Genomic DNA, 57,236 nt, shown 5'->3' with positions numbered 1-57,236 from the left:
TTGCCACCAAAACGCTGAGCAGCCTGGCGACGCAGAACGTCGATTTCGCTGTCAATCAGTGCTGCTGGAACGTCGATGTTGTTCGCGTTAACCAGACCGTCGATTGCTTGAGACTTGATGCGGTTACGCACAGCGCCTTTCAGCTCACGATCCATATTTTTACGCACTTCGGTACGCAGACCTGCAACAGAACCATCTTCAACGCCGAAACGTTTGATGAATTCTTCAGTAAATTCTGGCAGTTCACGCTCTTCAACTTTCTTCAGAACGATGTCGAACTTAGCCGCTTTACCTTTCAGGTTTTCAGCGTGGTAATCTTCCGGGAAGGTCACTTCGATAGTGAATTCTTCGCCAGCTTTGTGACCAACCAGACCGTCTTCGAAGCCTGGGATCATACGACCCTGGCCCATTGCCAGTACGAAGTCAGACGCTTTGCCGCCTTCGAATACTTCGCCGTCTACAGAACCGGTGAAGTCGATGGTTACGCGGTCTTCTGCAGTTGCAGCAGCGTCAGAGTCTTTCCAGGTCGCCTGCTGCTTACGCAGGGTGTCCAGCATTGCATCAACGTCTTCGTCAGTCACTTCAACAACCGGTTTTTCAACTTCGATTGCTTCCAGACCCTGCAGCTCAACTTCTGGGTACACTTCAAACTCAACCGCGTAGGTGAAGTCTTCGCCCAGTTTGTATTCGCCTGGAACGTAGTTCGGTGCGCCAGCTGGATTGATTTTTTCTTTGATGATCGCTTCAACAAAGTTGCGGCTCATCAGTTCGCCCAACACGTCCTGGCGAACAGAAGCGCCATAGCGTTGTGCGATAACGGTCATCGGCACTTTTCCTTTACGGAAACCGTCGATACGGGCTTTCTTTGCCACGTTGACCAGCTCGCTTTTTACAGCGGTTTCGATGCTGTCTGCAGCGATAGTAATCGTGAGACGGCGGCCAAGGCCCTGAGTGGTTTCAACTGAAACTTGCATCTTGTTACCTCAAAAAATCACAGTGCTCGGTCAACTCTGGAAGCGCTCATTTGCACTCCGCAGAACCGGGATGCCTTCTGTATCAGAATCACATTCCCTGTCGTCAGAATCGTCCCGAAGACATTCCGAAAAATAAGACGCAGCATTATAGCGGCATCACCAAGGTGAGTCGAGAACGGCAACACAGTGTTGCTGCGGCCCTTTTCACAGTTCTTTTGGATTTTTTGCCCAAACCCTGGAATAACGAGGGCTATTTCAGACAAAACAAAACGGCCCGCAGGCCGTTTTGTAAAACACGATTCATATACCGCAACATAAAGGAAAAGCTCCCTCTGTTGCAAGCCTGAAGGTTAACTTCAGGCGATTGACCCTGCTCCACGGCAAGGTGGGGAGGCTAAAACAGTGTCATGCAACCCTTCCCATTCCTTAATGGCGTAGGTATGCAGCGCCAGCGCATGCACGGTAGTTGAGAGTTCCACGCTTAACGTGCCGTAAATCATACGGTGACGATTTAAGAAACGCTCTCCTACAAAACGATCGCTGACCAGAACCACTTTAAAATGACTCTCGGAACCCGCCGGGACATTGTGACGATAGCTTTCATCCACGACTTCCAGGAACACGGGTTCAAACGCTGCCCTTAATTTTGATTCTATTTGCTCGCGCATCATCATGAACTTTCTCCTCGACTGCGTAGAGATGCCACTCATCCCTTTAAATGTTAGCCGCTTTTAGCCGTTTTAATAACGGAATTACAACAATTATTTAGCTTTCGTCTGATTTTCTAAGCCAAGCCCCTGTAGATTAATGTGATTACGGCACTAATCGAGGGCAAAGTGGTCAGATAGCTTTGCAACCGCTCAGAAAAAGCGCAACGCGATGAAATTACGTGCGTTAACTACTTCCCCTGGGCAACCGCAGTGTTATGATGGCGTGATTTTTTATCTGCCTGCCCCTTGAGTACATTGAGATAGCGAACATGTTAAAAAAACTATTATTCCCGTTGGTCGCCGTATTTATGCTGGCCAGCTGTGCAACACCACCAACGACCATTGATGTTTCTCCAACCATTAGCTTGCCACAGCAAGACCCAAGCTTGATGGGTGTGACTGTCAGCATCAACGGTGCAGATCAACGTAAAGACCAGGCGCTGGCTAAAGTCACGCGTGATAACCAACTGGTTACCCTGACGCCATCTCGTGACCTGCGCTTCTTACTGCAAGAAGTGCTGGAAAAACAGATGACGGCTCGTGGTTATATGATTGGGCCAAACAGCCCGGTTGACCTGCAAATCATCGTAAACCAGCTGTATGCAGACGTGTCTCAGGGCAGCGTCCGTTACAACATCGCTACTAAAGCAGATATCGTGATTATTGCGACGGCGAAAAATGGTAACAAGATGACCAAAAACTACCGTTCCAGCTACAACGTAGAAGGGGCGTTCCAGGCCACCAACAAGAATATCGCCAATGCGGTGAACTCCGTATTGACTGACACCATTGCTGATATGGCTCAGGACACCAGCGTTCACGACTTTATTAAGCAGAACGCTCGTTAATCAATACCCCACCAGCCCGTGTCATGCGGGCTGGCTGTAGAGCTGAGTATGCCCAACCACTATCTACGTCTTTTTCAGCAACCAAAATCAGCCATTCTGTTGATTTTAGGCTTTGCCTCCGGCCTCCCTCTCGCCCTCACTTCCGGCACGCTACAAGCATGGATGACGGTTGAGAACATCGATCTTAAAACCATTGGTTTCTTCTCGCTTGTCGGGCAAGCCTATGTATTTAAGTTTCTGTGGTCGCCAATAATGGACAGATACACGCCGCCGCTGCTTGGGCGTCGTCGTGGTTGGTTGCTGATCACTCAGATTCTGCTGCTGATTGCTATTGCGGGCATGGGTTTCCTTGAACCTGGCTCGCAACTCCGTTGGATGGCCGCTTTAGCTGTTGTCATTGCTTTCTGCTCGGCTTCGCAAGATATCGTTTTTGATGCGTGGAAAACGGATATTCTCCCCGCAGAAGAACGCGGTACTGGCGCGGCAATAAGCGTATTGGGTTATCGACTGGCAATGCTGGTATCCGGCGGTCTGGCGCTTTGGCTTGCGGATAGATACCTCGGCTGGCAAGGAATGTACTGGCTGATGGCCGCATTGATGCTGCCTTGTATCATCGCCACTTTGTTTGCCCCAGAACCCACAGACGCCATTCCGGTCCCCAAAAGTCTCGAACAAGCTGTAGTTGCTCCACTGCGTGATTTCTTTGGCCGCAACAATGCCTGGCTCATTATGCTACTGATTGTGTTGTACAAACTTGGCGATGCATTCGCCATGAGTTTGACAACCACATTTTTGATTCGCGGCGTCGGTTTTGATGCCGGTGAAGTGGGTGTGGTGAATAAATCGCTGGGACTTATTGCCACCATCGTTGGCGCGCTCTACGGCGGCATTTTGATGCAGCGCCTGTCGCTGTTCCGCGCTTTACTGATCTTTGGCGTTTTACAGGGCGTTTCCAATGCCGGTTACTGGATTTTATCGGTCACCGATAAGAATATGTTCAGTATGGCAACAGCCGTTTTCTTTGAAAACCTCTGTGGCGGCATGGGCACGGCAGCTTTTGTCGCGCTGTTGATGACGCTGTGTAATAAGTCATTTTCCGCTACTCAATTTGCCCTGCTTTCAGCGTTATCCGCAGTTGGCCGCGTTTATGTTGGCCCGATTGCCGGCTGGTTCGTTGAAGCGCAAGGCTGGCCTACTTTTTACTTATTCTCAGTAGTGGCTGCCGTTCCGGGCATTTTGTTGCTTTTGGTTTGCAAAACAACGCTGGAATACACCCAGAATCACGATAGTTTTATTCCGCGAAGCGAATTTTCTTCCGCTTATCGTATAGCGCTTCAGGCATTGATGTTAGGTTGTGTCCTGCTGGCGGTATGGTTGGTGGTGTTAATTACCAATGCGACAGGCCTGACAAACTGGGCGTTCAACATTCAGTTCCTGGAATGGGGAGCGTTGTTTGCAGTGGGTGGAATTTTACTCGGAGGGATACTTGATTATCTGGCGTTGCGGAAATCAGCTTTAGTGTAAAATCCGTCAGATTAATAAAAATAATAAATTTCGTTCAGTAACTATATCGTTCGATTAACATGCAAATATTTATGTGATGAATTAATTGGCGAAAGCAAGTCTGTTTTTTTGCATTATTAGCAGGAAAATTATTTTCTCTGTACCTTTAACCGATTCAGCCCGTCGATAAATTAATTTGTAACTCATTTCGTTTGTTAATTGATGCTAAATTGTTAAATTTATGTTTAACAAAATGATTGGTTATACCAATTGCCCTGTACTATTTATAGCAACATAGGTTTTCGTTATAACCCAGCACGGTTGCGGGCTATCTCGATATTTTACAGTTTGTTGCATTCTATGTGACATTGTCGGCAGAACCCGGTAACACCACACTGACACTACGCCATTCATGTTTACAGTAATGTAACCTTCCCGTAAAATGCCTTCACACTTTAAACGACAATTAGAGCTCCCCGGAATTGAGGTCGTTAAATGAGACTCAGGAAATACAATAAAAGTTTGGGATGGTTGGCATTAATTACAGGCACTTTTTTACTGAGTGGCTGTGATTCTGCACTTCTGGACCCCAAAGGACAAATTGGACTGGAACAACGTTCATTGATACTGACAGCTATCGGGCTGATGTTGATAGTGGTTATCCCCGCTATCGCAATGGCTATCGGTTTTGCCTGGAAGTATCGTGCTTCAAACAAAAACGCCAAATACAGCCCCAACTGGTCGCACTCGAACAAAGTTGAAGCTGTGGTCTGGACGATTCCTATCCTTATCGTCATCTTCCTCGCGGTACTGACCTGGAAAACCACGCACGCTCTTGAGCCAAGCAAACCGCTTGTTCACGATGCAAAGCCGGTGACCATCGAAGTTATCGCCATGGACTGGAAATGGTTCTTCATCTACCCAGAGCAAGGTATTGCTACGGTTAATGAAATCGCCTTCCCAGCCAACACCCCGGTGGAATTCAAAATCACTTCTAACTCAGTGATGAACTCCTTCTTTATTCCGCGCCTGGGCAGCCAAATCTATGCAATGGCAGGTATGCAGACCAAATTGCACCTGATTGCTGATGAAGCAGGCACCTACGACGGTATTTCGTCTAACTACAGCGGTAAAGGTTTCTCTGGGATGAAGTTCAAGGCAATCGCCACCCCAGATATGGACACCTTTAACCAATGGGTTGCTAAAGCTAAACAATCTCCGGAAGTCATGAACGATATGGCGACTTACGAGAAACTGGCGCAGCCTAGCGAATACAACAAAGTCGAATACTTCTCCGCTGTTAAGCCAGATTTGTTTAAAGACGTTATTAACAAATTCATGGGACACGGGAAGAGCATGGACATGACCCAACCTGAAGGCGAGCACGCTGCGCACGAAGGAATGGAAGGCATGGACATGAGTCACGCGGAAACCTCTCACTAAGGGGCCGAGGAATAATACGATGTTCGGAAAACTTACACTGGATTCAGTCCCATACCATGAACCCATTATCATGGTTACGGTGGCAGCAATTCTCGTCGGGGGACTGGCGCTAGTTGCAGCTATCACTTACTTCGGTAAGTGGGAATACTTATGGAAAGAGTGGTTCACCTCGGTTGACCACAAACGCCTCGGCATAATGTACGTGATTGTTGCTATCGTCATGCTTCTGCGCGGCTTTGCCGACGCCGTCATGATGCGTAGCCAACAAGTTCTGGCTTCCGCCGGAGAAGCAGGCTTCCTGCCACCTCATCACTACGATCAGATCTTTACCGCCCATGGCGTAATCATGATCTTCTTCGTAGCGATGCCATTTGTTATCGGCCTGATGAATATCGTCGTGCCGTTGCAGATTGGTGCGCGTGACGTTGCCTTCCCATTCCTGAACAACCTGAGCTTCTGGTTCACCGTTGTGGGCGTGGTGCTGGTTAACCTGTCTCTTGGGGTAGGTGAATTCGCGCAGACCGGTTGGGTGGCTTATCCGCCGCTATCGGGCATAGAGTACAGTCCGGGGGTCGGCGTCGACTACTGGATATGGAGTCTACAGCTCTCGGGTATCGGTACGACATTAACGGGTATTAACTTCTTTGTTACTATCCTGAATATGCGTACACCTGGCATGACAATGTTCAAAATGCCAGTGTTTACCTGGGCTTCGCTGTGTACCAACGTACTGATTATCGCGGCATTCCCAATCTTCACCGTGACCGTCGCACTGTTAACCCTTGACCGCTACCTTGGCACCCATTTCTTTACCAATGATATGGGTGGCAACATGATGATGTATATCAACCTCATCTGGGCATGGGGCCACCCGGAAGTTTATATCCTGGTGCTGCCGGTGTTTGGTGTGTTCTCTGAAGTGGTTGCGACATTCTCGAAAAAACGCCTGTTCGGTTACACCTCTCTGGTGTGGGCGACCATCGCGATTACGGTACTGTCGTTCATCGTCTGGCTGCACCACTTCTTCACCATGGGCAGCGGCGCGAACGTAAACGCCTTCTTCGGTATCGCCACCATGATTATCGCCATCCCGACCGGGGTGAAGATCTTCAACTGGCTGTTCACCATGTATCAAGGCCGTATCGTGTTCAACTCCGCGATGCTGTGGACCATTGGCTTCATTGTCACCTTCTCTATTGGTGGAATGACCGGTGTTCTGTTAGCGGTTCCGGGTGCTGACTTCGTCCTGCACAACAGCCTGTTCCTGATTGCTCACTTCCATAACGTGATTATCGGTGGTGTCGTGTTCGGTTGCTTCGCTGGCCTCACTTACTGGTGGCCAAAAGCCTTCGGCTTCACGCTGAACGAAACCTGGGGCAAACGCGCATTCTGGTTCTGGATCATCGGCTTCTTCGTGGCATTTATGCCGCTGTACGTGCTGGGCTTCATGGGTATGACCCGTCGCCTGAGCCAGCAGATTGATCCGCAGTTCCACACTCTGCTGGTTGTTGCAGCTTGTGGTGCCGCGCTGATTGCTCTGGGCATCCTGTGTCAGCTGATTCAGTTCTACGTCTCAATCCGAGATCGTGAGCAGAACCGTGACCTGACAGGTGACCCGTGGGGTGGCCGTACGCTGGAGTGGTCAACTTCTTCTCCTCCTCCGTTCTACAACTTTGCCCACCTGCCACACGTTCATGAGCGTGATGCATTCTGGGAAATGAAAGAGAAAGGTGAAGCGTACAAACAGCCAACGCATTATGAAGAAATTCATATGCCACGTAACAGCGCAGCAGGCATCGTGATTGCCGCGTTCGCTACCGTGTTTGGTTTCGCGATGATCTGGCACATCTGGTGGCTGGCGATTGTTGGTTTTGCTGGCATCATCATCACCTGGATTGCGAAAAGCTTCGACGAAGATGTGGATTACTACGTTCCGGTTGCGGAAGTCGAAAAACTGGAAAACCAGCACTTCGATGAAATTACCAAAGCAGGGCTGAAAAATGTCAACTGAAACTCTCACTCACGCTAACGCCCACGCCGCTGAGCATGGGCATCACGATGCAGGAACCAATAAGGTCTTTGGTTTCTGGATCTACCTGATGAGCGACTGCATTCTGTTCTGTTGCTTGTTTGCTACCTATGCCGTTCTGGTGAACGGCACTGCCGGCGGCCCGGCAGGGAAAGACATTTTCGAACTGCCATTTGTGCTGGTTGAAACTGCCCTGCTGTTATTCAGCTCCATCACCTACGGCATGGCGATTATCGCCATGAACAAAGGCAACAAGAGCCAGGTTATCTCCTGGCTGGCGATGACCTTCCTGTTCGGTGCGGGCTTCGTCGCGATGGAAATCTATGAATTCCATCACCTGATTGTGGAGGGTTTCGGGCCGGATCGTAGTGGCTTCCTGTCAGGCTTCTTTGCCCTGGTAGGTACGCACGGTCTGCACGTAACTTCTGGCCTGGTCTGGATGGCGTTGATGATGTTCCATGTCTATCGTCGCGGCTTGACCCCAGCTAACCGTACTCGCCTGATGTGCCTGAGCTTGTTCTGGCACTTCCTGGACGTGGTATGGATCTGTGTATTCTCGGTTGTTTATCTGATGGGGGCGATGTAATGAGCCATTCAAATGAACACGCTGGCGCCCACCACGGTAGCGTTAAAACCTATATGACAGGTTTTATCCTGTCCATCATCCTGACGGCGATCCCGTTCTGGATGGTCATGTCAGGTACTGCCTCCCACGCCGTGATTCTTGGCGTGGTGCTGGGGAGTGCGGTAGTACAGATTCTGGTTCACCTGGTGTGCTTCTTGCACATGAACACCTCTTCTGAGGAGCGTTGGAACCTGGTGGCCTTTGCCTTTACTGCGCTGATAATTGCCATTCTGGTGGTCGGCTCTATCTGGATTATGTGGAACCTCAACCAGAACATGATGGTTCACTAAGAGCGGCGTATATGATTAAGCAATACCTACAAGTGACGAAGCCTGGAATTATTTTCGGCAATTTAATTTCTGTCATTGGCGGATTTTTACTGGCCTCAAAGGGCAGTATTGATTACTCCTTGTTTATCTCCACCCTGGTAGGGGTGTCGTTGGTCGTGGCATCAGGTTGTGTTTATAACAACTTCATTGACCGCGATATTGACCGCAAAATGGAGAGAACCAAGAACAGGGTTTTGGTCAAAGGCTTGATTGCGCCGAAAACCTCGCTGGTATACGCCACCTTGTTGGGTATTGCTGGCTTCATGCTGTTGTGGTTTGGTGCCAACCCGCTGGCCATGTGGTTAGGCGTAATGGGCTTTGTGGTTTATGTCGGCGTTTATAGCCTGTACATGAAACGTAAATCCGTTTACGGCACGCTGATCGGCAGCCTGTCAGGGGCTGCACCTCCGGTTATTGGTTACTGCGCTGTAACCAATGAATTTGATGCCGGCGCGTTAATCCTGCTGGCTATCTTTAGCCTGTGGCAGATGCCGCACTCGTACGCGATTGCTATCTTCCGCTTTAAAGATTACCAGGCAGCCAACATTCCGGTGTTGCCTGTGGTTAAAGGGATTTCGGTCGCGAAAAACCATATTACGGTTTATATCATCGCTTTTGCTGTCGCAACGCTGATGCTGTCACTAGGCGGTTATGCCGGATGGAAATATCTGGTTGTTGCCGCTGCGGTTAGCGTCTGGTGGTTGGGCATGGCATTACGTGGCTATAAAGTTGAAGACGATAAAGTCTGGGCGCGCAAATTGTTCGTCTTTTCTATTGTCGCTATCACTTCATTAAGCGTGATGATGTCGGTCGATTTCATGGTGCCAGATCCACAACATCTGCTGACTTACGTCTGGTAAGTCATGAACCTCATAAAAGGGCGCAATTGCGCCCTTTTTTATTAGTGCCATCAAGCATTCAACGTTGTAATATTTATTAAACAACCAGCCATTTACCCTCCCCTGCCCACGCACTACACTAAGGCCTGCTTTTTATCTGAGGTGGTAATGAACGATTACAAAATGACGCCCGTCGAGTTACGTGCGACGTGGGGTTTAGGCACGGTATTTTCACTGCGCATGCTCGGCATGTTTATGGTGCTACCGGTTCTTACTACTTACGGAATGGCGCTACAGGGTGCCAGTGAAGCACTCATTGGTATTGCCATCGGTATTTATGGACTGGCTCAGGCTATCTTCCAGATCCCCTTTGGCCTGCTTTCCGACCGCATTGGCCGCAAACCTCTGATCATCGGTGGCTTGCTGATTTTCGTTCTTGGAAGCGTCGTCGCAGCACTCTCTGAATCCATATGGGGCGTTATTCTTGGCCGGGCATTGCAAGGCTCTGGAGCCATTGCCGCTGCGGTCATGGCACTGCTTTCTGATTTAACTCGCGAGCAGAATCGAACGAAAGCGATGGCATTTATCGGCGTGAGTTTTGGTGTCACTTTTGCCATCGCCATGGTACTTGGCCCCATTATTACTCACAGCCTGGGCTTGAATGCGCTGTTCTGGATGATTGCAGTTCTGGCAACCAGCGGTATTTTAATCACCTTGTGGGTGGTGCCAAACACCAAAAGCCATGTACTTAACCGCGAATCAGGCATGGTAAAAGGCTGCTTTAGCAAAGTGCTGGCCGAGCCTAAATTGCTCAAACTGAACTTTGGCATCATGTGCCTGCACATCATGTTGATGTCGACGTTTGTCGCCCTCCCCGGCCAACTCGAGCAGGCAGGTTTCCCGGCGTCTGAGCACTGGAAAATTTACCTCTGCACGATGCTCATCGCTTTTGCATCTGTCGTGCCGTTTATCATTTACGCCGAAGTAAAACGCCGCATGAAGCGGGTGTTTGTCGGCTGTGTTGCACTGCTGCTGATTGCTGAGATTGTGCTGTGGGGCTCAGGCCCGCACTTCTGGGAACTGGTGTTAGGCGTGCAGCTGTTCTTCTTAGCCTTTAACCTGATGGAAGCTATTTTACCGTCGCTCATCAGCAAGGAATCTCCCGCGGGTTACAAAGGTACCGCAATGGGGATTTATTCCACTAGCCAGTTTTTGGGTGTAGCCATTGGTGGCTCGCTGGGCGGTTGGATTGACGGGTTATTTGATTCGCAAACCGTATTCCTGGCGGGTGCGTTACTGGCGATGGTGTGGCTGCTGGTAAGTAGCACCATGACTGAACCGCCGTATGTGGCGAGCTTACGCATTGAATTGCCGGAAAGTGTAGACGTAGATGAATCACTGAAGCAGCGTTTACTGGCACATAATGGCGTGAGTGATGTGAATATTATCGCGACCGAACGCAGCGCTTACGTGAAGATAGACAGCAAGCTTACGAATCGGTTTGAGATTGAGCAGTTGGTTAAAGGGTAAAAACAAGCCTCACCCTAGCCCTCTCTCTGAGGGAGAGGGCATTTGCTCGGTTTTCCCCCTCTCCAGGGGGAGAGGGCCGGGGTGAGGGTGTAAATCAGTCGCGGAAGTTTTTAAACTGGAACGGCTGCCCCAAATCACCACCACGAACCAGCGCCATTGCGGCTTGCAGGTCGTCGCGAGATTTACCGGTTACACGCAACTCTTCGCCCTGAATCTGCACCTGAACTTTGGTCTTGCTGTCTTTAATCAGCTTCACAATTTTCTTGGCAATCGCAGCTTCAATGCCCTGCTTGAGCTTCGCTTCTACACTCCAGGTTTTACCGCTGTGCACAAACTCTTCTGGCACATCAATTGAAGCCCCTTCGATACCACGCTTAAGCAGCTTGGCACGAAGAATATCCAACAGTTGGTTGACCTGGAAATCAGACTCACTGGCAACTTTAATGGACTGATTTTTCTCATTCAGTTCAAATGTTGCCGGCACATTACGGAAGTCAAAACGAGTTGCAACCTCACGCTCCGCGTTTTCAATCGCGTTACGCACTTCCTGGATATCAATTTCAGACACAATGTCAAAAGATGGCATGCTTTCTTCTCCCTCTCTTTTTGTTGCGTTGCATAATACCTGCTGGGCGGCGCAAAACAACCCGTTAAAGCAGAAGAGAGCCCTGTATAATATAGATTAAGCCAAACATCTGCTGCCAGGAGGCAATATGAAAATCACCGTACTGGGTTGCGGTGCGCTAGGCCAACTGTGGCTGGCATCACTTTATAAGCAAGGACATGAAGTCCAGGGATGGTTGCGCGTACCGCAGCCTTTTTGCCATGTCAATGTCGTTGAAACCGATGGCAGTGTGTTCAACCAAACGCTTATCGCTAACGATCCTGATTTTCTCGCCAACAGTGATTTGTTGCTGGTGACACTTAAAGCATGGCAGGTTTCTGGCGCTGTAAAAGTTCTGGTAGGAAGACTACCGGCAAACAGCCCAATTTTGCTGCTCCACAACGGTATGGGGACGCTCGAAGAGTTACGCAGCATACATCAACCCATTTTACTGGGCGTCACCACACACGCGGCTCGCCGCGACGGGAACGTGATTATTCACGTTGCCAATGGCATAACGCATATTGGGCCAGGAAATGAGGCGGGTCATCATTTCAGCTATCTCGCCGATACCCTGCACAATGTATTGCCCGAAATAGCCTGGCACGACAACATCCTGCCTGCCAGTTGGAAGAAGCTGGCGGTCAATTGCGTGATTAACCCTCTCACCGCACTCTACAATTGCCCGAATGGTGATTTGCGCCAGCATCAAAATGAAGTCAGCGATATTTGCCACGAAGTCGCGATGGTAATGGAGCGCGAAGGCCACCATACGACGCCGGAAGACCTGCTTTATTACGCCAACCAAGTCATTGAAAGCACGGCGGAAAACATCTCTTCGATGCTTGCAGACGTGCGGGTCGAACGCCACACCGAGATTGATTACATTACTGGTTTTTTACTGCAACGCGCACGCGCACACGGCCTTTTATTGCCAGTGAACAGCCGCTTGTACGAACAAATAAAGCGTAAGGAGAATGAATATGAGCGCTCGAGCACTGGTTTGCCTGGCTCCTGGGACTGAAGAAACCGAAGCCGTCACCACCATTGATCTCCTGGTTCGGGGTGGAATTAGCGTTACCACGGCAAGCGTTGCCAGCGATGGAAATCTGACGATTACCTGTTCACGTGGGGTAAAGCTACTGGCTGATGCACCGCTGGTTGAAGTGGCCGACGGTGAGTTCGATATCATCGTTTTGCCTGGCGGTTTAAAAGGTGCGGAGTGTTTTCGCGACAGTCCACTGCTGGTTGAAACCGTGCGCCAGTTCCATCTTTCAGGCCGTATCGTTGCCGCGATTTGTGCCGCAGCGGGTACGGTTTTGGTTCCGCACGAATTATTCCCAATCGCGAATATGACGGGTTACCCGGGTTTGAAAGAGACTATTCCCGAAGCTCAGTGGCAGGACAAGCGTATTGTGTGGGATCCGCGGGTCAACCTGTTAACCAGCCAGGGGCCGGGGACAGCTATTGATTTTGCGCTGAAGATTATCGACTTGCTGGTGAGCCGTGAAAAAGCCCATGAGGTGTCACAGCAATTGGTATTGGCGGCGGGAATTTACAGTTACCGGGATTACTAAAACCACCCTCTCCCTGGCCCCTGGCCCTCTCCCTGAGGGAGAGGGAATTGCACTTCTCCTTCTCCTGGGGAGAAGGCCGGGATGAGGGCGTAAAATTTAAGCGCGATAAACCTTCACGTTCTCAAAACCTTGCTCACGTAGATACAGCGCCTGCAAACGACTCATCACACCGCGGTCGCACCACAGCAAATAGTTTTTGCTCTGATCCAAATCGCCAAATGCAGTGCTCAGCTTGTAGAACGGCATTGATGCCACTTCCACACCTTCTGGTTTGAATGGCTTATCGTCCTGCTCGTCGATAGAACGGATATCCAGCAGCACGTCATTCGGGCCAAATGCATCAACGGTTTCAACTTCCGTAACGACTTCTTTGCTCTGATTGGCGATTTCACGGATATCGATGTTGCTTGCTTCTTCAATCACGCGATCGAGGATGGAGAAGTCAAAGTTGGCTTCTTCAGCTTCAATCTTCGCTTTCACCGCTTTAACGGTTGGGCTCTTCGAGATAACACCGCAGTATTCCGGCATGGTACGCGCAAAGTCAGCAGTACCAATTTCACGAGCCAGATCGATGATGTGCTCTTTATCGTGAGAGATAAGCGGGCGCAGAATCAACGTATCAGAAACGTTGTCGATTAAACGCAGGTTGGTCAGCGTCTGGCTGGAAACCTGGCCCAGCGCTTCACCGGTCACCAGTGCCTGCACGCCATAGCGTTCAGCAACACGGGACGCAGCGCGCACAAACATACGCTTAAGCACGACGCCCATCTGGCCGTCTTCGACTTTCTCGAGGATTTCGCCAACAACAGGTTCAAAGTTGATCGCCACGAAGCGCACACGGTGGGAGCTGCCAAAACGGTTCCACAGATAGTGAGCAACTTGTTTAACGCCGATTTCGTGCGCAGCACCACCGAGGTTAAAGAAGCAATAGTGCACGCGGCAACCGCGACGCATCAGCATGTAGCTGGAAACACCGGAGTCGAAACCACCGGAGATCAAAGACAGCACATCTTCTTGCGTACCAATCGGGAAACCACCGATACCTTCGTAACGGCCTTTGACCAGCAACAGGCGATCGTTTTCGATTTCCAGATTAACGGTGACTTCTGGTTTAGTCAGTTTTACGCGCGCAGATTCAATGTGTTGATTCAGGCCGCCACCAACATAACGTTCAACTTCAATGGAGCTGAACTCATGTTTACCACGACGTTTTACACGCACGCAGAAGGTTTTGCCTTCCAGTTGATCGCGATAAAGCTCCAGCGCCTGCTCGAAGATATTGTGCAAATCGGTAAACGGCACATCTTCAACTTCCAGAATGTGGTGAATACCGGGAATGCGGGTCAACGCTTCACGAATGGCGATACGCTGATTTTCATCTTTAGCGCGAACTTCAATGTTATCCCAATGGCGAACAACCGCCAGATCTTCATCGTAGTGTTTTAAAACGTTGCGAATGTTCCCGGTGAGCATCTTAATAAAGCGTATGCGCACAGATTGACTCTTGATGGTGATTTCCGGGAACAATTTAATGATAAACTTCATGGCGGCTTAGATTCGTTGATGAGCCAGGCATAATATGAATCATGCGGGCTGGAAGACTTAAAGAACTGCAACGGCGAGTTGCCGCTGCATCCGAGGCGCGCAAGTATATCACTAACCTCTGCTAACCAACATGCTCATGGTTACTTGCTTGTCAGTTTCCGCTACCATTGCAGAGTCGCAAAAATTATTAGAGTCAGACATTCACTATGCCGAAAAAAACCGAAGTCCCAGCCAGTTTTGAAACTGCGCTTGTGGAGCTTGAGCAGATTGTTACTCGTCTGGAGAGCGGAGATTTAGCGCTCGAAGAGGCGTTAAATGAATTTGAGCGTGGGGTGCAGCTTGCACGCCAGGGTCAGGTGAAACTGCAGCAAGCAGAACAACGTGTGCAAATCCTGCTAAACGATAGCGAAGACGCCCCACTCAAGCCTTTTACCCCGGATAACGAGTAAATGGATTTTAACCATCAGTTGCAGGCCCACGCCGAGCGGGCCAACGATGCGCTGCTGCGTTTCCTGGCACCGCTACCGTTTCAGAACACTCCTCTGGTTGAGGCAATGCACTATGGCGCACTATTTGGTGGCAAGAGACTCCGCCCTTTCCTGGTCTACGCGACCGGGGAAATGTTCGGCATAGTGCAAGAAACGCTGGATGCACCTGCTGCGGCAATCGAATGTATCCATGCTTATTCATTGATTCACGATGATTTACCCGCCATGGATGACGACGATTTGCGTCGTGGGCAACCGACTTGTCACATCAAATTCGGTGAAGCAAGTGCCATTTTGGCAGGAGATGCCCTACAAACGTTGGCGTTTTCTATACTAAGTGATGCACCAATGGCGGGCGTGGCGATTGCAGACCGGCTGGCGATGGTAAAAGAACTGGCAACTGCCAGTGGCGTGGCTGGAATGTGTGGCGGCCAGGCGCTTGATCTGGAAGCAGAAGGTAAGCTGGTTGATCTGCAAAGCCTTGAGCGTATTCATCGCCATAAGACAGGGGCGTTAATTCGTGCTGCTGTTCGTCTGGGCGCATTGAGCGCGGGTGAAGCAGGCCGTAACGCCCTGCCATTGCTTGGCCGTTACGCTGAAAGCATTGGGCTGGCATTCCAGGTTCAGGACGATATCCTCGACGTTATTGGTGATACCGCTACACTGGGTAAACGCCAGGGCGCAGACCAGCAGTTGGGTAAAAGTACCTATCCGGCCTTGTTGGGGCTTGAAAATGCCAAAGCTAAAGCTTGGGATCTCTACCAGGATTCTCTCAGGGCGTTGGAAGGCTTGGCTCGCCAGTCGTTAGACACAACAGCACTGGAAGCGTTAGCGAGCTATATAATCCAACGTGATAAATAATTAATAACACCACGATGAGTTTCTTAATGAGTTTTGATATTGCCAAATACCCGACCCTCGCACTGGTGGAATCAGCCCCTGAGCTACGCCTGTTGCCAAAAGAGAGCTTACCGAAACTTTGTGACGAGCTGCGTCGTTACCTGCTCGATAGCGTAAGCCGTTCCAGCGGGCACTTTGCCTCTGGCCTTGGCACGGTAGAACTGACCGTGGCGCTTCACTATGTGTATAACACGCCGTTCGACCAGTTAATCTGGGATGTCGGTCATCAGGCTTATCCGCATAAAATCATTACTGGCCGTCGTGACAAAATTGGCACTATCCGCCAGAAAGGTGGCTTGCATCCCTTCCCGTGGCGCGCCGAGAGCGAATATGACGTATTGAGCGTGGGTCACTCGTCCACCTCAATCAGTGCGGGAATTGGTATCGCAGTAGCCGCTGGCAAAGAAGGCAAAGAGCGTCGCACCGTTTGCGTCATTGGTGATGGCGCAATCACCGCGGGTATGGCGTTTGAAGCGATGAACCATGCAGGTGACATTCGCCCGAACATGCTGGTTATTCTCAACGACAACGAAATGTCGATTTCCGAGAATGTCGGTGCGCTGAACAACCACCTCGCGCAGCTGCTTTCCGGCAAACTCTACTCTTCGCTGCGTGAAGGCGGGAAAAAAGTGTTCTCCGGCGTGCCGCCGATTAAAGAATTACTCAAGCGCACCGAAGAGCATTTAAAAGGCATGGTCGTGCCGGGCACATTGTTTGAAGAGCTGGGCTTTAACTATATTGGCCCGGTTGACGGGCATGATGTTGTGGGCCTTGTGAATACGCTGAAGAACATGCGTGACCTGAACGGGCCGCAGTTCCTGCACATCATGACCAAAAAAGGTCGTGGCTACGCGCCTGCTGAAAAAGACCCGATTAGCTTCCACGCGGTGCCTAAATTTGACCCGCAAAGCGGCACGCTGCCGAAAGCGGCGGGCGGCCTGCCGAGCTATTCGAAAATCTTCGGTAACTGGTTATGCGAAACCGCAGCCAAAGACGACAAACTGATGGCTGTCACGCCTGCAATGCGTGAAGGTTCCGGCATGGTGGAGTTTTCACGCCAGTATCCGTCGCAATATTTTGATGTCGCGATTGCCGAACAGCACGCAGTAACATTTGCGGCTGGCCTCGCCATTGGCGGTTACAAACCGGTTGTCGCCATTTACTCGACCTTCCTGCAACGCGCATACGATCAGGTGATTCACGACGTCGCCATCCAGAAGTTGCCGGTGTTGTTTGCCATCGACCGTGCGGGAATTGTTGGCGCGGACGGGCAAACTCACCAGGGCGCGTTTGATATCTCCTTCCTGCGCTGCATTCCAGAAATGGTCATCATGACGCCAAGTGATGAAAACGAATGCCGCCAGATGCTGCATACCGGCTATCACTACAACGACGGCCCATCCGCGGTGCGTTATCCGCGTGGCAACGGCACTGGTGCTGAGTTGCAGCCGCTGGAATCCTTGCCAATCGGTAAAGGCGTGAAGAAACGTGCGGGTGAAAATATCGCCCTGCTGAACTTCGGCACTTTGTTGCCAGAAGCTGAAGCGGTTGCGCAGTCATTGAACGCAACGCTCGTCGATATGCGTTTTGTGAAACCACTGGATGAAGCACTGATTCTTGAACTGGCCGCCAGCCATGAATCGTTAGTGACCATTGAAGAGAATGCCATTATCGGTGGTGCGGGTAGCGGTGTGAATGAAGTGCTGATGGCAAACCGTAAAGTGGTTCCGGTTCTCAATCTCGGTCTGCCGGATTATTTTATCCCGCAAGGCACCCAGGAAGAAGCGCGTGCGGCTATCGGCCTGGATGCTCCGGGCATGGAAGCGAAGATTCGCGACTGGCTTAAATAATCCCCTTCTCCACTCCTGCTATGCTTAAAGAACCTGAATAGCCGGAGTGGAACCATGCAATACAACACGTTAGGAAAAACAGACCTCAAAGTTTCCCGCCTTTGCCTGGGTTGCATGACCTTTGGTGAGCCAGACCGTGGCAAACACGCCTGGACGCTTCCCCAAGAAAGCAGCCGCCTCATCATCAAACACGCCATCGATAACGGCATTAATTTCTTTGATACCGCCAATAGCTATTCTGACGGTAGCAGCGAAGAGATTGTCGGGCATGCTCTTAAAGACTTCATGCGCCGCGAAGATGCCGTGCTGGCTACCAAGGTTTACCATCAGGTCGGAGATTTGGCTGAAGGCTTGTCACGAGCACAGATTATGCGTTCGATTGATGACAGCTTGCGCCGCCTGGGAACCGATTATGTCGATCTGCTGCAAATCCACCGCTGGGACTACAACACGCCTATTGAAGAAACGCTTGAAGCGCTAAACGATGTGGTGAAAGCGGGTAAAGCACGTTATATCGGCGCATCGTCCATGCACAGCTCCCAGTTTGCACAGGCGCTAGCATTGCAGGATCAACATGGCTGGGCGCGTTTCGTCACCATGCAGGATCACTACAATCTGATCTATCGTGAAGAAGAGCTCGATATGCTGCCGTTGTGCTACGAACAAGGGATCGCCGTGATCCCCTGGAGCCCGCTTGCGCGCGGCAAGTTGACTCGTCCATGGGGTAATACCACAGCGCGTTCAGTCTCTGATGAGTTTGGTAAAACACTGTACGAAGGAAGCCACGATAACGATGCGATGATTGCTGAACGCCTGGCGAATGTTGCCGATGATAAAGGCGTGTCTCGGGCGCAGGTCGCGCTGGCATGGCTGCTGAGTAAGCCGGGGATTGCCGCGCCGATTATCGGCACCTCGCGTGAGCACCAACTGGATGATTTACTGGGTGCAGTGGATTTAACGCTAAAACCTGAAGAGATTGCCGAGCTTGAGATGGTTTATGAACGGCATGAAAAGGTTGGATTTAAGTAACGCCCTCACCCTCTCCCCCAGGAGAGGGAACTGTACGGTTTTCTCCCTCCCGCATGAGAGGGAATGGTGCGGTTTTCACCCTCTCCCTCTGGGAGAGGGCCGGGGTGAGGGTGAGTTCAAATCAGAATAAACCAATCGGCCAGTGGTGCCCAATCAGGTAAAGAATTCCCGCAGAAAGAATCCCCGCGATAATATCGTCCACCATAATTCCCATCCCGCCGTGAACATTACGGTCAAACCAGCGGATCGGCCACGGCTTCCAGATATCGAGGATACGGAAAATCAAGAACCCTGCGGCAACCCAACGCCAGTCATTGATAGGCAATGCCATCAGGGTAATCCACATGCCGATGAACTCATCCCACACGATACTGCCATGGTCATGTACGCCCATGTCCCGTGCGGTCTGGTGGCAAAGGTAAACACCGATACAAATCCCGAACATCACCACCAGCGAATAAAGCTGCCACGGTAAAAATGTCATGCCGTACCAGAATGGGATCGCGGCAAGCGAACCCATTGTGCCAGGCATTATCGGGCTTAATCCGCTACCAAAACCGATCGCGAGCAAATGCCAGGGATTACTCAGCTTCAGGCGGCTCTTAGCCACATCTTTAGAGCGAGGCAAAGTGATCGTATCCTTTTAAATCCAGCGTGACCGGTTTGCCATTTTGCATGAACTGCAGCCCTTCAGACTCAGGTGCAACCTGGCCGATGCAGGTAAATGGAATGCCCAGATTGCCAATGGCTACATCCAGTGCACCACGGTTAATTTCTGGCACCGTAAAGCAAAGCTCGTAGTCTTCGCCACCAGAAAGCGCCCATTGCAACGCAAGTTCAGCGCTAACGTTCGCTTTAATGGCTTCCGAATACGGCAGAGCGTCGAGATCGATACGCGCTCCGCACTCGCTGGCTTTAAGGATATGACCCAAATCGGAAATTAGCCCGTCTGACAGGTCAATGGCGCTGCTCGCCAAATCACGTAATGCCTGGCCGTGCAAAATTCGCGGCGTCGGTCGCAAATGGCGTTTTTTCAGATATGCCGCTTGTACGGAATCTTTAACCACTAAGCGATCCTGCAAAATAGCCAGGCCAGCTGCGCTGTCGCCCGGCGTACCCGTGACGTAAATCCAGTCACCCGGCCGCGCGCCACTTCGTTTAAGCGCACGCCCCGCAGGCACCAGGCCGTGAATACCCAGCGTCATCGCGAGCGGACCACGAGTGGTGTCGCCGCCGATAAGCTGCATATCGTAGTATTCGAGTTGTTCAAACAGACTGTCGCTGAAGGCTTCAAGCCAGCTTTCATCGACTTCAGGAAGGGTAATCGCCAGCGTCAGCCAGGCCGGGTCGGCGCCCATAGCAGCCAAATCGCTTAAATTAACCGCCAGAGCTTTGTAGCCCAAATCGCGAGGGTCAATATCCGGCAGGAAGTGGATGCCTGAGACTAGCGTATCGGTGCTAATCGCTAACAGTTGCTTCTCGGCTACCGTCAGCAATGCACAATCATCGCCGATTCCGGTTTCCACATCGCGACGAGAACTGCTTATGCGATCAAAATAACGGGCAATTAAGGAAAATTCACCGCATGCCATGCGTTATGCCTATGAATGAAATAGATAAAGAACAGGCCGGGATTAACCGGCCAGAAGATTACTTTTTGCGGGGACGAATCTGTGGAGCAGCTTTATCAAGCACACCATTGACGAACTTGTGGCTGTCTTCGGCACCGAAGGTTTTCGCAAGATCAATAGCTTCGTTGATTGCCACTTTATATGGCACGTCATCACGTTTAGCCAATTCAAACAGCGCGATACGCAGAACCGCTTTTTCTACCTGACCCAACTCTTCGAGCTGGCGAGACAGGTAAGGCTTCATTAGCCCATCCAGATACGCGCTGTTAGTAGCCACCCCGACCAACAGTTCGCGGAAGTAGTTAACGTCAACGTCTTTGACGTCCTGTTCAGCCAGGAACTGATATTCGACATCAGCGATGTCATTTCGAGATAACTGCCAGGAGTATAGCGCCTGAACGGCACACTCACGGGCACGGCGACGAGCAGCAGGTTTCACAGATTTCCCCTTACAAAAAATCAGGCCTTGATGGCTTTCAATACATTAATCATTTCAAGCGCGGTCAGTGCAGCTTCTGCACCTTTGTTACCGGCTTTTGTGCCAGCGCGTTCGATGGCTTGTTCAATACTTTCGGTGGTCAGTACGCCAAAGGCGACTGGAATACCACTTTCCTGCGCAACATGTGCCAGGCCATTGCTGGCACCACCAGCAACATATTCAAAGTGAGCTGTGCCGCCACGGATAACCGTACCCAGCGCAATAATCGCGTCGTAACGACTGGTTTTCGCCAGTGCGTCAGCCGCAAGTGGCAGCTCATAAGCACCCGGAACCCAGACCACGGTGATGTTTTCATCTTTAACCTGGCCGATACGTTTCAGGGCGTCAATCGCACCATCCAACAGGCTGTCATTGATGAAGTTGTTAAAACGCGCGATGGTGATGGCGACGCGAGCGTCTGGAGTAGCAACGGCTGCTTCAATAATGTTCATAATCTTCCTTTACGGGTTCTGTTTAGCCCCGTGGGGGGGCGGATTTTATCATAAACTTTTCGTGCCCGCTTACGTTTTACGAGCGAGCGTAGCGCGGCGTCAAATGCAGGCACAAATCAGGGCCAACCTGACGGACTTCACTAAAGCTAAACTCGGGTGCATCGGCTAATTTTTCAAGCCCTGGCAAGTTGCATAAACCACGTGCATCTGTGCCCAATAATTTCGGTGCCACGTAAACGATCAGTTCATCGACCAGGCCCGCCTGAAGCAGCGCACCGCCAAGTGTTGCGCCCGCTTCTACCCAGATAGAGTTGACCTGGCGTTTACCCAGCAACATCATCATCACCACCAGATCAAGGTGGCCGTTATGCTCCGGTACGATAAACTGCTCCACGCCTTCAGGCCAGGTTTGCCCATCAGCTTTACAGCGTGCAAGCCAGGTTTCCCCCGACTGAGCGATGATTTTATGCTGTGGTGTCACGCTATTTTCGCGGTCGAGAATAATACGTATTGGCTGGCGTAAGTCGTCTTCGGCATAAAGCGCCTGAGTCGCGCTGCCTAATTCATTCCAGCGGACGTTCAGCGAAGGGTTATCTGCCAGCACCGTCGCGCTGCTGCTAAGAATCGCGGCACTTTGTGCTCGTAGTCGCTGCACATCACGGCGTGATTGCGCAGAAGTAATCCACTGACTTTCACCACTGGCCATCGCGGTGCGGCCATCAAGCGACGCACCCAGCTTGAGTTGAATATACGGGAAGCCAGTACGCATGCGTTTCAGGAAGCCACGATTCAGCGCTTCGGCTTCATTCATCATCAAACCGTGGCTCACCTCGATTCCTGCCTGTTGCAGGCGGTACAAACCACGCCCCGCAACTTGCGGGTTCGGGTCTTGCATCGCGGCAACCACACGCGAAACACCCGCAGCGATTAATGCGTCGCAGCATGGCGGCGTGCGCCCATGGTGGCTGCAAGGCTCAAGCGTAACGTAGGCTGTGGCACCACGCGCTTTTTCACCCGCCATGCGCAGAGCATGTACTTCCGCATGGGGTTCACCGGCGCGAAAGTGAAAACCTTCACCGACGATTTCGCCATCTTTGGCAATTACGCAGCCGACATTGGGGTTCGGCATGGTGGTGAAACGCCCGCGCTTTGCTAATTGCAAAGCATGCGCCATAAATTTTTCATCCAGTGACATCAGCATCAATCCTGTAAGCGGGCAATTTCTTCGCCAAATTCGCGGATATCTTCAAAGCTGCGATAAACCGAGGCGAAGCGGATATAGGCCACTTTATCGAGTTTTTTAAGCTGTTCCATCACCAGGTTGCCAACCATTTTGCTTGGCACTTCACGTTCGCCAGTACCACGCAGATGGGATTTGATGTGGTTTACGGCCATTTCTACGTCGTCAGAACTCACCGGGCGTTTTTCCAGCGCTTTTAGAATACCGCTGCGCAGCTTGTCTTCATTAAACGGCTCACGGACATCATTGCTTTTTACAACGCGGGGCATCACCAGCTCCGCCACTTCAAAAGTCGTGAAACGTTCGTGACAAACCAGGCACTGACGGCGGCGACGCACGGATGACCCTTCGCCGACAAGCCGGGAATCAATCACTTTGGTGTCTACTGCGAAACAGAATGGGCAATGCATGGCGCGTCCTGAAGGATTATTCAAATGAACAATAGTTTACCGCGAAGTCGCGGGAGTACAAAGGCAACGCCGCCACATCCTGATAAATATGACTTTTCACAAGCAGCGAGCTACGCTTAAATCAGGATGAAACTTTAAGGAAAAATTAGCGATGACAAAGAGTTACCTAAGAATTATCCTGGTTACCAGCCTGGTGAGCCTCAGCGCCTGTGCGCAGCAAACTGAAGTACGCCAAATGAAAAGTGAGGTGGGGTCTTTAAATAAAGAAATGACCCAGCTTACCGACCAGACCGTTAAGCTAACGCAGCAAAATGCGCTCAACGCCAAATCAACCACCGGCGTCTATTTGTTACCGGGTTCGAAAACACCAGCACGCCTGAACAGCAAACTGGGCAATTTGCAAATGTCGCTGAGCAGCCTTACCCCGGAAGCAAACGGCAGTCGAGTGATGCTTATCATCAAAGGCGAATCTAACGATCCCCTCCCCGCTTTCACCGGAAAAGTGGAATGGGGGCAAATTCAGGGCACCACCGATAATTACCAGGAAGTGAACGTCCAGTCACAACAAATCAGTGCGCCAGCGAGCGTGCTGGCACCGAGCGATGTCAGTATTCCATTGCTCCTTTCCGGTCTTTCACCGACACAGCCAGGTTTTGTGCGCATTCACGATATCCAGCCAGTTGACCCTGCTCAGGCATTACCCACCCAGTAATAAACAATTACCCCTGCAGTTTCAGGGGTAACCCTCAGTAACATTTGCTTTTTTTGTTACAACTCAGCGAATTAAGTGCGATGAAAACCCTGTGCGTCAGATAATAAATCCAGTGATCTTAGTCACATATATCTGTAACAGAGGACCATCTATTTGCTTAAATTTAAGAAGCAGGTAGAATCTCGCCCGTTTTTAATGTGCGCAAACGTGAACGCAATCGATTACGCACTTGTTGATAATGTGAAATGAAACATATTTTTGTGAGCAGGGATTTCTATAATAGGCGCGTCAATAAAAAACCAGCTGAATGGTAGATGACCCCCAGGTGATAACGCACCTCCTGCCCTCACGGGAATCATGTAAAACAGTGGCATATAAAATGAAAAAAATTATTTTGGCGGCTAGCACCGTCCTCGCGCTTTCAAGCTCTTTCACGGCACACGCCGACGATACTAAAAACTCTGAGTACGTTTCCGACTGGTGGCACCAGAGCGTTAACGTGGTGGGCAGCTACCACACTCGCTTCGGGCCAAAACTGACCAACGACGTTTATCTGGAATATGAAGCGTTCGCTAAAAAAGATTGGTTAGATTTCTACGGTTACATCGATATTCCAAAAACCTTCAAGTGGGGCAACGGCAACGATAAGGGCATCTGGGATGACGGTTCTCGTATGTTTATGGAGATCGAACCGCGCTTCTCTATCGACAAGCTGACCGGCACCAGCCTGGCGTTTGGTCCATTTAAAGAATGGTATATCGCGAACAACTATATCTACGATATGGGTGCTCACGGCGACGACGCCAGCAAGCAAAACACCTGGTACATGGGTCTGGGCACCGATATCGACACCGGTCTGCCGATGAGCCTGTCTTTGAACGTGTATGCAAAATACCAGTGGCAGAACTATGGCGCATCTAACGAAAACCAGTGGGATGGCTACCGCTTTAAAGTGAAATACTTTGTACCGATTACTTCCCTGTGGGGCGGTAACCTGAGCTACATCGGTTTCACCAACTTCGATTGGGGTTCAGATCTGGGCGATGACAACTTCATCGATAACAACGGCAAGCACGCCCGTACCAGCAACTCTATCGCTTCCAGCCACATCCTGGCGCTGAACTACGATCACTGGCACTACTCTGTAGTGGCTCGTTACTGGCACAACGGTGGTCAGTGGGCGGATAATGCCAGCCTGAACTTCGGCGATGGTGATTTCAACGTGCGCTCTACCGGTTGGGGTGGTTACTTCGTGGTTGGTTACAACTTCTGATAACCGTCTGATTGAGATAAAAGCCGATCCGCTATTAGCCGATCGGCTTTTTTATTTCTGGCAGGCAGCCGTCTTTTTGCTGCAACTGAATAAAATCGGCCAGCGAACGATCGGGCCGCTCCGAAAAATGCAGCCCCGTGGGGGCCACAGACAAACAGCGATCCAGGCGAAAAAAAACCGCAGCACCATGGCTGCGGATTTAGCTTTCAGCGAAACCTTAAAGGTTAAGGCAGAATAGACGGCTGATCCGCACCTTCTTTTTCCACTTTCTGCTGCAACATGTGCTCGCGCTTCATGCCTAGCTTCAACGCCAGCGCGGACGCGACGTAGATGGAAGAAACCGTACCGATAGAAACACCGATAAGCATCGTCAGTGAGAAGCCTTTCAGCATCGCCCCACCGAAGAGGTACAGCATCAGAATCACAACCAATGTGGTACCGGAGGTGATCAACGTACGATGCAGCGTCTGCGTCAAAGAAACGTTGAAGATCTCGTAAGGCGTCCCGCGGCGAATCTTGCGGAAGTTTTCACGGATACGGTCCGAAACCACGATACTGTCGTTTAGTGAGTAACCGATAACCGACATCAACGATGCGACGATGGTCAGGTCAATCTCAATATGGAATAACGACAGTACGCCAAGGGTAATGACCACGTCGTGCATCAGCGCGATAACCACACCGGCTGCCAGGCGCCACTCAAAGCGGAAGCCTACATATACCAGGATGGAGATCAGTGCCGCCAGCAGTGCCAGAGCACCGTTCTGAGCCAGGTCAGCACCAACACTTGGGCCGACGAACTCAATACGTTTTACGCCGGCGTTCTGGCTGGTCGCTTCGTTAATCACCTTAACAACCTGGCTACCCAATACCTGACCACCGGTTTCCCCGTGGGCAGGTGGCATGCGTACCATGATGTCGCGGCTGCTACCAAAATTCTGAACCAGCGGATCCTTGAACCCAGCTTTCTCCAGTGCGCCACGCATCATGTCTAAATCAGCTGGTTTTTCCAGCGAGATTTCGATGACCGTACCGCCGGTGAAATCCAGACCCCAGTTAAAACCTTTCACGCCGATAATGGCGATAGAAACGATTAACAGGAAGCCGGAGATACCGAAAGCCCAGAAATCCCAGCGCATAAAGTCATGGACTCTACGGCCGTGGTTCAATTGTTCAACAGTATATTCCTGTGCCACAACGCACTCCTCAGATAGACAGCTTGTTGATGCGTTTGCCGCCGTACAACAGGTTTACGATGGCACGGGTACCGACGATTGCGGTAAACATGGACGTCGCCACACCAATACCGGTTGTGATCGCAAAGCCTTTAATTGCCCCGGTGCCTACGGCATACAGGATGATGACCTTGATAAGCGTCGTAATGTTAGCATCGAAAATAGAGCTGAACGCCCCCTGATAGCCTTCATGGATTGCCTGCTGTACCGAGCGCCCGTTACTAAGTTCTTCCTTAATACGTTCGTTTATCAGTACGTTAGCATCCACCGCGACCGCAAGGGTTAACACGATCCCCGCTATCCCCGGCATGGTGAGTGTCGCCCCTGGCAGCAGGGACATAATCCCTACGATCATGACAAGGTTAACCAGCAATGCTGAAGTCGCAATCAAGCCAAACTTCTTATAGAAGAACAGCATAAAGATGATTGAAACAGCCAGACCAGCCAGACACGCTTCCAGACCTTGCTTGATGTTTTCCATACCCAGCGTTGGGCCGATGGTACGCTCTTCAACAATCTGAATTGGCGCAATCAGAGCACCAGCACGCAGCAGCAGAGAAAGCTGACGCGCTTCGTTCGGGTTGCTGATACCGGTGATACGGAAGCTGTTACCCAGACGTGACTGAATGTTCGCCACGTTAATAACTTCTTCTTGTTTCGCCAGAATCGAACGACCGGTTGCATCTTTCTTACCGCTGTCTTTGTATTCCACAAACAGGGTCGCCATCGGCTTACCGATGTTGTCCTTGGTGAAATTAGACATGATGTTACCGCCAGCGCTATCGAGTGAAATATTCACCTGAGCCTGGTTGTATTCATCAGTGCTGGAAGTCGAGTCAGTGATGTGGTCACCGGTCAGAATCACACGCTTGTACAAGACAACCGGTTGACCTTCACGGGTGTTTTTCACTTCAGAGTCACCCGGCACACGTCCGGAAGCGGCAGCAGAAGCATCCACATTAGTGTTAACCAGACGGAATTCGAGCGTTGCGGTCGCGCCAAGAATTTCCTTCGCACGTGCCGTGTCCTGAATACCTGGCAGTTCAACGACGATGCGATCCGCACCCTGACGTTGTACCAGAGGCTCAGCCACACCCAATTGGTTTACACGGTTACGCAGGATATTAATGTTCTGCTGAACAGCATATTCACGCGCTTCGCTCAGGCGAGCATCCGTCATTACAGCACGCAATGCATTGTTACCCTGGCTTGAAATAACCAGATCACGATGGCGTGGAGTTAAATAAGAGATAGCGTCATCACGCGCTTTGCCGTCACGGAAGACAACGTTAACACCGTAGTTATCGGCTTTACGCACGTTGGTGTAAACAATGCTTTTATCGCGCAGATCGGTACGCAGGTTATCAATGGTTTGCTCCTGAAGCTTACTCAGGGCTGTGTCCATATCGACTTCCATCAGGAAGTGCACGCCACCACGCAGGTCAAGACCGAGTTTCATCGGCTCTGCGGAAATTGCGGATAACCAACGAGGAGTTGCCGCAGCGAGGTTAAGTGCAACGACATATTTGTCGCCTAATACGCCCATCAGCGCTTCACGAGCGCGCAGCTGCGTATCAGTGGTGTCAAAGCGTGCAAGTATCGCACCCTCAGCCAGGGACACAGACTTAGCGGTGATCTTTTCTTCGTTTAAGGTGTTCTGGACCTGGATCAGCGTTTGCTCACTGGCGGCGACGCCGCGCGCGCCAGTGATCTGAACTGCCGGATCCTCACCATATAGGTTGGGAAGTGCGTATAGCAGACCGACGACGAACACGACGATCAGCATGATGTACTTCCACAAAGGATAGCGGTTTAGCACGGTAGTTCCCTTAGGGAAAAACGAAAATTACAGCGCCTTCATAGTGCCTTTCGGCAGAACGGCAGCTACGAAATCACGTTTGATAACCACTTCAGTGGTGTCGTTTAACGCGATAGAGATATAGCCAGTTTCAGCTACTTTCACTACGCGACCAACCAGACCACCAGTAGTCAACACTTCATCCCCTTTAGAGATGGAGTCCATCAGCTTTTTATGCTCTTTGGTACGTTTTTGCTGTGGGCGCAAGATCATGAAATAGAAGATCAGACCAAAAACCACCAGCATAAGAATCAAAGAATACGGGCTACCCTGCGACGGAGCACCTGTTGCAGCAACCGCATCAGAAATGATAAAGCTCATTAAAAATCCCTCATTATTAAATTAATCAACATTCAAAGGTGGAACTGGTTTACCGATTCGCTCGTAGAAATCACTCACGAAGTGCTCTAATTTACCCTCTTCAATGGCCTTGCGTAAACCAGCCATTAAACGCTGGTAATAGCGCAGGTTATGAATAGTGTTGAGCCGCGCACCGAGTATTTCGTTGCAACGGTCAAGATGATACAAGTAGGCACGTGAATAATTGCGACACGTATAGCAATCACACTCAGAATCCAGCGTAGAAGTATCATCTTTATGCTTCGCATTACGAATTTTCACCACGCCATCGGTGACAAAAAGGTGACCATTACGTGCATTACGAGTTGGCATCACGCAGTCGAACATATCAATACCGCGACGAACACCTTCAACCAGATCTTCCGGTTTCCCTACGCCCATCAGGTAACGAGGCTTGTCAGCAGGGATTTGCGGGCAGACATGTTCCAGAATGCGGTGCATGTCTTCCTTTGGTTCGCCTACAGCCAGGCCGCCGACAGCGTAGCCATCAAAGCCAATATCTACCAGACCTTTTACCGAGATATCTCGTAAATCTTCGTAAACGCTACCCTGAATAATGCCGAACAAGGCATTTTTATTCTCAAGAGAATCAAAGCGATCGCGGCTACGTTGTGCCCAACGCAGAGACATCTCCATTGAACGCTTCGCATAATCCCAATCAGCAGGATATGGCGTACATTCGTCGAAAATCATGACGATGTCAGAACCGAGATCGTATTGAATTTCCATGGATTTTTCAGGATCGAGGAAAATTGCATCGCCGTTGATTGGGTTACGGAAGTGCACACCCGCTTCGGTAATTTTACGAATATCGCCGAGGCTGAATACCTGGAAACCACCGGAGTCGGTCAGGATTGGGCCTTTCCACTGCATGAAATCATGCAAGTCACCATGCAACTTCATGATTTCCTGGCCAGGACGCAACCACAGGTGGAAGGTGTTACCCAGAATAATTTGTGCGCCAGTGGCTTCAACTTCTTCCGGCGTCATCCCTTTTACGGTGCCGTAGGTGCCAACAGGCATAAAGGCAGGCGTTTCAACTACGCCACGGTCGAACACCAGGCGGCCACGGCGAGCGCGTCCGTCGGTAGTATCTAATTCAAATTTCACATTTCCTCCCGCATCAGAGAAACAGTCTGATGATTAAGACAAAAACGCCGTCGGGTTATCCGGCGGCGCGTAATAGAGTTTTAAGCGCCAGGGCGCTCATTAATCGCCTGCGGATTGTACGTGATATACATGGCATCCCCGTAACTAAAAAAGCGATATTCGGAACTTACGGCTTCTTTATAGGCGTTCATGGTGTTTTTATAACCAGCGAACGCGGAAACCAACATGATCAGCGTCGATTCCGGCAGGTGGAAGTTGGTCACCAGCGCATCAATCACTTTGTATTGGTAGCCTGGGTAGATAAAGATTTGCGTGTCACCGAAGAAAGGTTCGATGAGGCCATTTTTCGACGCCTGTGCGGCACTTTCCAACGAACGAACCGATGTGGTGCCAACCGCAATAACGCGATTACCACGCGCTTTACAGGCTAATACGGCATCAACCACATCCTGCGGCACTTCCGCATATTCGGAGTGCATGATGTGGTCTTCGATACTATCCACGCGCACTGGCTGGAATGTCCCCGCACCAACGTGCAGCGTAACAAACGCCTGTCCAATCCCTTTATTGCGCAGCGCTTCCAGCAGCGGTTCATCAAAATGCAGGCCGGCAGTCGGTGCCGCTACCGCGCCAGGTTTCTGGCTATAAACCGTTTGATACAGTTCCCGGTCGGCGTCTTCATCCGGGCGGTCGATGTACGGTGGCAGTGGCATATGGCCGATGCTGTTTAAGATATCGAGTACGCTGCGCTCGTCTTCAAACTGCACTTCGAACAACGCATCATGGCGCGCAACCATTGTGGCATGTACGCTTTCATCATCACCCAACAGTAACTGTGCACCCGGCTTCGGTGCCTTAGAGGCGCGGATATGCGCAAGAATACGTTTGTCATCAAGCATGCGCTCGACCAGGACTTCAATCTTGCCGCCGCTCGCTTTGCGGCCAAAAAGGCGCGCCGGGATCACACGGGTATTGTTAAAGACCAGCAGATCTCCAGGGTTGAGCTTATCGAGCAAATCGGTGAAAGTGCCATGCGTCAAATTACCCGTTGGCCCATCCAGAGACAGCAAACGGCACCCGCTGCGCTGTGCTTGCGGATAGTGGGCAATCAAGGATTCAGGTAATTCAAAGGTAAAATCAGCAACACGCATGGTAAAGAACTCAAGACTGAAAAAGAGGCGCTACAGTCTAGTGCCAGGGGCCTGCACCTGCAAGAAATAAGCCTCCAAAAAACATTAATGGATATTGTGAATATGAATTTTCTCGCCCATTTACATCTCGCAAGCCTTGCCGACAGCTCACTACTGGGGAATTTGTTGGCCGATTTCGTCCGTGGTAACCCGGATGAAAGTTATCCTGGCGACGTAGTGGCGGGTATCCATATGCATCGTCGCGTGGATGTTTTTACCGACAGGCTGCCGGAAGTGGCCGTGGCGCGTCAATGGTTTCGCCCCCAAACGCGTCGCGTCGCACCGATCACGTTGGATGTGATGTGGGACCATTTCGTTTCGCGCCACTGGCACACGCTAAACCCGAACATTCCGCTGGCAGAGTTTATCGCCCTGGCGCGCGCGAATATCGAACCGAACTTAGCGGACACACCGCCACGCTTTATCAATCTTAACCAATATCTGTGGGACGAGCGCTGGATGGAGCGTTACAGCGACATGGCATTCATTGCTAACGTTCTCAATGGCATGGCTACGCGTAGACCAAAACTTGATGCTTTGCGAGCGTCCTGGCAAGATCTGGATACCCACTACAATGCCCTTGAAGCGTTGTTCTGGCAGTTTTACCCACGCATGATGGCAATGGCCGAACAAAAGAATTTGTAACCGATCCCAGCCTCGCGATTAAATTCTTGCCCTTTTATAAAAAAGGGCTATTTTGGATCGCTGCTGTGTGATTATTCATTTTTTGATAGGTAAATCCTATCTGATTAATTGGCGCAGTATGCTTGAGTTAGAGGGATTGCCACCCCTATACTCCCCCCCGTTGCGTTAACACTCACTTTAACAAAATTAACAGGAGTACATATGGTCCTGGTTACTCGTCCAGCCCCTGACTTTACTGCTGCAGCCGTACTCGGCAGTGGCGAAATCGTTGAAAACTTCAACTTCAAAGCACACACCAATGGTAAAACCACCGTTGTGTTCTTCTGGCCAATGGACTTCACTTTCGTCTGCCCGTCTGAACTGATTGCGTTCGACAAGCGTTACGAAGAATTCCAGAAACGTGGCGTAGAAGTCGTTGGTGTATCTTTTGACTCCGAATTCGTTCACAACGCATGGCGTAAAACCCCTGTTGATAAAGGCGGCATCGGCGAAGTGAAATACGCGATGGTTGCTGACATTAAGCGTGAAATTCAGAAAGCTTATGGCATCGAACATCCAGACGCAGGTGTTGCTCTGCGTGGTTCTTTCCTGATCGACACCAACGGTATCGTGCGTCACCAGGTTGTTAACGACCTGCCGCTGGGCCGTAACGTTGATGAAATGCTGCGTATGGTTGATGCGCTGCAATTCCACGAAGAGCACGGCGAAGTGTGCCCAGCTCAGTGGGAAAAAGGTAAAGAAGGCATGAACGCGTCTCCAGACGGCGTTGCTAAATACCTGAGCGAAAACGTTTCTAGCCTGTAATAGCTAAACGTTTTTGACTAAAAGGCCGCGCAAGCGGCCTTTGTTGTTTCTGGCAGAGACCACATCGTTTTAAAAAGCAAAACAAGAACACCCCATCACTCCCCAGAAAGCCCCTTCATCCGCCACTGGGATCGCCGATTTGCGCGCCGTATCGTGCCGGTGACCATGCACATTGCAGCTCCCACAACATTGATGCACCTGCGCCATCATGCCCACTTTTGCGGCCTCTGGCGGAGCCGATCGGTAATGCCCCGGCACGTTGGTGACAGGCGACCATTCGGGCACCACAGGAATTGACGGCGGAGCAAGTGGCGCAAATGCCCCAGCGGCATACACCACTTTGCCATCCACCAGCGTAAGTACCGATTCAATACCTTTAATTTCCTCTTCTGCTACCCGGAAGAAATCCTTTGAGAGCACGACCAAATCAGCTAATTGCCCGGTCTGAATCCGCCCTTTCTTGCCTTGTTCATTCGAGAACCACGCGCTGCCTGCTGTCCATAGCTCCAGTGCGACGTCACGCGAAAGACGATTGTTATCATCGTACATTTGCATCCCGCCCACCGTGCGACCGGACACCAGCCAGTACAGCGCCGTCCACGGGTTGTAACTGGCGACACGCGTCGCATCAGTGCCTAAACCAACAGGGAGTTCAGCGGCTAGCATTTTGGCAATCGGTGGCGTTTGTTTGACGGCTTCGATGCCATAACGCGCGGCATAATATTCCCCCTGAAACGCCATACGATGCTGAACAGCAATCCCACCGCCCAGCGCTTTAACGCGCTCAATATTCTTTTCGCTGATGGTTTCTGCATGGTCAAACAGCCAGTGCAGACCATTAAACGGAATGTCACGATTCACCTTTTCAAAAACATCCAGCATGCGGCTGATGGACTCGTTGTAGGTCGCATGCAAACGGAACGGCCAGCGCTGTTCAACCAAATGATGCACCACGCGTTCCAGCTCTTGTTCCATACCATCAGGCAAATCCGGGCGAGGCTGTAAAAAATCTTCAAAATCGGCGGCGGAAAAGACCAGCATTTCTCCGGCACCGTTCGCACGATAGAAATCCGTCCCCTGCCCCGGTTTAAGCATATCGGTCCACTTTTCAAAATCTTCCAGTTCATGCTGCGGCCGCTGGGTAAACAGGTTATAGGCGATACGCACCGTCATCTGCTGTTGCGCGTGAAGCTGGTCGATAATCTGGTAATCCTCAGGGTAATTCTGGAAGCCGCCGCCAGCATCAATGGCGCTGGTGACGCCTAACCGGTTGAGTTCCCGCATAAACTGGCGCGTCGAATTGACCTGCATATCCAGCGGCAGCTTCGGCCCTTTCGCCAGTGTCGAATAAAGGATCATCGCATTCGGTTTGGCAATCAGCATGCCGGTCGGGTTGCCGTTGCGGTCACGCATGATTTCACCGCCCGGTGGGTTTGGCGTCTCTTTGGTATAACCCACCGCCTTGAGTGCGGCCTGGTTTAACAACGCCCGGTCATAAAGATGCAGAACAAAAACGGGCGTATCCGGTGCCGCTTCGTTGAGTTCTTCAAGCGTCGGCATGCGGCGTTCGGCAAATTGAAATTCCGTCCAGCCACCGACCACGCGAACCCATTGCGGAAATGGCGTGCGCAAAGCCTGCTCTTTTAGCATGCGCAAAGCATCCGCAAGCGAAGGAACACCTTCCCAACGCAGTTCCAGGTTGTAATTCAGTCCGCCGCGAATCAGGTGCAAATGCGAGTCGTTAAGGCCGGGGATCACCGTATGGCCTTTGAGATCGATACGTTGTGTTTGAGAGTCAGAAAAGCTCATCACGAATGAATCGCTTCCTGCTGCAATAATTTTCCCGTCTTTGATGGCCACCGCTTCAGCGAGCGGCGCTTCGCTATTGAGAGTGTGAAACTGACCGTTACTGAGAATGAGTGAGGCAATTTGCGACATAACCAGTTCTCCTCGGTGAAGCATTATTTTTTCAGCCAGCCAGCAAACAGGCGCGTCATTATCGGCATCCATAGCCACACTACCAGCGCCACGACCAGCGCAACATTGATGAAATTTAACCCCAGAGAGCCTTTAAGCGAGGGGAAAAGCACGGCAGTGACAGGCGGAATGATGTTGGTACTGGGGAAAATCACCGCCAGCGTGATGAGGAACTGCTTCCACTTTGCCGGGCGTTTGATGGTCGGGGTTTCCGGTGTGAACCAAAAAGCGCTTTCAGTGCGCACTTCCAGATGATCGTCTTGACTGAGGATCGGTTTGATCTCATCGACGAGCACTTCTCGCTCCGCAGATTTCGTCCAGGCTGTGAGATTTTCCAGCGTATCGAAGCGAATAACGATGTTGTACACATCGTTCCCGGTTGTTGGGCGAATGACGTGCACACCGAGGTGCCCAGGATAGCGAGCAGCAGTGGGCATGATTCTCTCAAGCCATTGCTCATAACGCGCAGCCTGGCCCGATTTAATGGCATGGGTAATCACCAGCGTGACAGTATTGTTGTCAGGCATGAGTTGTTCCTTTGAATCAGGCTTTTCCGCTCTGGCGCGCCATGGGCCATCGTGTAGACATTGTTGGCAACACCAGACGATATTTACAGTGGGTGATCGATAAAAATCAGTGTCGAGTGAGTCGGGTCTTAAGCAGGGGGGACGAAGAATAAGAATAGCACCGGTTTTCCCCTCCGCCTGGCAAAAGGGAAACCGGTTACAGAATCACAGGCAACGCCACACCGAAACAGAAACTTCAGGCAACGAGAGCTGATGGTTTTCAAAACTCGCTTCCCCCTCAAGCTGAGTCCAGGTTTTGTTGTTTAGCAATGGCTCCCATGGCAAGTTAACCGCCGCTTCATCACCACGGTTAAGCGCCACCAGTATTCGCTCGTTCTGGTAAACCCGGACGAACACTACGACATCACCGTCGGCATAAACCACCTCGCAGCCGCCGTTACGCAAGGCCCGACTCTTGTGGCGCAACTTACCAAGCCGTTGGTAAAGCGCCAGCAGATCGAGATCCTGATGATCCGGGTTCCACGGGAATGGCTTACGACAGAACGGATCGTTATTGCCATCGAGACCGACTTCATCGCCGTAGTAAACGCAAGGCACGCCTGGCCAGCAATAGAGCCACACCACCGCCAGCGGTAACCTGTCGACGTCATTACCCAGAATCGACTTGAAACGCGCGGTGTCATGGCTATCAAGCTGGTTAAACATCCGCAATTGCTGCTGCTGAGAAAGCCCCGCACGATATTCATCCATCCAGGCCATACATGTTTGTGCGTCGATATGCTGCGGATCGTAGGAAATATCGGTGTTCGCAAGGAACCCCCACAGCGGGAATGTGAAGCCACGGTAGTTCATTGCCGCATCTTCAGTGTCATTCTGTAGCCACTGTCGCGCATCCCCAAAATGCTCGCCCAACACATAAGCATCGGGATTGGTCTCTTTTGCAGCTTTGGTAATGCCAGTGACATGCAGGAAGTTATTCCTCGCCCCACCAGCCTCACCGAGCATATGCACCACATCAAGCCGCCAGCCGTCGATGCCCCACGGCTCACGTAACCAATGGCGCACAATACTGTCCTCCCCCTGGTAAACTTCATCGACCAACGAGGAAGACTGGTAATCCAGTTTCGGCAAGCTGGAATAGCCAAGCCAGTCGAGTGCATGCCCCTCTTGGTTATAGCTGTAAAAATCACGCCATGGAGATTGTGGATTGTGGCTCGCCCCCTCTCCATGAGTTTGCTGCCTGTCAAACCACTGATGCGTATCACCACTATGGTTAAACACGCCGTCCAGCATCAGGCGCATGCCGTATTTCTGAGTATTTTTACGCAGGCGCAAAAAGGCGTGATCGCCGCCGAACTGCACATCTACGTGGCGATAATCCTGAGTATCGTATTTATGTACGCTCGGCGCGGTGAAGATAGGATTGAGATACAGCGCGGTGACTCCGAGCTTTTTCAGGTACGGCAGGTTTTCGCTAATCCCATCCAGATCGCCGCCATAAAATGTCGATCCGCCGGCATCTCCACTGAGCGGTTCATCCCAATTGCGCAAAATGATGTCGCGTTTTGCCGCATGGTGATAATAAACCTGATCCTGCTCTGGCGTGCGTTGCTCACTACGCGCAAAACGATCGGGGAAAATCTGATAGAAGATCTGATCTTGTACCCATTGCGGGCCGTCATCCGGAAGATCGATCGCAAACTGCTCAAGTCTTGCAGGCGGAATTGATCTCAAACCTTGCGGTGTTAGCCAGCGCTGTTTATCCAACCACAGCAGCTTGAAGCTGTAGCGTCGGCGCGGCTGCCCTTCGGTTAGATCAATCACACCTCGCCATGCCACCACACCCTCTTCGGGAGCCACTTTTTGGCGCGTCATCTGTATTGAGGTTTCTTCATTATCCTTTTCGTAACGCAGAACTACACGTTGCGGTAAATCATCGCCAGAAACCCACAGTGTGATGTACAACTTGTCTTTACGTGTTTGTATGAAAGGGGGCACCGGAAGGTGCCATGCATTCAACATAATCGTATCCCCAGAAAATTTATTGCCGCCACCTTGCCACAGCGTAGCTGGCTATCACTCATCGTTGCTATTTTTATTGGGGGATGAAAGCGGGGGATGAGAGATTGAGCCGTTTGCTTAATAAGTTAGCGCTACCTATAGTGAGAATATTCTCACCATTCAGGAGACCGTTATGTCTATCGTCCGAAATATTACTCTGCTTCTTTGTGTGGTCTGGTCTGCCAATTCTCTGGCAAATTCGGCTTACGAATCTCTGCAGTTTGGCAAATATAAACAACAAATTATCAGCGATTTAAAGAAGGCTTGCCACCCGCAGAAGAAAACATCTGATGAGGTCTGGGCGAATAAAATCCTCTCTAATGAGGATAATAAAGCCTATATCCGTGATGCGAGGATTGCTCTTGAGCGCAATAACGAGAAAAACTACTGGGATGCGATAAGTAAAGTGGAATGCCCTGAAATGTAAGCAGCAAGGTGGATTTCGCTTGCGCTAGTCCACCTGACAACGGTGATTAAACTCCGTTGCCGCTTTCGCTTGCGGCGAGTATCTGGCGGCGTTTGAATAGCCAGCCGACCATCAGCAAGACAATCCACACACAGCCGACATACAGCGAAATGCGGGTGTCCGGGTGCCAGCCAATGAGCGCGATAATAAACACCAGGAACACTAGCCCGACTGCTGTGGTCGCAACGCCACCCGGAACCGGGAATTTCAGCGCCTTTGTCTGTTCTGGTGAGAGTTTGCGGCGGAAAGCGATTTGCGATAGCAGAATCATTATCCATACCCACACGGTGGCAAATGTTGCCAACGACGCAATCACCAGGAAGACGTTTTCCGGGATCAGATAATTGAGCACTACCGCCAGTAGCAGCGCGCAGCACATCACTAATACGGTGACCCACGGAATACCGTTACGTGAGGTTTTGGCGAACACTTTCGGCGCACTGCCCTGTTCCGCCATACCATGCAGCATGCGGCCTACACCGAATACGTCACTGTTAATGGCAGAAAGCGAGGCTGTGATAACAACAAAGTTCAGAATGCCTGCCGCAGCCGTTATCCCCATATGCTGGAAAGTCAGCACGAACGGGCTACCTTCCGTCCCAACCTGGTTCCACGGGTAAATCGACATGATGACAAACAGCGTGCCCACATAGAACACCAGAATGCGTAAAGGAACAGAGTTGATCGCACGTGGAATCGACTTCTGCGGGTCTTTCGCTTCACCGGCAGTAATGCCAATGATTTCAATACCGCCGTAAGCAAACATCACCATCTGCAACGACATAATCATGCCTATCCAGCCATTGCTGAAGAAGCCGCCATTGCTCCATAAGTTATGAATACCTGTTGGCTTGCCGCCGTTACCAATACCCCACACGATGATGCCGATGCCGGCAGCAATCATGATGATGATGGTAGCAACCTTGAAGAACGAGAACCAAAACTCCAGCTCGCCGAACACCTTCACGCTCATCAGGTTAATGGCGCAAATAATCAGCACCACGCTCAATACCCAGACCCAATGTGGCACTGCGGGGAACCAGAGCCCCATATAGATACCGAAGGCGGTAACATCCGCAATCGCCACAATCAGGATCTCAAAACAGTAGGTCCAACCGGTGATATAACCTGCCAACGGGCCAAGGTTATCTTGCGCGTAACGTGAAAACGAACTGGCGGAAGGGTTGTGTACCGACATCTCGCCCAGCGCACGCATAATGATATATGCCGCCACCCCGCCGATAATGTAAGCCAGCAGCACGCTTGGCCCTGCCATTTTGATTGCATCTGCCGAGCCGTAAAACAGCCCGGTGCCAATTGCCGAGCCCAACGCCATAAAGCGTATGTGCCGGGTACTCAAGCCGCGCTTGAGTTTATTAGCGTTTTCCATTGATTCCATACCTGCTTAACAATAAAAAAAACCACGGAGCAAAGCCCCGTGGTTGAACATAATTTTAATTTTTAGTGAGCGGCGGATGCCACCTGTCGCCCTGCGGCACGGTCCCAAATGATGGCAATAACCACCATGATGACCGTTGGTGCTAGCCATGCCAACCCTTGATCAGCAAGCGGCAAACGCGCCGTCCACGCTGGTAAAATATCACTGATTGCCGAAGCTTTAATCCCATCAAGGATACCGAACAAGGTACTGATGAGCATCGCCGGAGCGATAATGCGAGTTGAATTATGCCACCAGGGACGGGTGAAACTCAGTACCACCAGCGCAATACACGGTGGGTAAATTGCCGTCAGCACTGGAATCGAAATCTGAATCAAATGGCTCAGGCCGAGGTTAGAAACCACCATCGAGAACAGGCCAAGGATAAACACCAGCGAGCGGTAAGACAGTGGCAGATACTGGCTGAAGAACTCAGCACACGCACAAGTCAGGCCAATCGCCGTCACCATACACGCGAGGAAAATCAGTGCGGCAAGGAAGAAGCTACCGGCACCACCGAAGGTATGAGCAACATACGCATGCAGAATTGCGGCACCGTTCGCATTTTGATCGCTAACCAGCGATGCGCTGTCTGAACCCAGGCGGAACAGAGCAAGGTAAATCAGCGTTAAACCAACACCTGCAATCAGGCCAGCCCAGATGGTATAGCGCGTCAGCAAGCGAGATTCAGTAACGCCACGTGAACGCGCTGCGTTAACAATGACAATCCCGAAGACCAAAGATGCCAGCGTATCCATGGTCAGATAACCATTGACGAAGCCGTTAGAAAACGCCGCATGTTGGTACGCTTCAGTCGCGGTGCTGATACCACCAGCAGGCCACAGAATCGCGCCGACTGACAACGCTAACAGCGCGACAATTTTTACAGGAGCCAGCACATGACCAACGGTATCCAGCAATTTACCTGGATACAAAGAGATGGCCATAACAATGGCAAAATAAACCAGGCTGTAGATAAACAGAGCAAGTTCACTGCTGCCAACCAGCGGCGCAATCCCCACTTCGAAGGAAACAGTCGCTGTACGAGGTGTCGCAAACAGTGGACCAACGGCCAGATAACAAACGGTGGCCAACAGCACACCGGCACGGCGGCCAATCGGCGAGCTCAGGCTATCAATACCGCCGCCCACACGAGCAATAGCAACGATAGTCAGCACCGGCAGGCCGACTGCGGTAACCAGGAAGCCAAGCGAGGCAATCCAGACATGCTCACCGGCTTGTAACCCCACCATGGGTGGGAAAATGATATTGCCTGCTCCGACAAACAGCGCAAAGGTCATAAAGCCCAGGGCGAGGATGTCTCGAGATTTCAAATGATGAGTCATAAAATTTATACAGCCTGTGGATGTGTGGTGTTGAAAGTTTTGAAAATATTCAAATTTTTATACCTGTTAACTCGGCATAAAAGCGGCAATTGGTAGTTACGACAGCGGAAAATCCTTTCCGGGATCGGTGGAGAAGAATAGTTGTTTGAATTACCACTCAAATCCAGTCGGTCTACGAATTACAGGGGCGCAATTAAAACGCTTATAGCGTTTGAAGGCAAGAAGGGATCTAAAAACCAGATTGATATCCTTAAATTAGCCAGGAAGTTAGAGGATAAGTTTATCCATCAGAAAATATCATGGTCGTTTATGCGGTCAAATTATAACCGATCGAGGATTATTGATTTACATCTGAGCAAAAAAAACACAGGCCAGAAGACTGGCCTGCGGAAAGTTTTTTTGACACAGCCAGAGCAAGCTACTCTGGCTGAACCACTTTTTCGTTAACGATAAGACGCTCAGGCAGTACAAAGGAAAAGGTCGTTCCCTTACCCGGCTGGCTTTCAATATGAAGACGCGCATCATGATGGCTCAAGGCATGTTTCACTATCGCAAGCCCCAGCCCGCTGCCACCGGTTTGCCGTGAACGCGCTTTATCCACGCGGTAGAAACGCTCGGTCAGGCGTGGAATGTGTTCGGCTGAAATGCCCGGTCCCGTGTCCGCAACGCTAAAGCACGCCCCACCCACAGCCCGTTTCCAGCTCACGGTAATATGTGTGCCATCTGGCGTATGGTTTACGGCGTTATAAACGAGGTTTGAAATCGCGCTACGCAGCTGCTCTTCGTTACCAAACACTTTTAGAGCCGGATCAATATCAAACTGTAGCGACTGTCTTTGCTGACTTAGGGTTTGCGCTTCGCGCTCCACCACACGCAACATCAGTGGCACATCAATCTTTTCATTGAGCACCATCGCGGGTGCAGCTTCAATTTTTGACAACGTGAGAAGCTGTTTAACCAGCCCTTCCATACGCGAAGTTTGTTCGCGCATCGTGCCCAGCGCTTTCTCGCGCAGCGGGCCTTCAAGGGTTTGATCCTGCATCATCTCCAGATAACCTTGCAGCACCGTTAACGGCGTACGCAGTTCATGGCTGACGTTGGCAAAGAAGTTGCGACGCGCCCCTTCAAGCTGGTGCATCTGAGTCACATCACGCGCCACTAACAGCCACTGTTCGTCGCTGTATGGCATCACGCGGAACTCCAGATGGCGGCCATTATTGAGTACCAGTGTCAGCGGGCGAGAAAAATCTTTCTGCGACAAATAGCGGGTAAATTCAGGGTAACGCAGCAAGTTAAGGATGTTCTGGCCGTTATCGTCCGGCCAACGCAAGCCCAGCAATTGTTGAGCCAAGCCGTTACACCAAAAAATCGTCCCTTCTTCAGTGGTGAGCACAACCGCATCGGGCAATGATTCTGCACCGCTACGAAAGCGCTTAATCAGATTGCCTAATTCTTTACGGCGCTTTTTATTACGCAGTTGCATCTGGTGAAGGCCGTACAACAGCGGATCCCAACTCCCCCGCCCCGGCGGTGGTGTCATACTGCGATCAACCCACAGCCACCACGACAGACGCAGCAAATTCCAGAAATGCCAGACCAGCAGTCCGGTGACTGCCAGCAATAAAAACCAGGGTAAATGGCCAAAAATAAGGCCCAAGATAGCGGCTGGTATGCAACAGAGCACAAGCTCCATCACCAGCCTTTTCCATGACAACCGTTCCAGCACGCGTCAATCTCCTGATAAGGAACTAAAAGCGGGTTGAGAACCGATAACCCGTACCGCGTACTGTTTGCACCATTCTGTCGTGTCCACTGTGTTCGAGTGCCTTGCGTAAACGCCGAATATGCACATCCACCGTGCGATCTTCGACATAAACATTGGTACCCCATACATGGTTAAGTAATTGTTCACGGCTATACACACGCTCCGGGTGTGTCATAAAGAAGTGCAGTAGCTTAAATTCTGTTGGCCCCATGTCCAATGGATTTTCCCCGGTCATCACGCGATGCGACGACGGGTCGAGAATCAGCCCCTGCATATCGATCACTTCTTCTACTGCCATCGGAGAGATACGGCGCATCACAGCTTTAATACGCGCCACCAACTCTTTCGGAGAAAACGGCTTAGTAATATAGTCATCGGCCCCAACTTCGAGACCTCGCACACGGTCTTCTTCTTCCCCCCGCGCAGTCAGCATCATCACCGGTATATCACGCGTCATAGCTTCACGTTTCAGGTGCTTAATAAACTGAATACCGGAGCCGCCTGGCAGCATCCAGTCCAGCAGAATAAGGTCGGGGAAAGGTTCGATAAGCAAGTTCACTGCACTGTCATAATCTTCCGCTTCAACTGGCTGAAAACCGTTTTGCTCAAGCACAAAACTGACCATCTCGCGGATTGGAGCTTCATCTTCTACGACCAGAATGCGTTTCGCCATGATTTGTCTTGTCCAGGGAATAATTATTGTTGTTTCAATGCGGTGCCATTATGCGTCAGATTTATGACAGATTTATGAAAAAAATGACTGTTCAGCAACCCATCAATTTCATTTATGACACAGAGATATATGCCGTTTTTTACCTCGTCCCCTTATAATCGGGACTTCATTTTTAAGCCACCGGACAGGTCATGCGCATAATTCACACATCAGACTGGCATCTTGGTCAAAATTTTTATACCAAAAGTCGCGGTCCTGAGCACCAGGCTTTTCTTGAATGGCTGCTCAAAGCTGCCGTTGAAAATGATGTGGATGCCATAATCGTCGCGGGTGACATTTTTGATACCGGCTCACCGCCAAGCTATGCGCGAGAACTGTATAACCGCTTTGTGGTGCAGCTCCAGGCGACGGGATGCTCGCTCGTGGTGCTGGCAGGAAACCATGATTCAGTGGCGACGCTCAACGAATCCCGCGAGCTTATGGCCTGCCTGAACACATATGTGATTGCCAGTGCCCGCCATGATGCCAGCCAGCAAGCTATCCGGCTCAATACCAAAAGCGGCCAGGCGGGTGCGATTCTCTGCCCAATCCCGTTTTTGCGCCCGCGCGATATTCAAAGCAGCCAGGCGGGACTGTCCGGCCATGAAAAACAGCGTTCTTTAATGGAAGCCATTAGCGAACATTATCAGCAGTGTTATCGCGCAGCCTGCGATTTACGCGCTGATGCCAAGCTGCCGATTATCGCCACCGGGCATTTAACGACCGTCGGCGTGACAAAAAGCGATGCAGTACGTGACATCTATATTGGCACGCTCGACGCCTTCCCGGCGCAACATTTCCCGGCGGCTGATTACATCGCGCTTGGTCATATTCACCGTGCGCAATTGATTGGCGGCACCGAACATATTCGTTATAGCGGATCGCCCATTCCCTTAAGTTTTGACGAAACAGGCAAGACCAAGAGCGTTTATCTGGTGGAGTTTGACGAGGGTAAACTTCATGAGGTCACCCCACTGACTGTTCCTGTTAGCCAGCCGTTAGCGGTCATCAAAGGCTCGCTGTCTGAAATTGAACAGCAACTAGAACAGTGGCGCGATGCCCCCGCAGAACCCAAAGTGTGGCTGGATATCGAAATCGCCACCGATGAATACCTGCATGATATGCAACGCCATATCCAGCAAATCACCGAAACGCTGCCAGTAGAAGTGGTGTTGCTGCGCCGTAGCCGTGAGCAGCGCGAACGCGTTATCGCCCAGCAGCATAAAGAAACCCTGAGTGAACTCACCGTTGAGGAAGTTTTTGAACGCCGCCTGGTTCAGGAAGAGACCACGGAAGAACGCGCGCAACGCCTGCGCACTCTGTTTGCTCAAACCGTTGCCAGTCTGCATGACACGGAGGAACAGGCATGAAAATCCTTAGCCTGCGGTTAAAAAACCTCAACTCCCTGAAAGGGGAATGGAAAATTGATTTCACCCGCGAGCCTTTTGCCAGCAACGGTCTGTTTGCCATCACCGGGCCAACCGGTGCCGGGAAAACCACCTTGCTGGATGCGATTTGCCTCGCGCTTTACCACAAGACTCCGCGCCTCAACACGGTCTCGCAATCCCAAAATGATTTAATGACGCGCGACACCGCTGAATGCCTGGCGGAAGTGGAGTTTGAAGTTAAAGGTGTGGCATACCGCGCTTTCTGGAGCCAGAACCGGGCGCGCAACGCGGTAAACGGCAATCTACAAGCCCCGCGTGTCGAGCTGGCAGAAGTGGAAAGTGGCAAGATTGTCGCCGATAAAGTGAAAGATAAGCTAGATATCACCGCCAAACTGACCGGGCTGGATTACGACCGTTTCACCCGCTCAATGATGTTGTCTCAGGGGCAGTTCGCCGCCTTTTTAAATGCCGATGCCAATGACCGTGCCTCGCTGCTCGAAGAACTGACCGGCACTGAAATTTACGGCACCGTTTCTGCGGCCGTTTTTGAAAATCATAAAAATGTGCGCAGCCAACTTGAGAACCTGGAAGCTCAGGCCGCAGGCGTGGCGTTATTAGGCGAAGAGCAGCACCAGCAGCTCTCTCAACGTTTGCAGGCACTTACTTCAGAAGAAAAAGCACTGCTTGAACAACAAGTTAAATTCCAGCAGCACCAGCACTGGCTCGGCCAGCTTTCACAGTTCACGCAAAACTATACGCACGTCGAACAGGCGTTGAGTGCGGCAACACGCGCAATAGCAGAAGCAGCACCGCAATTAGAAAAACTGACTCGCGCACAACCCGCAGAGAAGTTGCGCCCGGACTGGCAGCGTTTGCAAGAACTCCAGGCCACGCTGCAAAGCACGCGCATGCAAAGTAAAGAAGTGAATGCTCGCTTACTTAACGCAAAGCAGCGCCGCCAACAAACGCGGCTCGCAGCGGCAAGCCAGGCCGTAACACTGAACGAGGAAAACACTCAGCTACAAGAGTGGTTCAAAACGCACGACCGTTATCGCCTGTGGGGCGCTGAGCTGGCGGGCTGGCGCATGGCCTTTAGCCAGCAACAACGCGATGCGACTCAGTTACAAACGCTGCAGCAAAATATTGAAGCCAGCCAGAAAAAACTGGCGTTGCTACCTGCGGTTGCTCTGACACTTAACGCAGATGAAGTGAGTGCTCATTTACAATCAGCAATCGCTGCACGCCCCTTGCGCCAGCAGCTTGCTGCGCTACAACCACAGTTATCTTCATTATTAAAACGCAAAACGCTTCAGCAACAAGAGGTTGCAGAACTTGAAAAACAGATAGCTCAGGGCGATGCGGAACTGGTGCTAAAACGCCAGCGTTATAAAGAGCGTCGCCAACATGAAAGCGACTTAGAAAAAGTCTGTGAACAGGAGTTGCGCATTGTCAGCCTCGAAGCTGAACGCGCACATTTACAGCCTGACACGCCTTGCCCGCTGTGCGGTTCCACTCAACACCCGGCAGTCGCTGACTATCAGGCCATTCAGCCCGGTGAAAACCAGCAGCGACTCGTGGCACTGAAACGGGAAGTGGCAAGCCTTGCAGAAGCAGGCTTTGCGATGAAAGGCCAGCTTGATACGCAACGCAAACAGCATGCAAACCTTATCGCCACAATGAATGGGCTGGATGAGGAAGAAACTGCCCTACGTCTGCGCTGGCAACAGCTTTGCGCCAGTCTGCAACTGGCCCTGACACCAGAAGATGATATTCAACAGTGGCTCGATAGTGAAGAACTGCGCGAGCAGCAGTTATATCAGTTAAAAGAACGGATTGAGCTGGAAGAAAAGCTTTCTCAGGCGCAGCTTCAACACCAAAAACTGGCGGCTGAAATAGCCTCGCAACGCGAAACGCTGAACGCAGTTCTCGAAAATGCCGGTTTGCAGCACCCAGCCCACGGTGAAGAAAATAGCTGGCTGACGCAGCGCCAAAATGAATCAATGCAATGGCAACAGCGCAGTGAGCAACTTCCACGTATACAGCAACAACTGAGTGCGCTGGAAAGTGTGCTGAGCACTCTGGTTGACGATGGCACCCTACCTGCACCGTTATCCGAACATGAACAAACTGCGGCGTTGCAGAACTGGCACCAGTTGCACAGCGATTGCATTGCCCTGGAAAGCCAATGGCAAACACTGCAACAGCAGCAACAGCAAGAAGAAAACCGCTTCGCTCAGGCAAACGCGCAGTTCCTGAATGCGCTCGCAGTGAGCGCGTTTGCTGATGTGGAATCATTCCTGGCAGCATTGCTGGATGAAAGCGAACGGCAGGCTCTGGAGCACAAAAAACAGCAGCTTGAGCAACAGCAGCAGCAACAAACCGTTCTGTATCAGCAAGCTGAAAAAGCGCTGCAAGAGCACCGTGCCGCCCGCCCTGAGGCACTGGCAGACGATGCACAATTAAGCGTATTGCAAGAACAGCTGGCTCAATGCAATCAACAACTGCGCGAGAACACCACTCAGCAAGGTCAGATTCAGCAGCAATTGCGCCACGATGCAGAAAACCGCCAGCGCCAACAAGGGCTGATGCAGGCTATTGTCGAGTGCCGCCAGCAAGTTGAAGACTGGGGTTATCTCAACGCGCTGATTGGCTCGAAAGAAGGCGATAAATTCCGTAAGTTTGCCCAGGGGCTGACGCTCGATAATCTGGTATGGCTGGCCAATAACCAGCTCAACCGCCTGCACGGGCGCTATTTGTTGCAACGCAAAGACAGCGAGGCTCTGGAATTGCAGGTGGTAGATACCTGGCAGGCCGATGCAGTGCGTGATACGCGCACACTTTCTGGCGGAGAGAGTTTCCTGGTCAGCCTTGCGCTCGCACTGGCACTTTCAGACCTGGTCAGCCATAAAACACGAATCGACTCGCTATTCCTTGATGAAGGTTTTGGCACACTGGATGCCGAAACGCTGGATACCGCGCTGGATGCGCTGGACACGCTGAATGCCAGTGGAAAAACCATTGGCGTCATCAGCCACGTCGAAGCGATGAAAGAGCGCATTCCGGTGCAGATTAAGGTGAAGAAGATTAACGGGTTAGGCGTGAGTCGCCTGGCGAAAGAGTTTGCGGTGTAATCCTCACCCCGACCCTCTCCCTGACAAGGAGAGGGAGCAGAACGAAAACAGCACTCTGATCTCGTCCCCTCGCCCCTTTGGGGAGAGGGTTAGGGTGAGGGGAAAATTACTTCTCAAGCGGCCACAACCACGCGGCACCGCGCACACCGCTTGAATCACCGTGCACTGCTTTACGAATCGGGGTTTCGCATTCACCACCAAACACCCACGGTTTCACCAACTGCGGCACCGTTTTGTACAAGCGTTCGTTATTGCTCATCCCACCACCCAGCACGATCACATCGGGATCAAGAATATTGACGATGTGAGCCAGTGATTTTGCCAGGCGCATTTCATAACGGGCGATCGCAAGCTCAGCAACGGGATCTTGTTGATCGACTAAATGCATGATCTCATTGCCTTTGAGAGGCTTCCCGCTCAGGCGACGGTAATCAGTGCCAAAACCTGTGCCGGAAATAAAGGTTTCGATGCACCCTTGTTTGCCACAGTAGCAAGGCACTTCCTCACGAAAACGCAGCTCGTCTTCATCCATCCACGGTAAGGGGTTGTGGCCCCACTCGCCCGCTGTGCCGTTGCCGCCAATCAGGCTACGGCCATTAATGGCAATACCCGAGCCACAGCCGGTCCCGATGATTACCGCAAAGACTATCCCGGCACCCGCTGCTGCGCCGTCTATGGCTTCAGAAACAGCCAGGCAGTTGGCATCGTTTGCCAGACGCACTTCGCGACTGAGCGCATCACACAAGTCTTTATCGAACGGCTGCCCGTTAAGCCAGGTTGAGTTGGCGTTTTTTACCACGCGGGTATAAGGCGAAATCGAACCAGGGATCCCAATACCGACCGTGCCCTTTTCACCCGTGGCTTCTTCTGCAAGGCGCACCAGTTCAACAATAGTAGCGATGGTCTGCTGATAATCGTTTTTCGGCGTCGGCAGGCGATGGCGGAAAAGTTGTTTACCGTCATTCCCCAGTGCGATCACTTCTGTTTTTGTTCCACCTAAGTCGATACCAATGCGCACAGCAGCCTCCTCATTTAGTTAGCGTTATCAACAGAATAGAATTACCACCCCGTAAAGGCAATGAAACACGGCGGCTGATTCGTTATCATGCCCGCTGCGCTTAACTGACAGTCCGGGAAATAATCATGCTGTGGTTCAAAAATTTAATGGTTTACCGTTTAAGCCGTGACATCACGCTTTCAGCTGATGATATGGAAAAACAGTTGGCCGAGTTCACATTCACCCCATGCGGTAGCCAGGACATGGCCAAGACCGGCTGGGTGTCGCCTATGGGTTCGCACAGCGATGCATTAACCCATGTCGCTAACGGGCAGATTGTGATTTGCGCCCGTAAAGAAGAAAAAATTCTCCCCGCGCCAGTGATTAAACAAGAACTGGAAGCAAAGATCAGCAGACTTGAAGCTGAACAGGCTCGTAAGCTGAAAAAGACCGAGAAAGATTCTCTGAAAGATGAAGTGCTGCACTCTTTGCTGCCACGCGCTTTCAGCCGTTTCAACCAAACAATGATGTGGATCGACACCGTAAACGGTTTGATCATGGTCGACTGCGCCAGTGCCAAGAAAGCGGAAGATACTCTGGCTTTGCTACGCAAAAGCCTCGGTTCACTGCCGGTTGTTCCGCTTGCGCTGGAAAACCCCATTGAGCTGACATTGACTGAGTGGGTTCGCTCCGGTGATGTGCCTGCAGGCTTTGCATTAATGGATGAAGCCGAGCTGAAAGCCATTCTCGAAGGCGGCGGTGTAATTCGCTGTAAGCAGCAGGATCTGGTTTGTGATGAGATTGCAGCGCATATCGAAGCTGACAAAGTCGTGACGAAACTGGCGCTCGACTGGCAAGAACGTATTCAGTTTTTGGTCGCCGACGACGGTTCGATTAAGCGCCTGAAGTTTGCCGATACGCTGCGCGACCAAAACGAGGATATTGACCGTGAAGATTTCGGTGGTCGTTTTGATGCAGATTTTATTCTGATGACGGGTGAACTGGCGGCGTTGATTAAGAACCTGGTGGAAGCATTGGGCGGCGAAGCACAACGCTAACATTTTCAGAAGAGAATATTTTACCCTAAATAATTCGAGTTGCAGGCAGGCGACACACCTGCAACTTGAAGTATGACGGGTAAATTATTTATCAGCTAAATAACGGCAAAGATACGATGTAGGTTCAGCCACTTGTAAATGGAACTCACTGTGCCCAGGAACATGGAACACGGTGCCCGCCGCATAAGTTTTCCACTCGGTTTCACCCGGCAGTAAAACATTCAATGCACCACTGATGACTGTCATTTCTTCTGGTTGAGCTGTGCCAAAAGTATATTCACCTTCAACCATGACCCCAACACTCGCGCGGCCAGTGCTGCTGCTGGTAAAACCAATAGATTTCACTTTACCGGAAAAGTACTCATTACTTTGAAGCATGACCAGGCCCTTTTTAAAATAGTTGAAAAAACAATATAGAGGGGAAGTTAAGAGCCTGTCACGTAAATTATTACCCGCCGTTATGCGAGCAATTCTGACGCTAAACGAGCAATCAGCACGTTCGATAACAATACCGGGACATCTAAGGATTTTTGCAACAAATCGCGATGTTTTTGGTGGAAACCAAGGCAGTCCAGAACCAACACATCCGCACCACCCTCAACCAGTTTCTTTCCTGCATCGATGAGATCTTGCTCAGTTCCATGAACGGGATTCGCCAGTTCATACTTCGGTTCGCTTTGGAGTAACTCCCACTTTTTATGCTGGTATTTCAGCATTTCAGGAACGGGCAGAATGATACCGACCTGGTGCCCGTGGACTATCGAAGCCACCAGCGGCGGGATAATGCGCTCAGGTTCCAGCAAGATACCGTTACGTATCGAGAGATTGGCTAAGCGGTGAGTGCTCATCAGCAAAATGACATCGAAACCCTGGTTATCCAGCACTTCAATCACACTTTGCAACGCCTGTTCGACTTTCTGCTTCCCAACATAGGCCAAAATGTTACCGGATAGCAGTGTCAGAAGCTGTTCTTCACCGGGTGACGGGGAAAAATCAGCCATCACTTCGTCATACGAAAGGCTGCCTAACAGACTGAAAGTTTTAATTTGTTCTTCAGAAATATGATCGGTGAGTAACGGCAGTACTTCACTGACCGGAACGACACCGATAGTCAGGATTGCCAATGTTTGTTTCATGTTTCGTTCCGCCCTTGTCCCATATCAGCCCCTCATTGCTGCACTGGTATCTTTCCTGTGAATGATACTCTGCCGAGGGTCGCTCAATAATTAACCACAAAGCGTAGCAGCATTATTGCAGAGCATCTGCCGGAATATTAAACGAAACGTCAATGACATCTATACAACATCACGATAATGAATTGTTAACAACAACATTGCGCAAAAGGTGTGATTAATCACCAGACCATTGAGTTAACTCAAAAAAGGAGGGGGATTCATGGCGTCCTTGCCGGGATATTACGTTTTTTGCGGATCTTCATAGCGCCGCTTAGCATCCAGCGCTTCTTGTTCAGTTTCGTGCTCGCTTATCAGCGTATCAGGATGGGGATGGTCGGCACGAAGTTGATACCAGGTCACAGTCTGGTCTGTGGCACCCTTTTCAACACTAACAATACGTGCTTCGCGGGGATATGGAGGATTGCTCGCCATCGCTCTTCCTTTGGTGATGAATGAGCGTTAAGTATAGCCAGGAATCAGCTGGCGCGAGCCGTACGCAGAGCCGTCAGTACCGCCTCTACAATTTCAGCCGGAGGGCGAGTCGCATCAACGACATGGTGTGCAGCCTGGTTGTATAACGCTTCACGTGCGGCAAGAACTTCAACGATTTCATCGGTGATCGGCCGCCCTGTCAGGGTTGGGCGTTGGCCTTCTTCCGGGAATGCTTCTAAACGTGAAGCCAGAATTTGCGCGGGTGCACGCAGGTAGATAACCACACCATGCTCGCGCATAAACTGCCGATTACTTTCGGCAAGAATCATACCGCCGCCTGTCGCGATAACCGTACCCGGCGCCGTAACACTTTGCAGCGCGCCCGATTCGCGGCGGCGAAAACCTTCCCAGCCCTCTTTCGCCACAATGTCGGCAACGCTCATTTTTGTGCTTTCTAAAAGGTAGTGGTCGGTATCGACAAAGTTACAGCCCAATGCCTGCGCTAATGCAACACCCACGGTTGTTTTGCCACAACCTCGTGCGCCGACTAAATAAATGGGTTGAGTCATCGGTGGCTAATCCTTAGAAGTCCGCCAAAGAGTGTCATCATACCAGCAAGCTAGTACGTGGAATAGAATTTCATCGGTATTAAGCGCTTTTTGAACGGCTCGCGGCTAACAGCCACTTTTCAAGTTCATTAGCAAACAGCTGACGGTCGCGTTGGTTCAGGCTGTCAGGCCCACCAGTCTGTACGCCACTGGCTCTCAATGTATCCATAAAATCGCGCATCGTCAGGCGCTCACGAATAGTAGCAGGTGTGTAGAGTTCACCACGAGGATTTAACGCAATCGCGCCCTTTTCCAGCACATCAGCCGCCAGCGGAATGTCGGCTGTAACCACTAAATCACCTTTTTCGCAGCGGCGTACAATTTCGTTGTCTGCCACATCAAAACCGGTCGCCACTTGCAGGGTACGAATAAAACGCGATGGCGGCGTTTTCAGCCCCTGGTTTGCCACCAGCGTCACCATGACTTGCGCGCGTTCCGCCGCGCGAAACAGCACTTCTTTGATCACTTTTGGACACGCATCTGCATCCACCCAAATTTGCATGACGACTCCTCGTTGTCAGTGGGAATGAAAGGGATCTTGCCGTGCTTTTCCGGCAATCGCCAACTTTATCTTTGCCTGCTGTTTTGCCTGGACGTAGCGTGAGCGATGGAAACCACGTTAAGCTATGCTCATCACACAACTCAAAAGATGGAGTGAGACTTTGGATAAGAAAATTGGATTTATTGGTTGCGGCAACATGGGAAAAGCCATCCTGGGTGGCCTGATCGCCAGTGGACAGGTACTTCCAGGTAATATCTGGGTCTACACACCTTCGCCCGATAAAGTGGCAGCCTTACACGACCAGTACGGTATTAATGCGGCGCAAAGCGCACAGGAAGTGGCACAGATCGCAGATATTGTTTTCGGCGCCGTGAAACCGAATGTGATGCTAAAAGTGCTGGGTGAAGTCAATTCCAGCCTGAATAAAGACACCGTCGTGATTTCCATTGCAGCGGGCATAACGCTGGACTCACTGGCGAAAGCATTAGGCCATGACCGCAAGATTATCCGGGCCATGCCAAACACCCCTGCGCTGGTGAATGCGGGCATGACGTCAATTACGCCGAACGCGCTGGTGACGTCAGAAGATATCGCCGATGCGGTGAATATTTTCCGCAGTTTTGGGCTTGCCGAAGTAGTGTCGGAAACCCTGATTCATCCGGTTGTTGGGGTTAGCGGCTCAGCACCTGCTTATGTGTTTATGTTTATTGAAGCTATGGCTGATGCTGCGGTGCTAGGCGGAATGCCACGCAAACAAGCGTATCAATTTGCAGCACAGGCTGTGATGGGTTCAGCCAAAATGGTGCTTGAAACCGGCCAGCATCCAGGTGAATTGAAAGATATGGTTTGTTCTCCAGGCGGTACGACGATTGAAGCGGTAAAAGTTCTGGAAGAGAAAGGTTTCAGAGCGGCGGTAATGGAAGCCGTGGTGAAATGTATGGCGAAATCCGAGCACCTGGGTAAATCATAATATTAACGCCCTCTCCTGTTTTCAGGAGGGGGTTATGCTGCGATATCAGCCACTTCAGTACGGCTACGCCCGAGATTTTTGGCTTTATACAACGCCACGTCAGAAGATTTTAGCCACTCGCGATAATTCACCATACTCTTATCAAATTCCGCCACCCCTACGCTGATACGCAGACAAAAATGCGGTGCGTGCGGTAACCGGAACTCCCCAAGATACTCCCGAACGCGGTCTATTGCCTGTATGGCACTTTCTTGTGACGTACCGGACATAATGACGCCAAACTCATCGCCTCCAAAGCGCCCTATCACATCGGTAATGCGCAATGTGAGCTGCAAATGTTCGGTAATCGCCAGAATGGCCTCATCGCCGACGTCATGGCCGAATGAATCGTTGATCGACTTGAAGTGGTCAATATCGATGAGAATCAACGTCGCACTGCGCTGGTAGCGCTGGCAGTTGTCATACTCGCCGTGCAACAAATGCTCCCAGTGGCGACGGTTATAAACGCCGGTCATACCGTCACGGGTACTCATGTGCATCAGACGTCGTTTATGTTCGGAAAGTTTGAGTGCTGTCCGGTAGCTGACCAGCCCAAAGTATGTGGGGTATATCAACAGGAACGGCAGGCAAATCCAAACCTGTGAGGGCGTAGTTTCCAGATTAACCGGTATCTGGAATAAACCCGTTATCAACAGACAACTGAACGTTATCAAGCCCAGGCCGCCGAGGAAAAGTTTCAAGCCACCACAGCCAACGTTATTCATGCTGATCATGGCGAGAATTAACGCCGATGGCAGTGCATTAAAGCCCATTAATGCAATCCACACGCCGCCCATCAATGAATCAATCATCAAGTTACGGGTTTCAGCCCCTGCCGGGTCTGATGAGCGGTCGGCCGTTTGCCATGCGAAGTGAGGCCAGATAAAGCCATATGTGATGAGCAACAGCCACCACCATCCGGACACGGGTTGCATGACCAACACCGATGCGACGCAAAAGAAACCCGTCGCCAGCCCAATGATTCTGGGAATGTAAAGGCGGCGGGCAAAGCGCCGCCCCGACCTATGGCTGTCTTCATCAAGGTACGTTGAGCTTTCCATAATTCCCCCTGGAAGCCATCTACCAGAACTGTGTTCATCACTCATGATAATTAGGAATATTCTGAAATATTTGCCGTAATTATAGAAAGTTTAATCAGGGGGAAAGTATGATTTTTTGGGTGAGCCAGCGGAGCGACTCACCTGTTCAGGCTACTTGGGTTGTTTTTTCAGGCAATTACTCATGAAAGTTTTTCGCGTATCGCCGGATAACGTTTGCCTGGCCGCCTCTGCATTACACTCTTTCATTTTCTGCTGTTGAGGCGTCAGACTTTTATCTGCTGGCGCAGATTCACTGTTCTTAAGGCAGTTACTCATATAGGTTTTGCGCGCGTCACCCTTCAGGGTTTGCGATGTCGCCTGTTGGTTACAGGTTGTCATGCGTTGCTGTTGAGGAGTCATCGCTTTATCTGCTGCGACCGCTGACCCAACAACACCGGCAAATAACACCATCATCAATACTGTTTTCATAGCACCATCCTTTTTAGCGAGGTGCTTTAATTTTGGTTTGTATATGCAGAAAAGGCGAACAGCCCAAAGTAATTTTGGGATATATCGTGCAGCGCTGCTTCTTGTAAAAATATCAATGCTGTAAACATAACGATGGCGAGAATCACTCGCGCGGGTGAGTCAGCAACTTATCGAGATATTGTTTTAGCAGTTCAGCATCATGAGAAGTGACCGTCTCTGCAGGGTGAACGTCATGTAAGGCACCTTCAATATTGCTGATGATCGCCTCTCTATCGTTCTGTTCCATCCGGCGCAGCATAGCGGTAACCACTATTTCAAGAGCCTCTATCTGTGCGATAAACTCTTTCGACTCTTCTTCTTTTTCGGCGAGTTTAACCAGTAACTCAGAGATCAGATTCTTCATATTTGCTGCCCACAATAATTTGAATCCTGACGTTAGCATTCCTGTTTCAGGTTGCCTAGAGGGGCAGCATAACTATTTTTATATAATAAGATAAATATGTGCTACACAGCAAAATATTGAGTGTGGCGTAATTAAGAGCAGGGTTGTTATTTCACGTCTAAAAATAACCCATAAGTTTCCATAAAATATAATTACGGTCACTTTTCACACAGGCATATTTAAAGTACAACTCAACATTAAATATAATAAATTAGGGTGCAGCCTGGTTGCGCATTTCATCCTGGCGCTTTTTGCGCCTGAGCATAACGGCCAGTTGCCACACATTCAGCAACACCACTAAGGCCGTGGCGATAAATACCCAGCGGTAGCCTGCCATCGCTGAAACGCCAGCGCCGATTAGTGGGCCAACCACATTACCAAGATACATAAACGATTGATTATAACCAAAAATACGCCCAGTCACCTGGTCGCTGGAATATTTAACCAGCAAAGTTTGAACCGCGGGTAACATTGCACCATCAGCAAAACCGAGTAAAAAACGCAGTGCGGCGAGTTGCATCGGTGATGTCACCCATGACATGGCAAAGAACAATATCACGGAAAAAATCAGCGTCGCCATTAATACTCTGGCGGTACCGATGCGGTCTCCTAGCTTGCCCAATCTCGGTGCTGAAATAAGCGCTGAAATACCCGGTACTGCCGCAATAAAACCGCTGATAAAAGCGATATTGTTACTTTCCGGAGAAAGGTGTTTGATAAACAGCGCAAGTATTGGCCCCACGGAACCATTACAAAGTTGAATGACCATCGTCGTGACAAACAGGCTTATCATTAATTTAGGATAAGGCAGCGAAGCAAACACCGCTTTCCCTGATAAACGGTCGGCTTTACTGATATTTGGCCGGCCGCCTTCTTTAATCAGAAATAACGTCACTAAAAAACTCACCATCAACAGCGCAGCGGTGACGTAAAAAACCATACGTAAGCCAAGGGTATCGGCCATATAACCGCCCAATAATGGGCCAACAATAACGCCACTGATTTGCGCGGTAGAAAGTGTGCTTAATGCCCACCCACTGCGTTCACGCGGGACTTGCGAAGCAACTAAAGCCATGGCATTGGGAATATAACCAGAAGTCAGCCCCATGACGGCGCGCAGAATAAAAAGCTGCCAGACGTTAGTCGCAAATGCCTGTAATAAAATAGCGATAGCCATGCCCAACGAGGCACGCAGAAGCATTAATTTTCGGCCTTTGCGATCGGCAAGGCTTCCCCACATCGGCGAAACAATCGCGGAGACCAGAAAGGTTACGCTGAAGGTGAGCCCGGACCACATTGATAACGCTTCGTGAGATGTCACACCCAGTTGTTCAACGTAGAGCGGTAAAAACGGCAGAATTTGGCTGATGGCTAACCCGGTAAAAAAGCAACCGAACCACACCGAGATAATATTGACCTTCCAGGATTCCATACCATGCACGCTTTATGAGTGGGGTTAAAAAAGATCAGCGGAATAGTGTGAAGTTTATCATACAAATTTGTTTTATCGACAAAGCCCATATCCCCGCATACCCAGGTGAAAATGATTAGCATGTGCGGCGTTATATTCTGGCCCCAGAGCATTACCAAAAAACGGGCAGCCGTTTGCAAAAAGCGTATGCAGGTAAGCTTGTTCCTTCCCCGTGCCGTTCCAGCCTTTCAGCACACTGATTTGTTGTTTATTGGAAAAACCAAAACCGCTGATATCCAGCGCATCTGCCGTCGCATGTTCACTGCGCCGCGCACCTTCGCGATTGTAAATATTACGGCAGGCGAAACTGCCTAAATGGTTAATGCGTGTCAGTTCACTGCCCATTTCAGCTTGTGCCAGCGGCACAGCGCGTTGATGAACAAACCTCGTGCTGCTTAGCGCAAGCGGGCAGCTGGCTAAAAAACTGCTGCTTAGCCCAACGCGGCCGAAACTCTGCACCCGCACCACATCAGTCAACGGACAGTTCCCGGCGATATCTGGAACGCTGCGGAAGTTTAATAACCCACGAGTTTTTGCCTGCTCTAACAATGCCAGGCATTGTTGCGGGTTATTCACCAGTTGGCGCAATTTATAGCGAGTGACAAGCGTCGGCGGGTCATCAATCGAAAGGGGTGAAAACGGATTGTATTGCGCAGGCAGACGCTCATAGAGCCAGAATGCCAATGCGCCCATAATGGCCATGCCAGCCACAATCTTGACTCCTTTCGCCATGCCACCACCTGATATTGTTTACGGAATAATCATTATAGAAGTTGAGCGGTTTTAAGCGGCAGGAAGCACATGAATCCTCTGAATGAGCGTGGTATGTTGTCCGCCTTTGTACTGTTTAAGGATGGGTTTGGGCATGGCAAAACTGCGGGTTGGTATCGTGTTTGGTGGTAAGTCAGCAGAACACGAAGTGTCGCTTCAATCGGCGAAAAATATTGTCGACGCTATTGATAAGTCAAAGTTTGAAGTGGT

58 protein-coding genes (2 of these 58 cut by a window edge) are annotated in these 57,236 nt (G+C 50.8%); 25 read left to right on the top strand and 33 right to left on the bottom strand.

The window, feature by feature from the left end; genetic code table 11:
* Nucleotides 1-974: the 5' portion of a trigger factor gene (tig, locus tag M975_RS01795; protein WP_064516633.1), read on the bottom strand. The gene continues 325 nt to the left of window position 1, outside the view; only the first 974 of its 1,299 coding nucleotides appear in the window; the start codon lies at nt 972-974; its stop codon lies beyond the left edge, outside the window.
* Between the two features lie 356 nt (nt 975-1,330).
* A complete protein-coding gene (gene bolA / locus M975_RS01790; protein WP_064557007.1) occupies nt 1,331-1,648 on the bottom strand; it encodes a transcriptional regulator BolA in 318 nt (105 codons plus the stop codon).
* Between the two features lie 305 nt (nt 1,649-1,953).
* Between bolA and M975_RS01785 the strand changes: the two genes are divergently transcribed.
* The 8 genes from M975_RS01785 to M975_RS01750 all read left to right on the top strand — a co-directional run bounded on the left by M975_RS01785 (nt 1,954) and on the right by M975_RS01750 (nt 10,830).
* Nucleotides 1,954-2,532, top strand: coding sequence for a lipoprotein (locus M975_RS01785; protein ID WP_064557006.1), 579 nt, complete (start codon nt 1,954-1,956; stop codon nt 2,530-2,532).
* A 48-nt stretch (nt 2,533-2,580) separates the two neighbouring features.
* Nucleotides 2,581-4,056 carry a muropeptide MFS transporter AmpG gene (ampG, locus tag M975_RS01780; RefSeq protein WP_064557005.1) on the top strand — a complete coding sequence of 492 codons (1,476 nt, stop codon included), beginning with the start codon at nt 2,581-2,583 and terminating at the stop codon, nt 4,054-4,056.
* Nucleotides 4,057-4,530: 474 nt separating this feature from the next.
* Complete coding sequence (cyoA, locus tag M975_RS01775) at nt 4,531-5,478, top strand: cytochrome o ubiquinol oxidase subunit II (RefSeq protein ID WP_064553062.1); 948 nt, start codon at nt 4,531-4,533, stop codon at nt 5,476-5,478.
* Between the two features lie 19 nt (nt 5,479-5,497).
* On the top strand, nt 5,498-7,489 hold the full coding sequence (cyoB, locus tag M975_RS01770; protein WP_064557004.1) for a cytochrome o ubiquinol oxidase subunit I: 1,992 nt from the start codon (nt 5,498-5,500) through the stop codon (nt 7,487-7,489).
* On the top strand, nt 7,479-8,093 hold the full coding sequence (locus M975_RS01765; RefSeq protein WP_064557003.1) for a cytochrome o ubiquinol oxidase subunit III: 615 nt from the start codon (nt 7,479-7,481) through the stop codon (nt 8,091-8,093). The genes cyoB and M975_RS01765 overlap by 11 nt, the downstream gene beginning before the upstream one ends.
* Complete coding sequence (locus M975_RS01760; protein ID WP_064557002.1) at nt 8,093-8,422, top strand: cytochrome o ubiquinol oxidase subunit IV; 330 nt, start codon at nt 8,093-8,095, stop codon at nt 8,420-8,422. The genes M975_RS01765 and M975_RS01760 overlap by 1 nt, the downstream gene beginning before the upstream one ends.
* 11 nt (nt 8,423-8,433) lie before the next feature.
* The gene (gene cyoE / locus M975_RS01755) at nt 8,434-9,321 is read left to right on the top strand and encodes a heme o synthase (protein ID WP_064557001.1); all 888 of its coding nucleotides are present in this window, start codon (nt 8,434-8,436) and stop codon (nt 9,319-9,321) included.
* Between the two features lie 147 nt (nt 9,322-9,468).
* On the top strand, nt 9,469-10,830 hold the full coding sequence (locus M975_RS01750; RefSeq protein ID WP_064557000.1) for an MFS transporter: 1,362 nt from the start codon (nt 9,469-9,471) through the stop codon (nt 10,828-10,830).
* A 94-nt stretch (nt 10,831-10,924) separates the two neighbouring features.
* Here M975_RS01750 and M975_RS01745 read toward each other — a convergent pair whose 3' ends face one another.
* A complete protein-coding gene (locus M975_RS01745; RefSeq protein ID WP_034493706.1) occupies nt 10,925-11,416 on the bottom strand; it encodes a YajQ family cyclic di-GMP-binding protein in 492 nt (163 codons plus the stop codon).
* A 127-nt stretch (nt 11,417-11,543) separates the two neighbouring features.
* On the opposite strand from M975_RS01745, the gene panE reads away from it, so the two are divergent.
* Together panE and yajL are read left to right on the top strand one after the other, a co-directional pair.
* Nucleotides 11,544-12,458: a 2-dehydropantoate 2-reductase gene (gene panE / locus M975_RS01740; RefSeq protein WP_064556999.1), complete on the top strand. Its 915-nt coding sequence runs from the start codon at nt 11,544-11,546 to the stop codon at nt 12,456-12,458.
* Nucleotides 12,418-13,011, top strand: coding sequence for a protein deglycase YajL (yajL, locus tag M975_RS01735; protein ID WP_064556998.1), 594 nt, complete (start codon nt 12,418-12,420; stop codon nt 13,009-13,011). The genes panE and yajL overlap by 41 nt, the downstream gene beginning before the upstream one ends.
* A 96-nt stretch (nt 13,012-13,107) precedes the next feature.
* Here yajL and thiI read toward each other — a convergent pair whose 3' ends face one another.
* A complete protein-coding gene (gene thiI / locus M975_RS01730) occupies nt 13,108-14,556 on the bottom strand; it encodes a tRNA uracil 4-sulfurtransferase ThiI (protein ID WP_064516610.1) in 1,449 nt (482 codons plus the stop codon).
* Between the two features lie 206 nt (nt 14,557-14,762).
* Between thiI and xseB the strand changes: the two genes are divergently transcribed.
* The 4 genes from xseB to M975_RS01710 are packed head-to-tail and all read left to right on the top strand — an operon-like array spanning nt 14,763 to nt 18,823.
* Entirely contained in the window at nt 14,763-15,005 is a 243-nt protein-coding gene (gene xseB / locus M975_RS01725) for an exodeoxyribonuclease VII small subunit (protein WP_034493701.1), read from the top strand.
* Nucleotides 15,006-15,905 carry a (2E,6E)-farnesyl diphosphate synthase gene (gene ispA, locus M975_RS01720; RefSeq protein WP_064556997.1) on the top strand — a complete coding sequence of 300 codons (900 nt, stop codon included), beginning with the start codon at nt 15,006-15,008 and terminating at the stop codon, nt 15,903-15,905.
* A 26-nt stretch (nt 15,906-15,931) separates the two neighbouring features.
* Complete coding sequence (gene dxs / locus M975_RS01715) at nt 15,932-17,794, top strand: 1-deoxy-D-xylulose-5-phosphate synthase (protein ID WP_064556996.1); 1,863 nt, start codon at nt 15,932-15,934, stop codon at nt 17,792-17,794.
* Between the two features lie 54 nt (nt 17,795-17,848).
* The gene (locus tag M975_RS01710) at nt 17,849-18,823 is read left to right on the top strand and encodes an aldo/keto reductase (RefSeq protein ID WP_064556995.1); all 975 of its coding nucleotides are present in this window, start codon (nt 17,849-17,851) and stop codon (nt 18,821-18,823) included.
* A gap of 121 nt (nt 18,824-18,944) precedes the next feature.
* On the opposite strand, the gene pgpA is transcribed toward M975_RS01710, so the two are convergent.
* From pgpA to nrdR, 6 genes are all read right to left on the bottom strand, one after another.
* On the bottom strand, nt 18,945-19,451 hold the full coding sequence (gene pgpA / locus M975_RS01705; protein WP_064556994.1) for a phosphatidylglycerophosphatase A: 507 nt from the start codon (nt 19,449-19,451) through the stop codon (nt 18,945-18,947).
* Nucleotides 19,438-20,415 (bottom strand): thiamine-phosphate kinase, encoded by a 978-nt coding sequence (gene thiL / locus M975_RS01700; RefSeq protein ID WP_064556993.1) that lies wholly within the window; start codon nt 20,413-20,415, stop codon nt 19,438-19,440. Before thiL ends, pgpA begins: the two co-directional genes overlap by 14 nt.
* A 58-nt stretch (nt 20,416-20,473) precedes the next feature.
* A complete protein-coding gene (gene nusB, locus M975_RS01695; protein WP_034457944.1) occupies nt 20,474-20,893 on the bottom strand; it encodes a transcription antitermination factor NusB in 420 nt (139 codons plus the stop codon).
* Nucleotides 20,894-20,913: 20 nt separating this feature from the next.
* Nucleotides 20,914-21,384 (bottom strand): 6,7-dimethyl-8-ribityllumazine synthase, encoded by a 471-nt coding sequence (ribH, locus tag M975_RS01690; RefSeq protein WP_064556992.1) that lies wholly within the window; start codon nt 21,382-21,384, stop codon nt 20,914-20,916.
* A 76-nt stretch (nt 21,385-21,460) separates the two neighbouring features.
* Nucleotides 21,461-22,579, bottom strand: coding sequence for a bifunctional diaminohydroxyphosphoribosylaminopyrimidine deaminase/5-amino-6-(5-phosphoribosylamino)uracil reductase RibD (ribD, locus tag M975_RS01685; RefSeq protein WP_064557642.1), 1,119 nt, complete (start codon nt 22,577-22,579; stop codon nt 21,461-21,463).
* Nucleotides 22,580-22,584: 5 nt separating this feature from the next.
* Complete coding sequence (gene nrdR / locus M975_RS01680) at nt 22,585-23,034, bottom strand: transcriptional regulator NrdR (protein WP_064556991.1); 450 nt, start codon at nt 23,032-23,034, stop codon at nt 22,585-22,587.
* Nucleotides 23,035-23,185: 151 nt separating this feature from the next.
* Here nrdR and M975_RS01675 point away from each other — a divergent pair, with 151 nt between their 5' ends.
* From M975_RS01675 to M975_RS01665, 3 genes are all read left to right on the top strand, one after another.
* On the top strand, nt 23,186-23,746 hold the full coding sequence (locus M975_RS01675; RefSeq protein ID WP_064556990.1) for a SadB/YajI family lipoprotein: 561 nt from the start codon (nt 23,186-23,188) through the stop codon (nt 23,744-23,746).
* A 379-nt stretch (nt 23,747-24,125) separates the two neighbouring features.
* The gene (locus M975_RS01670) at nt 24,126-25,019 is read left to right on the top strand and encodes a nucleoside-specific channel-forming protein Tsx (protein WP_064556989.1); all 894 of its coding nucleotides are present in this window, start codon (nt 24,126-24,128) and stop codon (nt 25,017-25,019) included.
* Nucleotides 25,003-25,257, top strand: coding sequence for a hypothetical protein (locus tag M975_RS01665; protein ID WP_064556988.1), 255 nt, complete (start codon nt 25,003-25,005; stop codon nt 25,255-25,257). Before M975_RS01670 ends, M975_RS01665 begins: the two co-directional genes overlap by 17 nt.
* Here M975_RS01665 and secF read toward each other — a convergent pair.
* The 5 genes from secF to queA form a co-directional block, all read right to left on the bottom strand.
* Complete coding sequence (gene secF, locus M975_RS01660; RefSeq protein ID WP_064556987.1) at nt 25,244-26,215, bottom strand: protein translocase subunit SecF; 972 nt, start codon at nt 26,213-26,215, stop codon at nt 25,244-25,246. The genes M975_RS01665 and secF overlap by 14 nt on opposite strands.
* A gap of 10 nt (nt 26,216-26,225) precedes the next feature.
* Nucleotides 26,226-28,073: a protein translocase subunit SecD gene (secD, locus tag M975_RS01655; protein WP_074388303.1), complete on the bottom strand. Its 1,848-nt coding sequence runs from the start codon at nt 28,071-28,073 to the stop codon at nt 26,226-26,228.
* A 27-nt stretch (nt 28,074-28,100) separates the two neighbouring features.
* On the bottom strand, nt 28,101-28,433 hold the full coding sequence (gene yajC, locus M975_RS01650; protein WP_064556985.1) for a preprotein translocase subunit YajC: 333 nt from the start codon (nt 28,431-28,433) through the stop codon (nt 28,101-28,103).
* A gap of 21 nt (nt 28,434-28,454) precedes the next feature.
* Entirely contained in the window at nt 28,455-29,582 is a 1,128-nt protein-coding gene (gene tgt / locus M975_RS01645; protein WP_064556984.1) for a tRNA guanosine(34) transglycosylase Tgt, read from the bottom strand.
* Nucleotides 29,583-29,662: 80 nt separating this feature from the next.
* Nucleotides 29,663-30,733: a tRNA preQ1(34) S-adenosylmethionine ribosyltransferase-isomerase QueA gene (gene queA, locus M975_RS01640; protein WP_064556983.1), complete on the bottom strand. Its 1,071-nt coding sequence runs from the start codon at nt 30,731-30,733 to the stop codon at nt 29,663-29,665.
* A gap of 102 nt (nt 30,734-30,835) precedes the next feature.
* Between queA and acpH the strand changes: the two genes are divergently transcribed.
* Together acpH and M975_RS01630 are read left to right on the top strand one after the other, a co-directional pair.
* Nucleotides 30,836-31,417 carry an ACP phosphodiesterase gene (gene acpH, locus M975_RS01635; RefSeq protein WP_064557641.1) on the top strand — a complete coding sequence of 194 codons (582 nt, stop codon included), beginning with the start codon at nt 30,836-30,838 and terminating at the stop codon, nt 31,415-31,417.
* Between the two features lie 201 nt (nt 31,418-31,618).
* Nucleotides 31,619-32,221 (top strand): peroxiredoxin C, encoded by a 603-nt coding sequence (locus M975_RS01630; RefSeq protein WP_064556982.1) that lies wholly within the window; start codon nt 31,619-31,621, stop codon nt 32,219-32,221.
* A 69-nt stretch (nt 32,222-32,290) separates the two neighbouring features.
* Here the strand turns inward: M975_RS01630 and M975_RS01625 are convergent, their stop codons facing one another.
* The 3 genes from M975_RS01625 to malZ all read right to left on the bottom strand — a co-directional run bounded on the left by M975_RS01625 (nt 32,291) and on the right by malZ (nt 36,747).
* Nucleotides 32,291-34,159, bottom strand: a complete 1,869-nt coding sequence (locus tag M975_RS01625; protein ID WP_064556981.1) for an amidohydrolase — start codon at nt 34,157-34,159, stop codon at nt 32,291-32,293.
* Nucleotides 34,160-34,182: 23 nt separating this feature from the next.
* On the bottom strand, nt 34,183-34,725 hold the full coding sequence (locus M975_RS01620) for an antibiotic biosynthesis monooxygenase (RefSeq protein WP_064556980.1): 543 nt from the start codon (nt 34,723-34,725) through the stop codon (nt 34,183-34,185).
* A gap of 204 nt (nt 34,726-34,929) precedes the next feature.
* Nucleotides 34,930-36,747 carry a maltodextrin glucosidase gene (gene malZ / locus M975_RS01615; RefSeq protein WP_064556979.1) on the bottom strand — a complete coding sequence of 606 codons (1,818 nt, stop codon included), beginning with the start codon at nt 36,745-36,747 and terminating at the stop codon, nt 34,930-34,932.
* Between the two features lie 172 nt (nt 36,748-36,919).
* Here malZ and M975_RS01610 point away from each other — a divergent pair, with 172 nt between their 5' ends.
* Nucleotides 36,920-37,213, top strand: a complete 294-nt coding sequence (locus tag M975_RS01610) for a YicS family protein (protein ID WP_064556978.1) — start codon at nt 36,920-36,922, stop codon at nt 37,211-37,213.
* Between the two features lie 46 nt (nt 37,214-37,259).
* Here the strand turns inward: M975_RS01610 and proY are convergent, their stop codons facing one another.
* The 4 genes from proY to phoB all read right to left on the bottom strand — a co-directional run bounded on the left by proY (nt 37,260) and on the right by phoB (nt 42,474).
* Nucleotides 37,260-38,642 (bottom strand): proline-specific permease ProY, encoded by a 1,383-nt coding sequence (gene proY / locus M975_RS01605; protein WP_064556977.1) that lies wholly within the window; start codon nt 38,640-38,642, stop codon nt 37,260-37,262.
* A gap of 71 nt (nt 38,643-38,713) precedes the next feature.
* Nucleotides 38,714-40,036 (bottom strand): branched-chain amino acid transporter carrier protein BrnQ, encoded by a 1,323-nt coding sequence (gene brnQ, locus M975_RS01600; RefSeq protein WP_064556976.1) that lies wholly within the window; start codon nt 40,034-40,036, stop codon nt 38,714-38,716.
* A 418-nt stretch (nt 40,037-40,454) separates the two neighbouring features.
* Complete coding sequence (gene phoR / locus M975_RS01590; protein ID WP_064556973.1) at nt 40,455-41,762, bottom strand: phosphate regulon sensor histidine kinase PhoR; 1,308 nt, start codon at nt 41,760-41,762, stop codon at nt 40,455-40,457.
* 22 nt (nt 41,763-41,784) lie between these two features.
* Nucleotides 41,785-42,474, bottom strand: coding sequence for a phosphate response regulator transcription factor PhoB (gene phoB, locus M975_RS01585; protein WP_064516559.1), 690 nt, complete (start codon nt 42,472-42,474; stop codon nt 41,785-41,787).
* A gap of 191 nt (nt 42,475-42,665) precedes the next feature.
* Between phoB and sbcD the strand changes: the two genes are divergently transcribed.
* On the top strand, nt 42,666-43,883 hold the full coding sequence (gene sbcD / locus M975_RS01580; RefSeq protein WP_064556971.1) for an exonuclease subunit SbcD: 1,218 nt from the start codon (nt 42,666-42,668) through the stop codon (nt 43,881-43,883).
* Complete coding sequence (sbcC, locus tag M975_RS01575; protein WP_064556969.1) at nt 43,880-47,032, top strand: exonuclease subunit SbcC; 3,153 nt, start codon at nt 43,880-43,882, stop codon at nt 47,030-47,032. The genes sbcD and sbcC overlap by 4 nt, the downstream gene beginning before the upstream one ends.
* A gap of 106 nt (nt 47,033-47,138) precedes the next feature.
* Here the strand turns inward: sbcC and mak are convergent, their stop codons facing one another.
* The gene (gene mak / locus M975_RS01570) at nt 47,139-48,050 is read right to left on the bottom strand and encodes a fructokinase (RefSeq protein ID WP_064556968.1); all 912 of its coding nucleotides are present in this window, start codon (nt 48,048-48,050) and stop codon (nt 47,139-47,141) included.
* 125 nt (nt 48,051-48,175) lie between these two features.
* Here mak and rdgC point away from each other — a divergent pair, with 125 nt between their 5' ends.
* Nucleotides 48,176-49,087 carry a recombination-associated protein RdgC gene (gene rdgC / locus M975_RS01565; protein ID WP_064556966.1) on the top strand — a complete coding sequence of 304 codons (912 nt, stop codon included), beginning with the start codon at nt 48,176-48,178 and terminating at the stop codon, nt 49,085-49,087.
* An 84-nt stretch (nt 49,088-49,171) separates the two neighbouring features.
* Here rdgC and ppnP read toward each other — a convergent pair whose 3' ends face one another.
* From ppnP to M975_RS01540, 5 genes are all read right to left on the bottom strand, one after another.
* Complete coding sequence (gene ppnP, locus M975_RS01560) at nt 49,172-49,465, bottom strand: pyrimidine/purine nucleoside phosphorylase (RefSeq protein ID WP_064556964.1); 294 nt, start codon at nt 49,463-49,465, stop codon at nt 49,172-49,174.
* Nucleotides 49,466-49,545: 80 nt separating this feature from the next.
* Complete coding sequence (locus M975_RS01555) at nt 49,546-50,223, bottom strand: AroM family protein (protein ID WP_064556962.1); 678 nt, start codon at nt 50,221-50,223, stop codon at nt 49,546-49,548.
* A gap of 279 nt (nt 50,224-50,502) precedes the next feature.
* Nucleotides 50,503-50,694: a YaiA family protein gene (locus M975_RS01550; protein ID WP_064556960.1), complete on the bottom strand. Its 192-nt coding sequence runs from the start codon at nt 50,692-50,694 to the stop codon at nt 50,503-50,505.
* A 44-nt stretch (nt 50,695-50,738) separates the two neighbouring features.
* Nucleotides 50,739-51,263: a shikimate kinase AroL gene (gene aroL / locus M975_RS01545; protein WP_064556958.1), complete on the bottom strand. Its 525-nt coding sequence runs from the start codon at nt 51,261-51,263 to the stop codon at nt 50,739-50,741.
* Between the two features lie 79 nt (nt 51,264-51,342).
* Nucleotides 51,343-51,804, bottom strand: coding sequence for a YaiI/YqxD family protein (locus M975_RS01540; RefSeq protein ID WP_064556956.1), 462 nt, complete (start codon nt 51,802-51,804; stop codon nt 51,343-51,345).
* 160 nt (nt 51,805-51,964) lie between these two features.
* On the opposite strand from M975_RS01540, the gene proC reads away from it, so the two are divergent.
* Nucleotides 51,965-52,774 carry a pyrroline-5-carboxylate reductase gene (gene proC / locus M975_RS01535; RefSeq protein ID WP_064556954.1) on the top strand — a complete coding sequence of 270 codons (810 nt, stop codon included), beginning with the start codon at nt 51,965-51,967 and terminating at the stop codon, nt 52,772-52,774.
* A 32-nt stretch (nt 52,775-52,806) separates the two neighbouring features.
* On the opposite strand, the gene adrA is transcribed toward proC, so the two are convergent.
* The 5 genes from adrA to M975_RS01510 all read right to left on the bottom strand — a co-directional run bounded on the left by adrA (nt 52,807) and on the right by M975_RS01510 (nt 56,987).
* On the bottom strand, nt 52,807-53,934 hold the full coding sequence (adrA, locus tag M975_RS01530; protein WP_425338989.1) for a diguanylate cyclase AdrA: 1,128 nt from the start codon (nt 53,932-53,934) through the stop codon (nt 52,807-52,809).
* Between the two features lie 90 nt (nt 53,935-54,024).
* Nucleotides 54,025-54,342 carry a PsiF family protein gene (locus M975_RS01525; protein WP_064556950.1) on the bottom strand — a complete coding sequence of 106 codons (318 nt, stop codon included), beginning with the start codon at nt 54,340-54,342 and terminating at the stop codon, nt 54,025-54,027.
* A gap of 142 nt (nt 54,343-54,484) precedes the next feature.
* On the bottom strand, nt 54,485-54,745 hold the full coding sequence (gene iraP / locus M975_RS01520) for an anti-adapter protein IraP (protein ID WP_064557640.1): 261 nt from the start codon (nt 54,743-54,745) through the stop codon (nt 54,485-54,487).
* Nucleotides 54,746-54,995: 250 nt separating this feature from the next.
* Nucleotides 54,996-56,216 carry a multidrug efflux MFS transporter gene (locus M975_RS01515; RefSeq protein WP_064556949.1) on the bottom strand — a complete coding sequence of 407 codons (1,221 nt, stop codon included), beginning with the start codon at nt 56,214-56,216 and terminating at the stop codon, nt 54,996-54,998.
* A 72-nt stretch (nt 56,217-56,288) separates the two neighbouring features.
* Complete coding sequence (locus tag M975_RS01510; RefSeq protein WP_064556945.1) at nt 56,289-56,987, bottom strand: extensin-like domain-containing protein; 699 nt, start codon at nt 56,985-56,987, stop codon at nt 56,289-56,291.
* Between the two features lie 133 nt (nt 56,988-57,120).
* Here M975_RS01510 and ddlA point away from each other — a divergent pair, with 133 nt between their 5' ends.
* A protein-coding gene (ddlA, locus tag M975_RS01505) for a D-alanine--D-alanine ligase (protein WP_064556943.1) crosses the window boundary here: on the top strand, nt 57,121-57,236 show its 5' portion. Its footprint extends 985 nt past the window's final position; the window shows 116 of its 1,101 coding nt (coding positions 1-116); it begins with the start codon at nt 57,121-57,123; its stop codon lies off the right edge, out of view.

The sequence above is a fragment of the Buttiauxella brennerae ATCC 51605 genome, from assembly GCF_001654925.1.
Lineage (GTDB): Bacteria > Pseudomonadota > Gammaproteobacteria > Enterobacterales > Enterobacteriaceae > Buttiauxella > Buttiauxella brennerae.
This window is presented reverse-complemented; position numbering and strand designations above follow the sequence as displayed.

What these genes read in the sequence shown, in the direction of transcription:
- bolA (WP_064557007.1), bottom strand. Translation starts at nt 1,648, where the DNA reads ATGATGATGCGCGAGCAAATAGAATCAAAATTAAGGGCAGCGTTTGAA.
- M975_RS01785 (WP_064557006.1), top strand. Translation starts at nt 1,954, where the DNA reads ATGTTAAAAAAACTATTATTCCCGTTGGTCGCCGTATTTATGCTGGCC.
- ampG (WP_064557005.1), top strand. Translation starts at nt 2,581, where the DNA reads ATGCCCAACCACTATCTACGTCTTTTTCAGCAACCAAAATCAGCCATT.
- cyoA (WP_064553062.1), top strand. Translation starts at nt 4,531, where the DNA reads ATGAGACTCAGGAAATACAATAAAAGTTTGGGATGGTTGGCATTAATT.
- cyoB (WP_064557004.1), top strand. Translation starts at nt 5,498, where the DNA reads ATGTTCGGAAAACTTACACTGGATTCAGTCCCATACCATGAACCCATT.
- M975_RS01765 (WP_064557003.1), top strand. Translation starts at nt 7,479, where the DNA reads ATGTCAACTGAAACTCTCACTCACGCTAACGCCCACGCCGCTGAGCAT.
- M975_RS01760 (WP_064557002.1), top strand. Translation starts at nt 8,093, where the DNA reads ATGAGCCATTCAAATGAACACGCTGGCGCCCACCACGGTAGCGTTAAA.
- cyoE (WP_064557001.1), top strand. Translation starts at nt 8,434, where the DNA reads ATGATTAAGCAATACCTACAAGTGACGAAGCCTGGAATTATTTTCGGC.
- M975_RS01750 (WP_064557000.1), top strand. Translation starts at nt 9,469, where the DNA reads ATGAACGATTACAAAATGACGCCCGTCGAGTTACGTGCGACGTGGGGT.
- M975_RS01745 (WP_034493706.1), bottom strand. Translation starts at nt 11,416, where the DNA reads ATGCCATCTTTTGACATTGTGTCTGAAATTGATATCCAGGAAGTGCGT.
- panE (WP_064556999.1), top strand. Translation starts at nt 11,544, where the DNA reads ATGAAAATCACCGTACTGGGTTGCGGTGCGCTAGGCCAACTGTGGCTG.
- yajL (WP_064556998.1), top strand. Translation starts at nt 12,418, where the DNA reads ATGAGCGCTCGAGCACTGGTTTGCCTGGCTCCTGGGACTGAAGAAACC.
- thiI (WP_064516610.1), bottom strand. Translation starts at nt 14,556, where the DNA reads ATGAAGTTTATCATTAAATTGTTCCCGGAAATCACCATCAAGAGTCAA.
- xseB (WP_034493701.1), top strand. Translation starts at nt 14,763, where the DNA reads ATGCCGAAAAAAACCGAAGTCCCAGCCAGTTTTGAAACTGCGCTTGTG.
- ispA (WP_064556997.1), top strand. Translation starts at nt 15,006, where the DNA reads ATGGATTTTAACCATCAGTTGCAGGCCCACGCCGAGCGGGCCAACGAT.
- dxs (WP_064556996.1), top strand. Translation starts at nt 15,932, where the DNA reads ATGAGTTTTGATATTGCCAAATACCCGACCCTCGCACTGGTGGAATCA.
- M975_RS01710 (WP_064556995.1), top strand. Translation starts at nt 17,849, where the DNA reads ATGCAATACAACACGTTAGGAAAAACAGACCTCAAAGTTTCCCGCCTT.
- thiL (WP_064556993.1), bottom strand. Translation starts at nt 20,415, where the DNA reads ATGGCATGCGGTGAATTTTCCTTAATTGCCCGTTATTTTGATCGCATA.
- ribH (WP_064556992.1), bottom strand. Translation starts at nt 21,384, where the DNA reads ATGAACATTATTGAAGCAGCCGTTGCTACTCCAGACGCTCGCGTCGCC.
- ribD (WP_064557642.1), bottom strand. Translation starts at nt 22,579, where the DNA reads ATGTCACTGGATGAAAAATTTATGGCGCATGCTTTGCAATTAGCAAAG.
- nrdR (WP_064556991.1), bottom strand. Translation starts at nt 23,034, where the DNA reads ATGCATTGCCCATTCTGTTTCGCAGTAGACACCAAAGTGATTGATTCC.
- M975_RS01675 (WP_064556990.1), top strand. Translation starts at nt 23,186, where the DNA reads ATGACAAAGAGTTACCTAAGAATTATCCTGGTTACCAGCCTGGTGAGC.
- M975_RS01670 (WP_064556989.1), top strand. Translation starts at nt 24,126, where the DNA reads ATGAAAAAAATTATTTTGGCGGCTAGCACCGTCCTCGCGCTTTCAAGC.
- yajC (WP_064556985.1), bottom strand. Translation starts at nt 28,433, where the DNA reads ATGAGCTTTATCATTTCTGATGCGGTTGCTGCAACAGGTGCTCCGTCG.
- queA (WP_064556983.1), bottom strand. Translation starts at nt 30,733, where the DNA reads ATGCGTGTTGCTGATTTTACCTTTGAATTACCTGAATCCTTGATTGCC.
- acpH (WP_064557641.1), top strand. Translation starts at nt 30,836, where the DNA reads ATGAATTTTCTCGCCCATTTACATCTCGCAAGCCTTGCCGACAGCTCA.
- M975_RS01630 (WP_064556982.1), top strand. Translation starts at nt 31,619, where the DNA reads ATGGTCCTGGTTACTCGTCCAGCCCCTGACTTTACTGCTGCAGCCGTA.
- M975_RS01625 (WP_064556981.1), bottom strand. Translation starts at nt 34,159, where the DNA reads ATGTCGCAAATTGCCTCACTCATTCTCAGTAACGGTCAGTTTCACACT.
- M975_RS01620 (WP_064556980.1), bottom strand. Translation starts at nt 34,725, where the DNA reads ATGCCTGACAACAATACTGTCACGCTGGTGATTACCCATGCCATTAAA.
- malZ (WP_064556979.1), bottom strand. Translation starts at nt 36,747, where the DNA reads ATGTTGAATGCATGGCACCTTCCGGTGCCCCCTTTCATACAAACACGT.
- M975_RS01610 (WP_064556978.1), top strand. Translation starts at nt 36,920, where the DNA reads ATGTCTATCGTCCGAAATATTACTCTGCTTCTTTGTGTGGTCTGGTCT.
- proY (WP_064556977.1), bottom strand. Translation starts at nt 38,642, where the DNA reads ATGGAAAACGCTAATAAACTCAAGCGCGGCTTGAGTACCCGGCACATA.
- brnQ (WP_064556976.1), bottom strand. Translation starts at nt 40,036, where the DNA reads ATGACTCATCATTTGAAATCTCGAGACATCCTCGCCCTGGGCTTTATG.
- phoB (WP_064516559.1), bottom strand. Translation starts at nt 42,474, where the DNA reads ATGGCGAAACGCATTCTGGTCGTAGAAGATGAAGCTCCAATCCGCGAG.
- sbcD (WP_064556971.1), top strand. Translation starts at nt 42,666, where the DNA reads ATGCGCATAATTCACACATCAGACTGGCATCTTGGTCAAAATTTTTAT.
- sbcC (WP_064556969.1), top strand. Translation starts at nt 43,880, where the DNA reads ATGAAAATCCTTAGCCTGCGGTTAAAAAACCTCAACTCCCTGAAAGGG.
- rdgC (WP_064556966.1), top strand. Translation starts at nt 48,176, where the DNA reads ATGCTGTGGTTCAAAAATTTAATGGTTTACCGTTTAAGCCGTGACATC.
- ppnP (WP_064556964.1), bottom strand. Translation starts at nt 49,465, where the DNA reads ATGCTTCAAAGTAATGAGTACTTTTCCGGTAAAGTGAAATCTATTGGT.
- M975_RS01555 (WP_064556962.1), bottom strand. Translation starts at nt 50,223, where the DNA reads ATGAAACAAACATTGGCAATCCTGACTATCGGTGTCGTTCCGGTCAGT.
- M975_RS01550 (WP_064556960.1), bottom strand. Translation starts at nt 50,694, where the DNA reads ATGGCGAGCAATCCTCCATATCCCCGCGAAGCACGTATTGTTAGTGTT.
- aroL (WP_064556958.1), bottom strand. Translation starts at nt 51,263, where the DNA reads ATGACTCAACCCATTTATTTAGTCGGCGCACGAGGTTGTGGCAAAACA.
- M975_RS01540 (WP_064556956.1), bottom strand. Translation starts at nt 51,804, where the DNA reads ATGCAAATTTGGGTGGATGCAGATGCGTGTCCAAAAGTGATCAAAGAA.
- M975_RS01525 (WP_064556950.1), bottom strand. Translation starts at nt 54,342, where the DNA reads ATGAAAACAGTATTGATGATGGTGTTATTTGCCGGTGTTGTTGGGTCA.
- iraP (WP_064557640.1), bottom strand. Translation starts at nt 54,745, where the DNA reads ATGAAGAATCTGATCTCTGAGTTACTGGTTAAACTCGCCGAAAAAGAA.
- M975_RS01515 (WP_064556949.1), bottom strand. Translation starts at nt 56,216, where the DNA reads ATGGAATCCTGGAAGGTCAATATTATCTCGGTGTGGTTCGGTTGCTTT.
- M975_RS01510 (WP_064556945.1), bottom strand. Translation starts at nt 56,987, where the DNA reads ATGGCGAAAGGAGTCAAGATTGTGGCTGGCATGGCCATTATGGGCGCA.